Origin of the sequence: Shewanella sp. 10N.286.51.B2, assembly GCF_041469265.1 — a bacterium.
Taxonomy (GTDB): domain Bacteria; phylum Pseudomonadota; class Gammaproteobacteria; order Enterobacterales; family Shewanellaceae; genus Shewanella.
On the sequence record NZ_JBFRKH010000058.1, the window covers coordinates 18855 to 76525 of the forward strand.

Consider the following 57671-nt stretch of genomic DNA (forward strand, 5'->3'; position numbering starts at 1 on the left):
ACAATCCATATCAAACAATCTATATCAAACCAAAGCCGTTTTATCGAAAATTCATATTATCTGTACTTAGGCTGACCCTTCCCTGCAATATAAACTAAATCAATACTGCGAATTGCAAATACTAGGTCGTGAAGTTGTAATCAGTGCTTTTGCATTCTGCAACGACATAGTTTTAAACCGCAATTAAAGCTTAGCAATAAGCAACACACAGCCAGACGACAGCAAAACAAAACCTTAAACCACTGATTAATAACAACTAAATAATTGGCACGCATCCTGCTAACTATAGATTAAGCAGAGGATAAATGATTAATCCACCCATTCAATTTTAGACGTCATTTATCTCATCACGATTTAGTTAATCAAAGTTAGCGCATCAATAGATGTTTAGGAGCAGGTTATGAAATTTGAAATCAAAGTAGCCCAACATGCAAGTGTAGTAACATTACCTATCAGAATGTTTATGGCTCATACCCCAACTTACCGAGCGGCACTGGTTGATTATATTGATAGAGGCCATACCCGCTTAGTTATCGACATGCAGCATTTAGAGTACATCGATTCAAGTGGCTTATCTGTGCTTATCTCCGCCCGTAATCAAGCGCTTAATTATCAAGGCAACATCGTATTACTGTCACCTAGTCCTGCGGTACGTTCATTAATTGAATTAACGCGCCTACACCATATTTTTGAGATTTTTGAAACTGAGGCGTTAGCGTTAGATTTTTTGCGTCATAGCAGCATTGTTGAACCCTCTGACTTTGATGAAAAAATCATCTCAGAGTTAGCAAGCTAAGCAGGAACCACTAAATCACGGACGTAAAGGGGAACAGAAATGAACATATTCAAATCACTACTTTCTATCGCTATTATCGCAGGCTTAACCGCTTGCGTGACCCCTATGCAACCAGCTGAGCAAGATGTTTGTGATTTAGAGCAGCAACTCACTAGCTGCCATTACTTTGGCCAAAAAACGCCTTATAACAGAAAGGTCAGCGCTGTGACCTCAAACCATACGACTTTCCCTACTGCGCCAATTTTCGGTAATAAGTCGATGGTGGTTGATACCCAGCAAGCGTTGTCATTATCTGTAGGGGATAAAATTTCGGTAAAAATACTCAATGGTGATGAATTTAGTAAAGATGTGGAAGTAGATGCCGACGGCAATATCTATCTGCCTTATTTACCGCCAATTTTAGTTACAGGACTGACTCTTAATCAATTAAACAATCAAATCAGAAACATATTAATCGATGAAAATCTGATGTTGGCCCATGCGGTGCGTATCAGTATATTACCTATTAGCTGGGCACCTATTGAAATCACCACCTCTGGCGCAGTATTTGAGCCAGGTCAGCACATGATCAACAAAAAACTCCCCATTGAACTTAAAGATGATGGCAGTAACTTTGCTGGTGACCAAGCCATTCAGCGTAATGTAGCCGCCGCGGTGAAGTCTTCTGGTGGGGTGCGCCCAGATGCTGATATTTCAGCAATTAAGGTCATCCGTAATGGTCAGGTTTTCAATATGGATTTACGTGGTATGCTAACGGGAGAGAAAGTACCAAACATGACTTTAATGGCTGGCGATCATGTACATGTTCCTTCGACGCATTCATTTAATGATCAATTAGCCAGACCTTCTCAGTTGACAACACCAGGGATCAGGGTATTTATGTCAAACTTAACGCAACCTGCAAGTTCAAATAGTCAGTCAGCAGTAGACCGTGAAGCAACACGCTTTCCTTACGGCACCCGCTTGCTAAATGGCGCCATTGCGGCCAACTGTGTCGGTGGTGCCCAAACCACCAATGCCAGTCGTTACGTTATCCTAGTGACTAAAAATCCATTATCTAATCAAATAGATATTGTCGAACGCTCAATTGATGGCTTAATTCAAACGGCCTGGAATAATGAATCAAACCCAGTATTACTCCCCGGTGATGGACTTGCCTGTTATGACTCTCGCGTAACTAATATCCGTGAAATAGCCAGAACAGTAACTGAATTGGTCGTGCCAACAACCCTTATCGGATGGTTGTAAGGAGACAATAATGAGCCAAGGAAACTGCAAAAGCGGCAAAGGCGAACAGAGCCAGAAACAAGCAGACTCTGGAGCAGGGGCGCACACAAGCTCCAGTGCTGATACTGACGTTAAGCTTGAAAATGAAACCCAAAGCGCACAAAACACTGACATCGAAACAGAGCAAGATTACGCCAGCTTTTCAGAACTTGCCTATTTATATTGGATTAAACGCGCCACATTAGAAGGCAGCCACTTAACCCCTAAAGCCCGTAAACGCCTGTACATCAAAACAGCCTTGATATCACTGCTCATTGTCTGGCTGTTGGTGGCTGTTTTTATCGCGCTAACCCCCACCAAATACGAAAGTAAATGGGTGGTCATATTACCTGGGGTCGCAGCGGGGTCTTCCCTAAGCCTTGACAGCCTTGGTCAAGCAAGTAGCTCCAATAGCTCGCCTTATATGAGCTCGGCCATTGATCCCAGAGAGAATTTTAAAGCGATTTCCATGAGCAGCTTGCTGATGCAAACCGCTGCGTTTTATTTAAAAGTGCCTAGCAATGAAATACCAAAACCCAAACTTAAACTCCCCAGTCAAACGGGCTTAATGGAGTTTAGTATTAATGGCGCATCGCCAGAGCAAGCTCAAAAACGTGGCTGGGCTATGTATCGTTCTTTACAAGACATTCTTGATGATCTGCGTTTTGATGAAAATAGCCTGCGCGAGCGAGGTATTCAACGTAGCCTGAAAAGCTATAACGCCCGAGTAAAGCAAACACAAAAGCAATTACTGGATTTTCAATCTGAGCGAGGCCTAATAACCCTTGATCAGTTTAAAGAGTTAGCCATCACCATTGAGCGCTTACGCCATAGTAAAGTGACCCTTTCAGCGTCACTGCAAGGTTTAAATGCCAGCTATGAACTCTATGAAAAACACCTTGGCATTAATGACTCACAAGCTGCGATTTTACTCAAACTCAACAATGATAAGCTGTTTCAGCAGTTACTTGAAAAACACAACACCGCCAATACCACTTACATTGAAAATGCTGGGCGCTTGGGTCGTCGTCACCCGACATTAGTCACCCTAAAAGCAGAGTTAGACAGTATCTTCGATAGTATGAAGCAGCGCTTTAATACCATTATTGGATTTCAAGATGAGAAAATTTTAATGATGCTAACGGTGGATGATGTTGATGGCCGCGCAGTGATGATGCAAGAGTTCATTACCATAGCCTCAAAACGACAAGCGACGCAATCAGAAGTAGATTCACTGATCGCGCAAATTGATCAGTGGGAGCTACGCTTGCAGCACAGTAACGATGATGCCGCCAAGCTTGCAGATTTACAACGTGAACACCAGTTAGCCACTACGGTATTAACCTCTGCGATGGCAAAATTGGATGTGGGTAAATCAGATATCTACTCGGCTTACCCCATGTTGCAATTATTTTCGCCGCCGAGTTTAGCTCATTCTCCCAATAAATTAGCCAGCATACTAATTATCTTTGGTGGGTTAAGCGCTTCTTTCATGTTACTGCTAGGGTTGAGCATTTTATGGATCCGCAAACCATTGTTGCGCAAAATGTTGACGAAAAAATAATATACAACAGCATTGTTTATAGTTATTTATTTTGGCTGTTTGGTGCTTTATATGTCATTGCACCTGTGATTGCATGGGTGCTATTTGCACGCTTACTTTATAAAAAAATTTCAGGTCAGCAAACATATAGAATTAGCATCAGCCATTATGTATGGGTGTTTGGCATGTTGTTCATGCTTATTGCCTTAGTGGTCGGCCACCTCGATTTTGGCTTAGGTATTGGCAAATTAATTAAATCATCTATTGGCTGGGCCAAAGGCTGGGCCTTACTGGCAATATTTCCGCTTATTGGCTGCTTATCTATTCGGCCTGAAATTATTTATCGCGCCTGCTGTAGAGTCTGCAAACATACTATTTTGCTGTTCCCGCTGTTTTTAATTGCTTGGAAAGTTGGCTTGCCCAGCACCTTATATGTGTCGCCACTGAGCATTATTGGTGGCCCAGGGCCTGAGTTTTTCAGCGTCAGTTTATATGAAATCGACCCTGGCAGCGGCGTTCCCCGCTGGCGTCTGTTTACCCCATGGGCACCGGCATTAGGCATGCTAGGTAACTTATATTTTATTTTTGCCGTACAAGAAAAGGATTCACGTTGGAAAAAGTGGGGCATTGCAGGCAGCTTACTGATGGTATTAATGTCGCAATCCCGTCTTGGCTTGGTGTGTTATTTCGCCTTAATCGGCTTTTTCACCCTATTTAAACTTGTGCGCTCACCTTTACTGTACTTTTTACTTAGCCCGTTAATGTTACTTATTGGGGTTGTCGGTGAAGCCACTATCAACAAAATACAAATCAGTATTGCCGCCATAAAAGCTGCCCGCGCCGATTCAACTCGCGTTCGTCAAGCTTTGGCTGATATTGCCGTTGAAAGGTGGATGAATGAAGCGGTGATCTTTGGCCATGGTATCGTTGAGCGAGGGCCGCACATGGTGGAATACATGCCCATAGGCTCGCATCATACTTGGTATGGATTATTGTTTGTTAAAGGCGTTGTCGGCGCTGTAGCGTTAGCAATTCCGATGTTAGTCACCTTCTTGATATTATTGATCCGATTATTTAGTCAGCCTATGGCCAGAGTCGGCATGGCAATTTTACTGATGTTAAGTTTATATACCTTCGGCGAGAATTTAGAAATTCTAGCCTATTTATTTTGGCCGGGATTAATTGTATTAGGTATGACGCTGCGAGCTGAAGAGCCAGAAGCCGTACTCAAAAAAGCCGCTGCCTTGAAGGACTAATCATTGTGTTTTGTTACCTAAGTGGTAACAAAACACTGTCATCACAGCGGCTATGGCTTACGCCATTAAATAATTTTTATCACTTGATCAAATGCAAGACGCGACTTAGGTAAGCTGGCATTGTAATCTTCATCACTATGATGGTAACCGATAGCTAAACCAACATAGCATTCATAACCATCTAATTCTTCGGCAAAAATATCACCGATAAGTTTACTATCAACCCCTTCCATTGTGGTCGAGTCGATACCTAAACGGGCTAAAGTATGCAAGGTGTTACCCAGTGCAAGATAAGCTTGAGAGCGTGTCCACGCCTCGTTATTGCCCTGTGCATCGGTATTTAATTCAGCAAAAGAGTAACCACCAAAAGCTTGCTCGCGATTTTCAGGTTTTGTGCGACCATCTTCAATGCCCTTATCAACCACTTTGGCATAATCGTCACGGGTATAGTGAGGGTTATGGGCAAATAAAATAATATGAGAACAGGCTTTAGCATGGGGCTGATTGAACTGATATTTATTGGCGAAAGTGTCGTGCATTCTTTGTTTTGCTGCATCACTTTCAAGCACAATAAACTGCCAAGGCTGTGAATTAATTGAAGATGCTGAAAGTCGCATCGCCTCACAGATCACCGCTAAATCTTCTTTTGAAACACGCTTTGAAGGATCATAACGCTTTGCTGTATAGCGATTGTTTAAGTCTTCAATAATTGGATGTGTCATATTTACTGTCTCCACTTTCATTAATATTCCCGGCTTTCATCCACGGGAAATGCAACTGCCGAATGCCATAAGTTATAAAGTATTCAATAAAATCATTACTTTGCTTAGCTAAGCTAAATAAACTCAAAACAAATGCTTATTTAATAAGTTACTTTTAACTTTTTATGTAAAAAACTATTATTAATTAAGCACTTTATTTGGTTATAAGCTTATTTAACCCCGCCATAGCAAACAGAATTAAAATAACTTCCTAACGACATAAGAACGTTGATTATAGTCGCTAGGTCCCTATGCTTAAAGGGGCTAATAGTTGTTACATTATCAACAATTTTTTGGTAATAGATGATTAAACCCCATAGCATGCACAGCTATCACCCCTCTTTAAGCGCTAACCGCTAAAGTGACGCAGAAGTCAGCCCTTGATAAGAGCTGATAAAAATGGATAACACTCACATAGATAATGGCAGCTGGTTACTGAGATAACTTCTGCTGCACATACGCGCACCAAGCCTTAGAGTGTCGATTTGGCACATCAGTGTCGCCCCTTACACCTAACTTAAATTCAATCACCGACTGCCATTCATCTGAGCCTAAGTCAGGCCCATGACCTTGACCATCGCCTGAAATCAGTTGTTGATCTACTTGCTTAAACCAAGCTTGAGTACACAAGCTACTTTCAACTGCTGCAGTTGATTGCGCACTTGATTGCATAGTCGATTGCTCAGTTTGCTGCTTTGGCACATCTTGGCTACAGCCTGATAAAGTTAATCCAGCTAACAAGGTTAAGCTCGCTGGCAGCAAACCCATGCTCATCAATAAAGAGGTCGATTTGTTCATTTGTCCATCCTGTTAGTTTTGCCTTTCACTCACTTGCCAATACACGCTGGCACCACTATTAGCTAGAGTGAATAGCTAAAGTAAATAGCTAAAGTGAATAGCTAAATCAATCCTAAACGGGTTAACGCCATACATCAAAGCAAACCAATGAAAAGCGCTTTGATGCTCTCAGTTAAAGTATTGCAAACTGCAACGGCTCTATCTCAATTTGCTAAAACACCTCAGCAGCACTTACCCCGCAAAATAATAAAACCCAATTAAAACACACACATAAAAGTTGGCACGATAAGTGTAACTCCCCTTGTATGCAGTCAGCTAGTCCTAATTTGAATTTGCAAACAAGATCAAATTAGCTAACAAGATCAAGGGTACAAATAATGCAAACAACCACTAACTCACTAGGTCCTAAAACGACCGTCAATCAAATGCTGAATCAAGGCATTCGTACATTGGGTAAAAACCTAATGTGGTTGGCGAGTGCTCAGTTTAGTGGCCGTATTGTGAGATTAGCAGCTAGCGTGATAACCGCGAGATTACTGACACCAGAAATCTTCGGTCAAGTGGCCATTACCTTAACCCTATTTGAATTAATTTGTACTCCAACTCGCCGCATTACTTCAGCAGCACTTATTCGCATGAATGATACCGAGTTTAAAGACAACTTAGCCAGCGCCAATGTGATTAACTTCGGCGCCTGCCTTATTGCCTTTGCACTAATGAGTTTAATCAGCTTACCACTGGCTTATTACTACCAAGACAGCCAACTTGTTCTGCCTATCTTGTTTGTTGCCAGTAGTTATTTATTACTGCCATTTGGCATGTTGTACGCCACGGTGAACTTACGTAACAACAATATGCGTAAAGTGGCTAGCGCCAACCTTTGGCAAACCGTGGGCGATGGCATCTTAACTGCAATACTTGCACTGAGCGGCTTTGGCTTGTGGGCCATTATTATCCCTAAAGTGGTGATGGTATTGGTCTGGATTTACCTGCATAAAAATGGCAATCCGTTACCGACTTTTACCCAAAAAGCATCCGTTAAAAATGTTAAATCAATCCTTAGCTTTAGCATTCCTGTGAGCTCAAGCGATTTGATTAACACCCTAAGACAAAGCATTGATTATCTGGTCATTGGTTACTTCATGGGGGTTGAGGCTCTGGGGGTTTACTTCTTTGCTTACAACGTCAGCTTGGGGATCAGTTTAGGGCTAGTTCAAAGCTTTGGTACCGCGTTTTACTCGCACCTTTGTAGCGACGATAAAATCGCGAGCAATGTAGCAAATAGCCAACAAGTTGCTAAGCAGAAGTTTCGTCACAGTGTGATGGCCATTAGCGCGATTACCGCCCCTATCATCATCTTACAAACAACACTTGCGCCCCTTTACGTGCCATTTGTATACGGTGAGCAATGGTTAACAACCGATGCCATTTCAGTGTTCATCTTCTTATGTTTAAGCGGCCTTGTTCGCCCAATGGCAGAAGCCGCCAGTCAGTTATTACTTGCCCACGGCCATAGCCGTTTAAATTTCAAACTCAATTTAGCTATCACCGCTTTGTTAACCCTGGTGATCAGTGTTGCAAGTCAGTTCAGCTTAAGCACAGTCGCACTGAGTGTGATGGTGACTTACTTAATTATTATGCCTTGGCTTTGCTGGTACAGCAGCCGTATCTCATTTAATCAACCAACTGTTACAAACAGTTAAGGAAAACATTATGTCTCCTAGAATCTCAGTAGTAATGCCAGTTTATAACGTTGAACAGTTTGTTAAATCGGCTATTGAATCAGTATTAAAGCAAACCTATGACAACTTCGAGCTATTGATTGTTGATGATCGCGGTGATGATAATAGCATGCAAATATGTAAACAATTTATCGGCGATCCAAGAGTACATATCATCCGTCATCAAACCAACAAAGGTTTAGCAGCGGCAAGAAATACCGGCATCCGTCATTCATTAGGTGAGTTTGTGGCCTTTATTGATTCTGATGATTTATGGCACCCTGAAAAACTACAGCGCCATGTGGTGCATTTAGATAAGAACCCCAACGTTGGATTAAGTTTTTCACGCTCAAGCTTTATTGATTATCAAGGTAAGTTTATCGATTTTTATCAAATGCCAAAACTTTTTGACATTGATGCTGCCCATTTATTATGCCGTAACCCTGTAGGAAATGGCTCAGCGCCGGTTATTCGCCGCAGCACCTTAAACGACATACGCTTTCAGCCAGCAAGCAGTAAAAATCGCCACAGCTGCTACTTTGATGAGAACTTCCGCCAATCAGAAGATATTGAATGTTGGTTACGTATTGCTGCAACCACCTCTTGGGAAATTGAAGGGCTACCAGAGCCATTAACTTACTACCGCCTTAATCATGGTGGCTTATCAGCAAACCTTGAGAAGCAATATGCCTCATGGGAGAAAATGATTGAAAAAGCCCGTGGTTTTGCTCCTAAATTATTAAAGCAACATGAAGAGTCTGCTCGCGGGTTCCAATTACGTTATTTATCGAGACAAGCTATTCGCATTGGTGATGGCAGCGCTGCTGTAAAGCTGTTTAACCGCGCGATGAAAGCATCACCTAGCATTATAAGAAGTGAAACCTTTAAAACCGTCACCACCATGATTGCCGCATATGCGCAGTGGATAATACCTGCTTGGGGTTATATCGCTATCGAAGCTGTTGGGCAAAAATTTATCGGCATTTTACAAAAACTACGTATTTCACGTGACGGCGTTTCAAGTGAATTTATGCAACAAAGTAAATTGTAACCCGCAGCTCTTATCTCATCTTCCCTGTTCTGGCTTTGCAGTGCGATTCGCATTCTGCAAAGTCAGCTTTTTATTGCAAGCCCCTTGCTAAAAACCCACCGAAAAAAACAGTTAAAAACACAATAATACACTATTAATTAGATACTTAACAAATATGGAATAGTTCGTGCTTTAACAAGGTATCGAACGATTAATCATTGCATTTTATGAGGTACGGTATGGACGCTCATCAATCAGTAAACACTCAAACCCAGTCGCAGGCATCAGACTCAACCTTATTGTCAGTCCGCGCTTTTGATTGCTTTATGGCGATAATATTACTGGTTTTAATGCTACCAATAATGGTGTTTAAAACCTTAATACTTGCCTGCTCAAAGCAAGCTATTTTTGATGCTATCTACATTCATGTATCAGATCGCCAAGTTGCGCTGTATCAATTTAGCCAAGGGCGCTTTTCAAGACTGCCGTTTTTATTGGGGATCATTAAAGGCGATATTGGTTTTTTAGGCAGTGCCTTTGAGTATTGCGTGTTTGAGCCAAGTTCAACCAATAGCCGCCCTGGTGTTTTTTCCATTGAAAAAATGCAGCGCAATATGGGGATTGAACATATCAATAATGCAGCCCCTGAATTTAGCAGCTTATTTCATTACCTAATTAACCTAAGTAAGTGCCTAATTTGCCGTTTAATTGTTGTCTCTACTGAGCTGAATTACCCTGAGCAATTCAACTTACTTGGGGTCAATATTGATAATAATAAAATGGCTGACAGTGTTGAAAAACTGGTTAAAGCAGCGCAGCACTCTGTGGGCGATGAAACCCAACATTTTGCCTTTGTAAATGCAGACTGCTTGAACATTGCCTCAACAGACAGCTCTTATAAAAATATTCTCAATCAATGCCAGCAAGTTTTTGCTGATGGTAGCGGTATTCGTATTGCTTGCCAGCTACACGGTATCGGCCTTAAAGACAATGTGAATGGTACTGATATGCTGCCGTTACTGTGTCAACGCGCCAGTGAGCAAGGGATAAAACTGTTTTTCCTGGGGGCAACTGCTGGCACCACTGAAGAGGCGGCAACCAACCTTAAACAGCAGTACCCTGATTTACAGATAGTGGGCTGTCATCATGGTTATTTAAATGAAAGCAACCAACAAGAGGTGATTGAGCAAATCAATCAATCAGGGGCGCAGCTACTACTCGTCGGCATGGGGGCGTCAAAGCAAGAACATTGGATTGAGCAACATAAATATCAATTAAAGGTGGGCGCAGCCGTTGGGGTTGGTGGACTGTTTGATTACTTCGCCAATAATGTTTCTCGTGCACCTATTGCTGTCAGACAAGTAGGAATGGAATGGATATGGCGCTTAGCACAAGAGCCACAACGCATGTGGAAACGCTACGTGGTGGGTAACCCGCTATTTTTAGCGCGAGTGTTAAAGCAAAAACAACAGCTAAATTTGGCCTCAGCCACCAGCCAAGCTAAGGCTCAGCCGCTATCAGCTATTTCAAATCACAACCGTCATTGGTACTTCTTTAAAATCAAATGTGGCCAATTTGCAAAACGCACATTCGATATTGTTGCTGCTAGCATTTTGCTAATTTTATTAGCGCCATTATTTGCGTTAACCGCATTAAGTATCCGAATTGAGTCGAAAGGGGCGATCTTTTTTTCACAAACACGCAGTGGCAAAAATAACCAAGCATTCACCATGTGGAAGTTTCGCTCAATGTATATTGATGCCGAGCAAAGGTTAGAAAAAATCAAACAAAACAATGAAATGCAAGGTGGCGTCATTTTCAAAATGAAGCAAGATCCGCGTATTACCACCATAGGAAAACTTATCCGCAAAGCTTCAATCGATGAGTTACCACAACTTTGGAACGTGTTAATTGGTGATATGTCACTAGTTGGCCCAAGACCTGCACTACCTAATGAAGTAAGCCAATATCAGTTAAGCGACCGTCGCAGATTAGGGGTAAAACCTGGCATCACCTGCATTTGGCAAGTTAGCGGACGCTCAGATATTCCTTTTGATAAGCAAGTAGAACTGGACATTGATTACATCTACAAACAATCGCTTAAAGAAGATATCACACTGTTATTAAAAACTATTCCAGCTGTACTTTTGGCGCGTGGCGCCTACTAGGAGACCTTATGCAAGCTATCGTATTTGCCAACCGCAATGGAAATGAATTAGCGCCGCTAAACCAGCAATATTGCCCAGCGCTATTACCGCTAGCAAACAAGCCTCTAGTGGAGTACACCCTAGAAGATTTAGCGGATGCAGGCATAAGCCAAGTCAAAATGGTGATTTGCGCTGATGCAGAACAACTGGAAGCCCAAATTGGTAATGGCCAGCAATGGGGTTTGAATATTGAGTATTTTTTAAGTAAGCCACAAGAAGCAGTTAATAGCGTGCTTGCCAGAATGCATATCGATAACACCACCCAGGCATTAGTGGTTCGAGGCGATATATTAAGAAGCCCTTGCCTAGAGCGTTTTGTGGCATTTTCCAGCATGGTACCCACCAAATTTGTTCACGCAACAATGGAGCAGCGTAACCCTGGAATGATGATGCTACCCGCTGGCTGGAAACACAATCAATTGCTTAACTGGCCACTGCAAACCACAGCGGTAGATCATGATGATAGTATCGCCCAAGTGCTTCATGGTCAGTGCTTTTATTTAGACAGCTTATCAGGCTATGTGGCAGCCACTGAATTTGTGATTTGTAGCAAAATATTTAGCAGTAAAGGTCGCAAACACCAAACAGGCTCAAGCAACCAAAGCCTTATGGTTGAAGCCCAATGCGAGCTGCCGCAATTAGATAGCGCCGAGGTGTATGGCGCAATTGGTGAATACACCAAAGTGTCTCATAAAGCTCAATTAACTGATGCGGTGGTGGTGGGAAAATACTGCTTTATTGAAGATAGCCAGATCCAAAACAGTATTATTTTGCCTAATACCTATGTTGGGCCGCAATTATCGGTTAACAATAAAATCATTTCCCAAGACTTGATGATAGACCCACAAACCAGCAGTTGGAGCAAAATTGAAGATCAAAGTTTAATCGCCACATCGACCCAAAGCGCCAGTAATTACCACACGCTAATGCAGCGTGGACTAATGATGATGTTTTATATCTTACTGTCACCACTATTACTGACCTTATTTGTGGGCGCATTGATCATCAAGCCCAATAAACCACTGCTGACTGAAACCGTGATTAACAACCACAATAAAGCCGTTAAAGCGTACAAGTTTAATTTTAACAACAAGTTTTTTTCACTACTGCCACAACTTTGGTTAACAGCCAAAGGCGATTTAGCCCTATTTGGCGCATCCAGTAAACATAAGCATTTGCATGACAGCAACACCACTTATGGCGTCTATGGTCCGGTGCAATTGAACTTTGACCAGCACACCCCTGATGAAGAAATACAAATGGTTGAAATGGAATTTGCCCAAGCGCAAAAGCCACTTTACCTAGCAAACATATTGCAGCAAAAGTTTCACAGCAAACAAGCTGACATCATCATTAAAAGCTAAATTGATTTTAAATTAGAGATTGCAGCTAATTACTGATTAAAAAGGATATTCATTATGAAAACCATCATTACATACGGTACATTTGATTTATTCCACTTTGGCCATGTGAGATTATTTCAGCGCCTAAGCAAAATGTGCGATCAACTGATTGTTGGGGTTTCTACCGATGAATTTAATGCCCTAAAAGGCAAGGCAGCTTTCTTTAGCTACCAGCAACGGGTAGAAATTGTGGCGGCTTGTAAATATGTATCAAAGGTCATTCCTGAGCATAACTGGCAGCAAAAATCAGCTGATGTTAGCCGTTTTGATGTTGATATTTTTGCCATCGGCGATGATTGGCAAGGTGAATTTGATTTCTTAAAAAGCCAGTGCGAAGTCATGTACCTCACCCGTACCGACGATATTTCAACCACTGAGATTAAAAATAACCTCGCGGTTAAATCTGTTAATGCGGCCTAAGCTTATTAGCAGTTTAGTGCTAAACTTTGTATTTAAAGGAATTTACAGTCAAGGAGACATTGCATGAGCCAATTTATTGCCAATAGCATCAAATATGTCATGACTCAAAGCGTATATTTTTTATCTGGCTTAACGCCAAGAACGCGCAAAGCAGTGATGGGGTGTTATAAAAATAAATTTGCCGATAATAGCAAATACCTGTTTTTACATTGGCAGCGCACAAAAACGATCCGCGCGATTTGGATAAGTGGCGATGGCGATGTTATCAGCGCATTAAACCAACAAGGCTATGAGGCGTATCACCGCTGGAGCGCCAAAGGGATTTATCATGCGTTAACCGCTGAGTTTTATTTCTATACTAGTTATATTGGTGATATTAATCAGTATTTTGCTAAAGGTGCCACCAAGGTTAATTTATGGCATGGCTCGCCGCTAAAACGTATTGAGTATGATATTAACAACGGCCCGTTATTAACGATTTATCACCCTAAAAGCCTGAGCGAAAAGCTTAACTCTGCAAGTTTATACCACCAGCAAAAAGTAAAGCCTGATCATATGATTGCCCCCAGTGATTTAGTGGCCAACCTTTTTGCCAGCGCCTTTAACATCAACCTTAACCAAATGCTCAATTGCGGTAATCCGCGCACTGATTATTACAGCCACTACCCCGAATCAAATTCCTTAGCTGATGAACTTAAGCAAATTAATCACGCTGACAGTATTATTCTTTATGCCCCGTCATGGCGTGACGCCTCTGCCCTTGCTGAAAAACAATCGAATCCTTATTTGCAAGCATTTGATTTTGAGTTGTTATCGGCTTATTTAGTTGCTAATAAGCAGCTATTTTTATTACGGCTTCACCCTAATGAAGCCCAACTTGGCAATGATATATCCAATTACCCTAACATTATTAATATCAGTGATTGGCAAGATACCTATGAAATTATTAATGAGGTTGATCTATTAATTACCGATTATTCGTCTTTGTATATCGATATGCTGCAAAGCCAAGCGGATATTGTGTTTTATCAATTTGATCAGCAGCAATATAGTACTGACAGCCGCCAATGCTATGACTATGCAGCGTCTATTCCTGCTGCGGGTAGGGTGATAACTGAATTTAGCCAACTTATGGCTTACCTTGCTACGTCGTTGGATAAAAACGATGCTAGTCAGCAAGCTGAGCATAAAAAAAATAGAGCTGAGTTATCTCAGCTCTATTGGCAATATCAACATATCAATGTGTTTGATTGTTTGGATGAATTTGTTAAGGCTAAATAAAACCCCATCAATGACTTACTAACAAGCGACTAGCGACTAGCGAAGCAGTGACAGTAAATCATCTGCATTACCTGTCCACTGGCTTTTAGCGCTGCCTGCAAGAATGCTATCAGCTAGGCTTTGTTTGTGCTGCTGCATCTCTTGAATTTTTTCTTCTACCGTCCCTTGGGCAATCAGTTTATACACAAATACAGGGTTGAGCTGACCGATACGGTGCGCCCTATCTGTGGCTTGCTTTTCGGCAGCCGGGTTCCACCATGGGTCAAAATGGATCACGGTATCGGCGGCGGTTAAATTAAGCCCTGTGCCGCCCGCTTTTAGGCTAATCAAAAACACCGGAATTTCACCTTCTTGGAAGGCGTCAATTTCAACCTGACGGTTACGGGTTTGCCCTGTAAGCTTGCTATAGCTTATGCCTAAATCAATCAATTCTTGCTCAATTAGCGCCAACATACCGGTAAACTGGCTGAAAATAAGGATTTTACGGCCCTCTTCAACCATCTCGGGTACATTTTCAGTCAACCAAGTGAGTTTGGCGTTATCTTTGACGTACTGCGCTTGCTCTAGCTTCACTAAGCGTGGATCACAACAGGCTTGGCGTAGTTTAAGCAATGCATCTAAAAACTCAATGTGACTGCTTGATACACCTTGTTTAGCAAACAATTCACGTAATTTTTTCTCCATCACTAAACGGATACTTTCATATAAATTACGCTGATCTTTTTCTAACTCTAAGGTTTGAATGATTATGGTTTTTTCTGGTAGCTCCGACATTACTTCGCTTTTGGTGCGGCGCAGTAAAAACGGCGCAATACGATTGAGCAATATCGCCGATTTTTCAGTATCAGCTTGCTTTTCAATCGGGCCTCTAAATTCTTTATTAAAGTAATTATGCTGACCTAATAATCCCGGTAAACAAAAATCCATTAGTGATTTTAACTCGCCTAAATGGTTTTCAAGTGGCGTACCTGATAAGCATAATCTAAATTGGCCTTTGAAGGTTTTAAGCGCTTGAGTGACTTTTGCTTGGGCATTTTTAATCTGCTGTGCTTCATCTAAAATAATATGCTCAAAGCTGTATTCGCTATAGAACAATTCATCACGCAAGATCAAAGGATAAGTGGTCACAATCACATCGTAATCTGCAATCTGCTCAAGTAATGCCTGACGTTTACTGCCGTGTACCACCAGCACTTTTAAACTTGGGGTAAACTTTTGTGCTTCTTTAAACCAGTTGCCCACTAAACTGGTGGGACAAACAATTAAACTGGGCCTAAATGCCCGTGGATTAACTGCGCTGCTTTGTTGCTTTGATTGTTTCGCTTTAAGTAAAAAAGCGAGCGTTTGCAGGGTTTTACCTAGCCCCATATCATCTGCAAGAATACCGCCTAATTGGTATTCTTTTAAGAAACACAGCCAGTCATAACCTTGCTTTTGATAGTCACGTAAGGTGGCATTAAGCCCTTCTGGCAGCGGCGCTGACTCTATGCCTTTAAACTCGGTAAGTTTATTGGCTAACTGTCTAACGCGCTCACCATTAAGTAACCGAATATCGCTTTCTGATAACTCATTCAATAAGTCAGCCCGATTGCGAGGGACTTCTAGTTGGTCGCCACCACCACGCTGGAATAACTCTTGGATAACCGAAATAAGCGGTTTAATGGTTTTGGCTTTAATCTTCACAAAGCGGCCATTAGGCCCTGGCAGAATGAGCTCCTGCTCGTCATCTGGCTCGCCATTTTGCTGCAGCCAACGGGCAACTAAACTTAATAAAGGTACACTTTGGCCATCAATATCAGCATTAAGTGACAGTGAGAACCAGCCGCTGTCTTCATCATCGTCAAGGTCAACTTCAATGTCGGCTTCAACAATATTAAGGTCAAACTCTGGGGCAAACTCTACGTTATAGCCTAAGTCTTCTAAGGTCATCACCCCAAAGGTGGTGAGCTGGGCCCACTCATTCACCATATCAGGCATTAAGCCTAAACTGTAAAAGCTACTGGCATGATTATAAGTCAGCAGGCTGTTATCAATAAGTTGCAATTGCAAGCTTTGTAGTATCTGCACCACTTGCGCTTCTTGCTCAGGATCACGATGAATTTGATACTGGACTTTACCTTGCTTAATCAAGGTGATTTTTTCGCGAGCTAATTTGCCTGACAACAGCATATCGCCATAGCCAAACTGCAGCTGTAATACCGGCTGCATAACTGCGCTGTCGCTTAATTGCACCATGGTAAAAGTCAGCTTTGCGACTAATGGCTGCTCAATTTCATAAAATTCAATTTCACTGGGTACAGGGACACTTTTAGGGGAAAAGTGACGCAACATTTTATCGCTGATATCGTCGACTTTATCTAATGGCACTGGCGGCATTTGTTGCAATAGCTTTAATTTTTCAACGCTTAAGTCAGTATCCAAATGACCAATCTTTAGATAGTCTAAATCCATAAACATCGGTGGATTGGTGGCAATAAACTCCCAGTTTTCAAGCTCAGGCATGGTCATACTGATTTGCGTATGACGGGTATCAGTTTCTTGCCAAATAAAGTCTGGGGTTAATGCGCGGGTCATCTGAATTGGGGTGCGGCTTTCTTCCCAAAAGCAACTGCCAAGTTGGATCATCTTATTTAATGCCAGTGCGCAAATTTCACCTTCAAGATAGATTTTTGAGGCACTTTTTGAAGACGATAATAATAAGCTGATGATTTGGCTATCTTCAGCGTTAATCCACCATGGCAGATGATACTTCACATCATTTAACGCAACTTTACTGCCTTTGTTGTACTGCAGTTTTTTGTTTAATTTACTGCGTTTAAACTCAACAAAAATACCATGATGATCGCTTGATAACACAAAGATTATCCGTTCTTTATCTTCATCATCTTCGGTCTGTGTGAGGGTATCTTGCTTATCTAATTGTAAAATCCATTGGCTAAGACGCTGCTCTTCAACTGGCTTTTTATCCACTAACGCCAGTAACGCTGCGGCAACGTGCTTACAATTGCTAGCAACAGGGCAAGTACAATGAGATTTCATCACGATTTTATGATTGACATTGACCAAGCTGATGTCTTGACGATAAGGCTCGGTGGCGGTTCCTACCACATAGGATTCAACATTGTGGTTATCTTGACTGGCGTGAACGTCGAGTACCCGCCCTTCAATCAAATAATTCTGCGCCTTTTGCAGTTGAGTAGATGAAAATAGCTTAGCAACAAGTTCTAAGGTAATTTTTATTGGAAGATTAAACAATTTGGCAGACATGCATTATTCCATACGAGCAGTAGCAAAAGATGGCTACACAACAACGAGCGTAACCATCCATTCTATGGAAGATGCCTGTAAAATTCTACCGTGACATGCGCTTTAATTATTTTTTTTAAGGCTAATATCATAGAGTGCGTAAGCTAATTGATGCTAGCCTTGTAATAAGTGCTCTTCAATGGCTTCAATTGCACGGGGTTTTCCTACCACCATCACAATGTCACGGCGCTCAAACACCCAATCATCCGGCGGTGGACTTATCTCCTCACCTTTACGTCTAACAGCTCGTGCTTCAACACTAAACTGCGACCAGTCAATATCGGTGAGTTTCTTGCCGATAGCATCTGCACCTGTATCTAACGCCACAGCATGCAGCAGTTCCAAGGTAAAGTCGGTTTCGGCGCCAGTGAAAAAACCATGTAAATATTGGTAGTGATTACGGCGCTCAGACTCTAAACGTTTAATAATTCTTGGTAGCGGCACGCCACATTTATACAGCACTTGCGACACCAGCATTAAACTGCCTTCGAGCTTTTCTGGAATAACTTGAGTGGCGCCAGCTTCTGTTAAATTTTCTAATTCAGCATCATCTGTAGTGCGAACAATAATTTTAGTTTCAGGGGCTAATTTACGTGATAATGCTAAGCAGTCTTCAACTTGCCTTGACTCACCAAAGGTGATCACCACCATGCTGGCTCGGCGAATACCAATTTGCTTTAACAAGCCCATTTTACAGGCATCACCAAAATAGACCGGCTCGCCTGCAGCGCGGGCTTCAGAAACACGTTTGGGATCTAAGTCCAGCACCACAAATGGCACCGCTTCGGTTTTTAAAAAACGCGCAATGGTTTGCCCTACACGGCCATAACCTAATATTAATACCAAGTCGCCATCATCAGGGCTGGGTAAAATGAATTCTTCATCCATTTGATCTTTACTATTGGTTTTACCCTCAATTTTTGCCGCAATATCAACACAATGCCTGACTAACCAAGGTGCGATGGACATGGATAACACCGCCACCATCACTAAAATGGTACTCATTTGAGTTTCTAATAGCTGATAATTAACCGCCAAGGCTAATACCACAAAACTGAATTCACCCACTTGAGCCAAACTGATAGCCGTACTTAATGCCACTTTAAATTGCTCGCCCCCAAGCTTTAATAAACCAAACACCACTAAGATTTTGGTCATTAACACTGCAATGAGGATTAATAAAATTTGCCACCAAAACTCAACAACAATAGCAAAATTTAATAGCATACCAATGGAGATAAAAAACAGTCCCATCAGTAAATCTCTAAATGGTCTAATATCCGCTTCTAACTGACGTCGATACTGACTTTCCCCTAACAGCATCCCCGCTATAAAAGCACCTAACGCCATGGATAATCCCAGCCACTGGGTAAACGCCCCAGTAACTAACACCACCACTAAGGTTGATAATACAAACAATTCGTTAGAGCGAGAGCGGGCTACTTCATCAAAAATACGCGGTAAAATCCATTTACCAAATGACATCAATGCTAAAAAGGCCAAAATACCAGTGAACAGCCCCCAAGCGATTTCAACAGCGCCCATGGCTTCACTGCTAGGAGATAACAAAGGTAATACAATCAGTAGCGGTACCACGGCAATATCTTGAAATAACAGCACACTGACAGAGAGCTCGCCATGTCGGCGACGCATCCAGCCTTGATCATTAACCAGTTTTAGCACAATCGCCGTTGATGATAGCGCCACAGCAGAGCCAATCACCACCGCAGCAACCATATTTTGACCGAATAAGTAGGCGACTAAACCGGCAATTAATGCGGTGAATGTCACCTGAGCACTGCCTAAACCGAATACTGTGCGGCGCATAGACCAGAGCTTAGGAACCGAAAACTCTAACCCTAGGCTAAACATCAGCAGCACCACACCCAATTCTGCCACTGAATGCATTTGCGCTTGAGTAAACCAATGAAAGCCACTAGGCCCGCTGAAAACCCCGGTTAGCAGATAAGCTAAGATTGGCGGTAACCCAACTCGGCGTAACAAAGAAATTGCCACAATCGCAATGACTAGCATTGAGAGAATATGGATGAAAATACTGTGCTCCATAAAGGCATGTTCTCCGAGTCAATAAAATAACGATTAGATAAACAGTCTATTAACAAAGTGGCAAATTAACAATAACCTTATGAAAATGGTAAACAAAAAACAACAGGCATAGTTATTGCTTAATAAATTTATCAAACGGATAACAATTAGAAACTTGAAATCATCATTGGGATAATAGCTATGGACTACGCAGTAACGTCACAACCATACCCGAAGTTAACTATAAGTAAATCAGAAGCTTATTATAAAATAACCGATGAAGAACCTAGGCTTAATTTACTGGCAGTGTTACAGCAATTACACTCAAATTTAGACCCTGAAAGCGTTTTTGCCCGCTATGGCAAAAGCATCGGACAAGTTTTGCCGATCCGCGGCATCCAGCTTAATCACCAATTAAAACTGAATTGGGGTCGTTGCCAGGGACTCAGTATTCAGCGAGTGATCACCGGTTTTGGTGAGCCCTATAGCATTAAATATTACTTATCTACGCCACTGACACCAAGTCAAACAAGATTGTTAAACACCTTAGAAGAACTGTTCAATCAGCCATTACATAATGCCTACCAATATGCGCAGATGTCGAACCAAGCGATGTTTGATGCCCTGACTGGGCTAGGTAATCGCTATTATTATCGGCAAAGTATTAAGAGTGCACTGGCAAGAGCTAACCGAAAACAAGCTGATATTTCTCTGATTGTGCTGGACTTAGATAACTTTAAAAACCTCAATGATCAACATGGTCATAAACTGGGGGATACGGTATTAAAAGAGTTTGCTGATTTATTAAATGATGCTATCCGCAATACTGACCAAGCATTTCGAATTGGTGGTGATGAATTTATAATTATAGCCCAAGGAAAAGAACATACGATGACACCATTGTGTGAACGTATTATAAAAGCAATGAATACTCACCCATTAACCAGTGCATTTAAGGTCCAATGTAGCATTGGTGTCGCTGAGTTTTTACCGCAACAAACCCAAGACAAGCTTTATGAAACCGCTGACAAAGCGCTATATGCCGCTAAAGCCGCGGGTAAAAACGGCTTTAAATTAAGTATGCAAACAAACGCCTAACTCGTTATGGCTGGCAAGATAGCGTTTATCAACCCAAAAACCAATGGCGGCAACTAAGGTGTCATTGTAAAAAATAAGCGGTATTTTATGCCTTTGCCAAGGTGGCACGGCTAGCTCCTGCCAAACTTTTTTAAGCTCACGGCCTTTATCACGAAAATGCGGCTGACAGCGAATACTGCCTTTGGCGCCAAATGAGATAGTCACTTGCTCCGTTGTCGCTAACCTTAGTCTTACTCCCGTTTGCGTTAAACCAATAGCGCAGTCAGCTAGCTGATTCATCTGCACGGTTAAACTCAATTGCTTGCCAGTACACAATGACTGAATATTGCCAATCAACTCAACATCATCTGGCTTTTCATTACTAACAGGCACCACAAATGCCTTGCCAGCAAAACGCTTTATTGAGTAATCACCACAAAAAATATCCACCTTGGCATCATCAGCGGCATAGATCAGCTGCTGTAAAATTTGTTCCAGCTGCGATTGAGACGGCAAATTAAACCCTAAAGATTGAATAAAGCCCCGCAGCAACAGGGCTTGCCATTGAGGTGTTTGGTCTGACAATTGCTGTAATTTAAAAGCGGGCAACTCAAATGGTGTTGCTGTATCAAGCCATGCGGGTAAGCGCGTATCAACTTCATCTTCAATCACTTGCTGCTGCTCAGCGCATAATTTAGCACTGCGTGATGCGGTGGTGGCAATACTTGGCCAGCGAGCTTTTAATCTCGGAATGATGTCATGGCGCAGAAAGTTACGGTCAAATTGCTCATCTTGATTACTTTCATCTTCAATGTGCTTAAGTTGGTTATCACTGGCAAAAGCTTCAATTTGCTGGCGAGTAACATCAAGTAACGGCCTAACAATCCAACTTTGATGATTAAATGGCTGCATGGCGCCCATGGCCGCTAAGCCCTTGGGCCCTTGACCACGTTTGAGGGCTAACAGTAAGGTTTCCAGTTGATCATCTTGATGATGGGCGGTGAGTAATATATCGCCTTGGTTAAGGTATTTTTTGAAGACGTTATAGCGGGCATCTCTGGCGAGCGCCTCTAAACTTTGCCGCGCAGCTTTATTAATCGCTACACGTTCTATCTGAATGGGTAACTGATAGTGCTTAGCCTGAGTGAGACAATGATTGACCCAATGCTCTGCATTGTCACTAAGTCCATGATGAACATGGACTAATAAGCAAGGGATATTAGGGTGCTGCTGGGCAAACTGGCTTAAACCATAGGCAAGGCATTCAGAATCAACCCCGCCGCTGTAAGCTAATACTAACTTAGCCTGAGGCTGTGCGTTTAATAGCACTAGCGCATGCGCTTGTATCGCTTTGCAAATATCTACGCTCAATGGATGCCTCTATTGCCCAAATGGCTCAGCAATGTGAGCCCGAAACCAAAGCCAGTTTGCTAAATTAATTAAACACGATTTTGACGTTTTTAGAGCCCACTAGACTTTCAATTGCCAGCATCAGTTCATCGGTTGGATTCACCCGCCATTCATCACCAAGGCGTAATTGGCCTGCTGCTTGTTGCTGCTGATAATTAATGATAACCGGCACACTGCCGTTTTTCCATGGCGTTAATGCTTGCTCAAATTGCTCAAGCCAAGTTTGATTGATGTCATCAGCAGTAATGTTTATTTCCACTGCATTGGCAAAGTGGCTACGAGCCTCGCCAATTTCAATGATGTTGCGGGCAGTCATGCGATTGCCACCAGCAAAATCATCAAAGCTGACCTCACCTTCACAGATCAAAATTTTATCTTTTTCAAGCAAGTGATTAAACTTTTCAAACGCTTCAGTAAATAGCATCACTTCTAAGCGTGAGCTTTTATCATCTAACGTCACCAGCCCCATTTTTGAGCCACGTTTGGTTACCATCACTCGAGTGGCAATAACTAGCCCCGCGGCCTTCATGGTTTTACCGCGGTCAGTCGGATGGACGTCTTTTAAACGCCCTGAAGTGTACTGCTTCAGCTCTTTTAAGTATTGATTTATCGGATGACCTGTAAGGTATAAACCTAAAGTATCACGCTCACCTTCAAGCCAAACTTTATCAGGCCAAGGAGTACATTCAACAAAGTTTTGTTTATTGTCTTCTGGTTCAGAGTTAAGTAGGCCAAACATATCGTTTTGGCCAATGGCTTCAGCTTTATTATGCTGCGCCGCAGCTAAAATCGCTTCTGGTAATGTGGCAATCATCGCCGCGCGGTGCGGGCCTAAACTGTCTAATGCCCCTGCACAAATTAACTTCTCAATCACCCGTTTATTGAGTTTTTTAAGATCGATTCGGGCACAGAAATCAAATAAATCAATAAAAGGCCCATCTTTGCGGGCATTCAAAATCGATTCAACCGGGCCGTCACCAACCCCTTTTATCGCACCAATACCGTAGACAATGTTAAGCTCGTCATCAACGGTAAATTTGAATAACCCTTTATTCACATCCGGTGGAATAAGCGGCAAGCCCATGCGTTCGCACTCATCGACTAAGATAACGATTTTGTCTGTGTTATCCATATCCGCTGACATTACCGCCGCCATAAACTCGGCAGGATAATGGGTTTTTAGCCATAGGGTTTGATAAGAAACCAGTGCATAGGCTGCTGAGTGAGATTTGTTAAAACCATAACCGGCGAATTTTTCAACCAAATCGAAGATTTTCATCGACAGGTCGCCATCAACACCATTGTTGATAGCCCCTTCTTTGAAAGTACCACGCTGTTTGGCCATTTCTTCAGGTTTTTTCTTACCCATTGCACGGCGTAACATATCCGCGCCACCTAGGGTGTAGCCTGCTAGCACCTGCGCAATCTGCATCACTTGTTCTTGATACAAAATAATGCCGTAGGTTGGTTCTAGTAGTTCTTTTAATGACTCATGTTGATATTCTGCATCTGGATAAGAGACCGCTTCACGGCCATGCTTACGCTCAATAAAGTTATCTACCATGCCTGATTGCAATGGGCCTGGGCGAAACAGTGCCACAAGTGCAATCATGTCTTCAAAACAATCGGGTTGCAGACGTTTAATCAAATCTTTCATACCACGGGATTCTAACTGGAATACCGCTGTGGTTTCATAGCGCTGAAGTAATCTAAACGACTTAGGATCGGTTAAGTCAATGGCCTCAATCCTGACGGGCTCTTTGCCCTGCTTTGCTAGGCGCGGGTTAATCATTTGCAGCGCCCAATCAATGATGGTCAGGGTTCTTAAGCCTAAGAAATCAAACTTAACTAGCCCTGCGGTTTCTACATCATTTTTATCGAATTGTGTTACTGGGTTTAAGCCTTCAGCATCACAATAAAGGGGCGAGAAATCAGTGATAACTGTCGGTGAGATAACCACGCCACCAGCATGCTTACCGGCATTACGAGTAACACCTTCAAGTCGTCGACACATGTCAATCAGCTCACGGACATCTTCATCAGCGTTATACGCTTCTGGTAATGATGGCTCCACTTCAAAGGCTTTGGTCAGAGTCATCCCGGGCTCTGCAGGGATCATTTTTGTTAACCGTTCAACAAAACCATAGGGGTGACCGAGTGCACGGCCAACGTCCCGTACCACAGCTTTTGCCGCCATGGTACCAAAGGTAATAATTTGTGATACCGCATCTCGGCCATACAATTCAGCAACGTGATCGATAACTTCATCACGTCTATCCATACAGAAATCGACATCGAAATCAGGCATAGAGACACGTTCTGGGTTTAAGAAACGTTCAAACAGTAAGTCGTACTCTAGTGGGTCAAGATCGGTAATTTTTAGTGCATATGCCACTAATGAGCCCGCACCAGATCCACGACCCGGTCCAACAGGAATATCGTTATCCTTACCCCATTGAATAAACTCCATTACAATAAGGAAGTAACCAGGGAAGCCCATTTGGTTAATCACTTTTAGCTCAATATCTAGGCGTTCATCATACTCGGGACGCTTTTCTAAACGTACCTGTTCATCAGGGAATAAAAATTCCAGCCGCTCTTCTAGGCCTTTTTCCGACACTTCGACGAGAAAGTCTTCAATGGTCAAATCGCCCGTTGGGAAGTTAGGCAAGAAATATTCGTGTAAACGTATAGTCACATTACAGCGTTTGGCGATTTCCACACTGTTTGCCAGTGCTGATGGAATATCAGCAAATAACTCACACATTTCTTCTTCTGTGCGTAAGTATTGTTCTTTACTGTATTTTTTCGGTCTGCGAGGATCTGCTAAAGTAAAACCGTCATGGATCGCCACCCGTATTTCATGGGATTCAAAATCATCGGCCTTTAAAAAGACCACCTGATTGGTCGCCACAACAGGTAGATTGCGATCAGAAGCTAATTTTACCGCCATGTGCAGATAGCGTTCTTCATCAGCTCTGCCAGTTCGCAAAAGCTCTAAAAAGTAACGATCTTCAAAATGGGTTTGATAGAAATTTATCAGCTGATCAACTTGGGTTTGGTTACCTTTTAATAATGCCTTACCAACATCGCCTTCTTTCGCCCCAGAAATAATCAAAATGCCTTTATTAAACTTAATCAGCCACTCTTGATCGATAACCACTCGCCCATCTATTTGGCCACGTAAATAGGCCTCACTGATGAGCTGGGTTAAATTTTGATAACCGTCGTTATCTAAGGCGATGATAGTTAAGGCGCAAAACTCTTTTTCAAAACCTGGGACTTTCATCCAAAAATCAGCGCCAACAATCGGCTTGATCCCTGCCCCATGACAGCCACCATAAAACTTTACCAGACCACAAAAGTTATTTTGATCTGTTATCGCTAGCGCCCCCATTCCAAGCTCTTCGGCTTTGGCAATAATAGGTTTAACTTTTGCCACGCCATCTGACATGGAAAAATCACTGTGAACGCGAAGATGAACAAAACGAGGATCGGACATAGATTATAGTATCTTTGAAATGCGTGATTAAAAGGAAAAAACTGCTAGCCAGATTAACAAACTAACCCCAAATTTAATAGAACAGATTAGGGCTATCATCGCTAAATAAGCCGATTAAACAGCGCCAATGCCGTAGGCAATACTTGGCGATGCTGTCTAATGCTATATTGTTATAACCAAAGCGGTTTAAGATTCAGATTTTGCCAGTACTGCCATGACTGGTTTAAAACTTTTGCGGTGTTCAGCTAATACCCCATGTTGTGCTAATGCTTCAAAATGGGCTTTAGTTGGGTAACCTTTATGATTGGCAAACCCATATTGTGGATATCTGGCATCAAGCTCAGCCATTTCCCTGTCGCGGGTTACCTTGGCAATAATCGATGCGGCGCTTATTGCTGCCACCAAGCCATCACCTTTGATAATGGCATGACTAACGATTCCAAACTCTGGACTACGATTCCCATCCACCAACACTCGCTCTGGGGTAATAGTTAAGCCTTGCACTGCCCGCTGCATAGCCAGCATGGTGGCATGGAGAATGTTAAGTTCATCAATCTCTAATGGGGATGCACGGCCGACACTAATGCATAAGGCTTTTTCAGTGATTTCAGTAAATAGCAATTCACGGCGTTTTTCAGTTAATTTTTTTGAGTCATTTAAGCCTGATATCGGATTATTAGGGTCTAAAATAACTGCTGCGGTAACCACATCACCCACTAATGGGCCTCGGCCAACTTCATCAACACCCGCGACCACGCCGCGGCTAATGTATTCAACTTGTTCGGGGGTAATACCCTTTATTACTGCAGGAATACGACTCACAAATCACCTCTAAAATTGCCATAAAAAAACCTGCTTGAGCGAATAACATCACTCAATCAGGCTTTAAAAATTACTGATATTAATCGAGTAAGTTAATTACCGCGTCAGCAGCTCTATCGCTGGCATTGCAGCGTAAACTGCGATGAATTTGCTCAAACTCTTGCTTAAGCGGCGTAAAATCTGCATTTAACTGCTCAATCACTGCAGCTGAAATATTCTCAGGATTACACTCATCTTGAACAATTTCAGGAATAAGCTTTTTGCCCGCGAGCAAGTTTGGCAAAGAGTAATGCTCAACTAACATCATGCGTTTAGCAATTTTGTAAGTCAGCGCATTAACCCGATAAGACATCACCATAGGCCTTTTAACCAGCATGGCTTCAAGTGCTGCAGTGCCTGATGCTAGTAAAATAGCGTCAGCTGCGGCCATGACTTCCCTTGATTGCCCTTCAATTAAATCGATAACCAAATCTGGTGCATACAGCTCAAGGGCGGCAATAAACTGCTCCTTACGGGCCTTATTAACCAGTGGCGTGACAAACTTAATATCTGGATAAGCTTGCTTAACAATCAGCGCCGCTTTAATAAAAGGTTCAGCTAACTGTTTTAGCTCACCACCGCGAGATCCAGGCAAAATGGCTAAATATTCTGCATTAGGGTCTAAACCCAGCAGTTTACGGGCAGCTAACTTATCGCTTTCAAGCGGAATATCATCCGCTAAAGTATGACCGACAAAGGTACATGGCACCTGATGTTTGTCATAAAACGCTTTTTCAAAAGGTAATAACGACAACACCATATTGGTGGCTTTTTCGATTTTGAAAATACGTTTTGGACGCCAAGCCCAGACCGACGGACTCACATAATGGACCGTTTTTATGCCTTTATTTTTTAACTTGAGTTCAACCCCAAGGTTAAAATCTGGCGCATCAATACCAATAAAGCAATCAGGTTTTGCTGCACAAATTTGCTCAATCAAACTGGCGCGCACTTTAAGTAAACGCGGCAGCCTTGCTAACACTTCAACAATCCCCATAACGGCAAGCTCTTCAAACGAAAAAAAGCTCTCGAAACCAAGAGCCTCCATTTGAGGACCACCAATGCCAATAAAGCGCGCATCTGGGTAGTGATTTTGTAGCGACTTAATTAAGCCTGCGCCTAAAATATCGCCGGAGATTTCTCCGGCGACCATAGCAAATATACGAGGGGTATTATTTGTCATTATCAATACTATCGAATGATCCCGCGAGATGAACCATTGATGAATTCAACCATGCCTTTAACGTATTCATCGGCTTCAGCGTCTTCAGTAATTTCAGCTAATGCTTCTTCAATCGTTAAATTTTTACGATATAGCGATTTATAGGTACGACGAATAGCATGTTGGGTTTCTTTAGTGAAACCTCGGCGCTTCAAACCTTCAACGTTCAGACCTCTTGGGATAGCTGGGCTACCGGCTGCCATCACAAATGGCGGCACATCTTGAAAGATGGTTGAAGAGCCTGCAGTAAACGCATGGGCACCAATATGTACAAACTGATGTACACCAGTCATGCCACCTAAAATAGCCCAATCACCAACATGTACATGGCCTGCAATAGAAGCATTATTTGCCATGATAATATTGTCACCTAGCACGCAGTCATGAGCGATATGCACATAAGCCATAAGTAGGTTATTTGAACCTATACGGGTTTCACTATTATCTTGAATGGTACCGCGGTGAATAGTCACGTTTTCACGAATGATATTATTATCACCCATGATTAAAGTTGTTGGCTCACCAGCATATTTCTTATCTTGGCATTCTTCGCCAATTGAAGAAAACTGGAAGAAACGATTGCCTTTACCAATGACACTTGGGCCTTTGATAACGACATGTGAACTAACCCAAGTATCGTCGCCAATTTCAACGTCAGCGCCAATATAACTCCAAGGGCCAATCGTGACATTGTTACCAATTTTTGCGTCTGGGTGAACGAATGCTAACTTATCAATCACTTGTTGATCTCTCTGCGTGCACACATGATTTCGGCTGAACAGGCTAGCTCGCCATCGACGAATGCTTGTCCTTCAAATACACCAATTCCTCGGCGCTCTTTAATCATTTTAACGTGGAAATGAATCTGATCACCTGGAGATACCACCCGCTTAAAACGTGCTTTATCAATACCAGCAAGTAAATATAAGACATCTGGTGATGGATCTGGACTCATGGTTTTAAATGCAAGCAAACCCGTTGCTTGGGCCATCGCTTCAATGATTAATACACCAGGCATTACTGGTTTAACTGGGAAGTGACCTTGGAAAAAAGGCTCATTAAAGGTGACATTTTTAATCGCATGTAAAGACTCACCTACGGTGTAATCTAGAACACGGTCAACTAACAAAAAAGGGTATCTATGAGGAAGATACTGAAGGATCTCTTCAATATCCATGGTATTTAATTGGTTTGACACGCTAATTCCTCGCAATGGCAATCATGCCATGACTTCTAATCTTGTATTTTCTTTTCAATCACTTTGACGCGATTAAATAATTCATCTAAATGACGGAAACGAACAGTATTGCGACGCCATGATTTGTTATCCATTGCAATTGTAGCAGATGAATACAAACCTGGTTTACGAATTTCGCTTGTCACATTGGTGCTGCCAGAGACATGGGTGCCGTCTGCAACCTTCAAATGGCCTGCGATACCGCTACCGCCACCAATAATACAGTACTTACCAAGAGTCGCACTACCGGCTAGGAATGAGGTTCCTGCAATAGCGGTATTTTGGCCGACAACACAATTATGGGCAATTTGAACTTGGTTATCGATGATAACGCCATCATGAATTTCTGTATGAGATAAAGCACCACGATCTACTGTGGTATTGGCGCCAATTTCTACATTATCGCCAATTCTTACACCACCAGTTTGTGGGATTTTGATCCAGTTACCGCGCTCGTTCGCATAGCCAAAGCCATCAGAACCAATCACGCAACCAGAATGAAAAATACATTGCTGACCAACAATCACATCATGATAAAAAGTCACATTAGCTTTTAAAATACAGCCAGAACCTATGATAGATTGTTCGCCGATTACGCTGCCTGCGCCAATTTGTACGTCATTACCAATAATGACACCAGTATCAATAACTGCATTAGCCCCTATAGCGACATTCTCGCCCAGTTGCGCTGAGGCATCGATTTGTGCCGAGGGGTGGATACCTTTGGTAACTTTTGGGGTGGTATCTAAAAGTTGTGCTACCCGTGCAAAGCCCACGTATGGGTCTTTTAACACTAAAGCATTGCCGCTGTAATCTTCGGCATCTTTTTCACTCAATAACACCGCACCCGCTTGAGAGGTCTCAAGCTGGGCACGATATTTACTATTGGCTAAAAAAGAAAGTTGATCTGAGGCGGCATCTTCTAGGGTCGCAACACTGGTGATCACCAAAGTGTCGTCGCCTTTAACAGATGCGCCTAATAGCTGACCAAGCTCTTTTAAAGTCACGGTTTTCATTAGTTGCCTTTACTTAACGCTTGAACAACTTTATCACTGATATCAGCATCTGGCTTAACGTAGATGACAGCACCACGTTGCAATACGATGTCATAAGACTCTTTTGCAGCAATAGTATTAATCGCTTCTTGTACTTTAACTAAAAGCTTGTTTTGCTCTTCACCTTGACGACGACGCATATCTTCATCAAGTGCTTTGCCTTTTAATTGGAAATCAGACTTTAGTGATTCCATTTCACGTCCAAGCTCAGTTTTTTGACTTTCGCTCATTAACGCGCCATCACGTTGTTGCTTTTCAACTAATGTACGCATTTGTTCTTGCATTTTTTGTACGTCAGCAACTCGATCACCAAACTCAGTTTTTAGTGACTGTGAAATTTGTTCACGTTGAGGCAGTTGCTCAAATACTTCGCCCATATCAACCACAGCAATTTTTTCCGCATGTGCCATCATAGGTGCACTTAAAAATGCCATTGTTACTAACGCGCGATTTAACATCTTTTTCAAAATAGACTCCTTGTTATTATCAGCAAAACTTGCTGAGTGTATTTGTTTTAGAACGTTTTGCCAATGTTGAACGAAAATATCTCTGTTTCATCATCTTCGTACTCTTTAATCGGCCAAGCCAAGCTAAACACCATAGGTCCCATTGGTGATAACCATTGGACGCTCATACCCCAAGAGGCACGGATCCGACCTGGGTCGCTATAATCTTCCAGTTTGTCAAACTCATCCGCTGGAAGGTATCTATACGAGTCATAATCAAACTCGGTATCCCATACGTTACCAGCATCAACAAAGAAACTAGTACGTACTGAATTAGAATAAGCCTCATCCAAGAAAGGCGTTGGAACAATCATTTCCACACTGGCAGTCGCAATGGCATTACCACCAATAGAACGACCAGAACTCACTTGAATTCGGTTAGGATCACCTGGCAGTGTACAGCCGTCACCTGATGGATCTGGCGCACATGGCTCACTACCACGATATAAATAGAACGAACGAGGGCCGACAGAATTAGACTTAAAGCCACGTAATGAGCTACTACCACCTGAGTAATAGTTTTCCCAGAAAGGCAAAATTTGATCATTCTCATTAAACTTACCATAACCATTGGCATAACCTAAGCGCGCTCGCGTTAGTAACACAAAGCTGTGGTTACGGGTTAATGGTAAGTAAAAGTTGGTATCAAAGTCAGTTTTAAAATACTGCAGATCCGACCCTGGAATGGTTGCTTTCGCACTTAGGCGCTGCGATGAACCATCTGTTGGGAAGGTGCCGCGGTTTAATGTACTGCGATACCAACCACCATTTATCTCAAAGTTATCAAAGGCTAAATCAGAATTCGGGTCATCAGACTCACGGTAAACATTATAGAAACGTAATGCTTGTTCGTAAGCAGAGATTTCTGAAATCGCGTTATGACGATAGCCGATACCACCATTTAAACGGTTATTTTCGTTTATCGGGAAGCCTGAGTTTACCGCGATGCCATAAGATTTATTCTTATAACGCTCAAGGTTAGCCTCGTTTGCATCAAACTCGTTCCAGAAGATACTGCCGCCTAAGCTCACACCATCTTTAGTAAAGTACGGGTCAGTGTAAGAGAAGTTAACGTTCTTAGAATACTTATTGGTATTTAAGTTAATACCCGCTTGGTTACCCGTACCTAAGAAGTTACTTTGCTGTACACCAAACTGCAGACTTAAGCCTGATTCAGTACCATAACCCACACCGGCGTTAAATGAACCAGATGGCTGTTCTTTCACATTGAAAGCCACATCCACTAAGTCATCACTGCCAGGTACTTGTACGGTTTCAGTATCAACTGTTTCAAAGTAACCTAAACGGTTTAACAATACTTTTGACTGCTCAACTTGAGCTGAGTTTAACCACGCACCTTCCATTTGACGTAGTTCACGACGCATTACTTCATCTTTAGTAACTGTGTTACCGCTGAAGTTAATTGAGCGCACGTAAACACGTTTACCAGGGTTAACATTAATGTTTAATGCAACCTCTTTGGTTTCGTCATTAATTTCTGGATAGGTTTTTACTTCAGGATAAGCATAACCAAAACGGCCTAAATACTTGCTGTACATTTCTTCGGTGAAGGTAACATCACCACCGTTGTACATATCGCCTTCTTTGATCGGCAAGATAGCCTTCATCAACTCTTCACGGCCCATTAAATCACCGGTTAAGTTAACTTCAGAGACCTCGTACTTATCACCTTCATCAACATTGATGGTGATGTACAAGCCTTTTCTATCAGGGGTCATTGCCACTTGGGTTGATGTTACCGCAAAGCGAATATAACCTTGGTTGTGATAGTAGGTTTTTACCGTTTCTAAATCAGCTTCAAGCTTTTGCTTTTGATAACGGCGCTCACCAAATAAGTCCCACCAAGCAACGTAATCTTTAAGCTCAAGTAAACCAATTAATTCAGAATCTGAAAAAACGGTATTACCCACTACGTTAATTTGGCGAATTTCAGCCGCTAAGCCTTCAGTGAAGTTAAATTTAAGTTCAACACGGTTACGAGGTAAGTTAATGACTTCTGCTTCAACTTTCGCGCCGTATTTACCCACACCGTAATAGAAATCTTGCAGGCCTTTTTCGATGCCTGACAACATGGTTCTATCAAGTGACTCACCGATTTTAATACCTGAGCCGTCTAAGCTTTCTTGTAACTGCTCATCTTTAATATCTTTGTTACCTTCAAAGGTAACAGCACTGATAGTGGCACGCTCTTTAACGGAAACAAGCAATACGCCATCTTCATGGCTAACACTGATGGTTTCGAAGTTGGTTGAGGCATACAAGCTTTTAATGGCTTGCTGTAATTTTACTTGGTCTACCGTATCGCCCACTTTAACGGGCAGGTTTAGCAAGGCAGCACCAAGTGCGACTCGCTGTAAACCATCAATCTGGATGTCGGTCACTTCAAATGGTTGGAAAGTTTCCGCCATACCATTGCCTGAAAATGACGCGCCGACTAAAATCATCGAGGCAAAAAGTTTATTCAATCTCATAGAGCACTTCTAATTATTTGTGTTCCCTGCTCAGAGTCTGGAAAAATCATTAAAGAGTGCAACACTCATCAACAATAACAGCATCGCTGCGCCAAACCTGAATCCTATGTCCTGTACCTTCTCCGGTACAGGCTTACCCGTAATCACTTCGATAAAGTAATACAGCAAGTGTCCCCCATCGAGCACTGGCAAAGGCATTAAATTAATGATGCCTAAGTTCACACTGATGAGTGCGATAAACCCAAGAAAGTACACAAATCCATAGTCTGCACTGGTACCAGCACCTTGAGCTATAGAAATAGGACCACTTAAGTTTTTCACCGACACATCGCCGGTAAACAGTTTTCCAATCATCTTAAAGCTGACAACCACCAGTTGCCATGTTTTATCAGCGGCTGCTGTGAAGGAATCTACTATGCCATACTCAAGCTGGAAGCGCATACTTTCCGGCCAATCAATTTGAGTAGGACTTACCCCGACCATGCCAATCACTTGGCCTGCAGCATTGGTTTGTGCTTGCGGGGTGACATTAAGGGTTAATGCTTGATTATCACGTAATATTTTTAGCTGCACCGTTTTATCGGCAGACTTTTGTATCACATCTACAAACGCATTCCAATCGCGGTATGGTTTACCATTGATGGCAGTAATTTCATCGCCAACCTGCATACCAGCATATTCTGCCGCGCTACCTTTGGTGATCAAGGCTATTTTAGGTTCAATGGCTGGGCGATAAATACCTAAACCAATTGCACTAATTGGCGATTCTTTATCGGGGTCAAATGTCCATTGGCTAATATCAAGCGTATGGGATTGACCAAGCTGGGCATCTGTAACGGCCGCATTAAGCGGTGTAAGACTGATCTCTAACGAATCGCCGCCAATATGACTCACTAACGCTAAATTAACTTCTTCCCAGTTTCTGACTTTTTGACCAGATACCGATAAAATTTGCATTGGCTCTTTAATGCTTATCTGCGCCGCAGGAGTATTGGCTTTGGTGGTATCAATAACAGGCTTAAAAGAAGGTACGCCAATGATGTACATAAGGTATAAGGCAACAATGGCGAACAAAAAGTTGGCCATGGGCCCGGCTGCCACAACCGCAATACGCTGCCAAACGGTTTTTCGATTAAAAGCTTGGTCGAGTAATTCCTCTGGGACATCTTCTACTCGCTCATCAAGCATTTTGACATAACCGCCAAGCGGGATCATCGCCACAACGTACTCAGTGCCGTCTTTACCAACCTTGCGCCAAATGGCTTTACCAAAGCCAATAGAAAAACGTTCGACTTTTATGCCGCAACGGCGTGCAACCCAAAAATGTCCGTATTCATGAACTGTAATCAAAATACCTAATGCGACAATAAATGACCCTAGGTTCCATAAAAAATCTAACATTGTTCTCCTAAGAACTAGTTAATTGATTTAATTGCTTCATGAGCAATAGCACGTGCTTGTGCATCTAACTGTACAATATCTTCAATCGTCGATAACGACGACTGCGGCACTTTTAATAAACACGCTTCATTAACTTTAGCGATGTCAGTGAACTTGATTTGTTCAGCTAAAAAGGCTGCTACGGCAATTTCGTTAGCGGCGTTAAGTACTGTTGTCGCCTCTTGCCCTTGCTCACAAGCCTGCATTGCTAAGCCTAAACATGGGAAACGATTGAAGTCAGGTTCACAGAAGCTCAATTCTCGGACTTTGAAAAAGTCCAAAGGTTCAACTCCAGCGTTAATTCTTTCAGGAAAAGACATACAATGGGCAATAGGTGTACGCATATCTGGGTTACCCATTTGTGCGAGCACTGAACCATCTCGATATTGCACCATAGAGTGAATCACACTTTGCGGGTGAATAACCACTTTCAATTGCTCAGCCTTAGTATTGAATAACCAGCGCGCTTCAATAAACTCAAGACCCTTGTTCATCATGGTGGCTGAATCGACTGAAATTTTAGGTCCCATTGACCAATTAGGGTGATTACACGCTTGTGCTGGCGTCATGGATTGAAGCGCGGCTAAATCGGCGGTTAAAAATGGGCCACCAGAGCCTGTCAGTAAAATATGCGAAATACCAGATGCGGTTAAATCACAGTGCCCAAGGTTGGCTTGAATATCGGCAGGTAAGCACTGAAAAATAGCATTATGCTCACTATCGACCGGCAGTAGGGTCGCGCCACTTTGCACTGTAGCCTGCATAAACAATTCGCCAGACATGACTAAGGCTTCTTTATTTGCCAGCAATACCCGTTTGCCCGCTTTAACTGCGGCAAAGGTTGAAACAAGACCTGCTGCGCCGACAATCGCGGCCATAACCGTATCAACTTCAGAAGCCGTGACAAGACCTAATAACGCATCCTCACCTGTTGTCACCTTAGTGGCAATATTAGCAGGTATACGCTGCTGCAGCGCCTTAGCTGCAGATTCATCGACCATATGTGCATATACTGGTTTATGCTCGATACATAATGACAACATTTTATCGACGCTGGCATTGGCAACGAGACCATAAACCGCATATTGCTGTGGGTTTTGGCTAATAACACTTAACGTACTTGACCCAATGGAGCCAGTAGCGCCTAAAATGACCATATTTTGCATTGTATTAAATCCAGAATGCGATGTAGATAAGAGTGAAGATCGGTAGTGCAGCCGTTAAACTGTCCATTCTATCGAGTACTCCACCATGGCCTGGTAAAATAGTACCTGAATCTTTTATATCAGCAGCACGTTTAAACATGCTTTCAGATAAATCACCAAAGGCTGAAGCTAAAGCGGTTATCAGCGTAACGGTAATCACTAAAGCTAATTCTTGTTCTGGTGAGTAATACATCACCCCACATGCGACGACCAAGGTTGCTAATAAGCCACCAATCAAACCTTCAAGGGTTTTATTAGGGCTAACATTGGGCATCAATTTATGCTTACCAAATGCGCGACCAGCAAAATAAGCACCTGTATCAGCGGCCCAAACAACTAACATGACTAAAAAGACTAAGGTGCCGCCAAAATAAGGGTCAACATTACTGCTGATTGATTTGAGCGTAATGAGGGCAACAAAACAGGGAATAAGTGTTAGCTGACCAAACATCGACTTCAGCATTGGGCTGTTTTTCCATATGCTGTCAGTTTTAGGAAATGAAATAACTAAAAGTGCGCTTAAAAACCACCAAAAAGCACCAATAGCAATAATAGAGACAAAAATAGGGTGTAATTGGCCTTTAAGCCACATTGCATCCACAGGTACGATAAAGTTTAACGCTAATAAAATAACGGTGACTGTGACGGTAAATGTCCACTGGGTCACTTTACACTCAGGGTCAATAAAGCTGCCCCACTCTTTTGCGCCGATCATGAATACCGGCACCAAAACCCAAGCAAAATACTCTGCAGGCAGAAAGAAAATGGCCCCTATAACGAGAGGAAGTAACCATAATACTGTTATAATTCTTTGTTTTAACAAAAGTTTAGCCTCTTAATTCTTTATATAGCGCGAATTTCTTCGATTTGACTGCCTGTCAAACCAAAGCGGCGCTGTCTACTGGCAAATACAGCAAGGGCATCTTTAAACGCTTGCTCATTGAAATCTGGCCATAAGGTGTCAGTAAAGACTAACTCCGCATATGCAGCCTGCCATAAAATAAAATTACTGATGCGGTAATCACCGCCTGTCCGGATCATCAAATCAACTTCATTTTGTCCGTGCATGCACAGTTGTTGATTTAATAAATCTTCAGTTAACTCATCGGATGCTAAATCACCTTGGGCGACTTTATCCGCTAACTTTTGTGTCGCTTGTAAAATATCCCAGCGGCCACCATAGTTAGCAGCAACATTAAGCACTAAACCAGTATTGCCTGCCGTTTTTTGTTGTGCTTCATGGATCTGTTTTTGTAAACGTGCAGAAAAGCGGCTGATATCACCGATAATATTTAAACGCACTTGATTATTATGCAGTAGTTTGATTTCGCGCTGTAATACAGTGAAAAACAATTCCATCAGCAAACTGACTTCTTTATCAGGACGACGCCAATTTTCACTGGAAAAAGCAAACAAGGTTAACGACTCGATTTGTAACTGGCTCGCCACACTGACAGCCCGACGCACGGCCTTTACACCGGCCTTGTGGCCGAACACTCTTGGTTTACCTTGTTGCTGAGCCCAGCGGCCATTGCCATCCATAATGATGGCAACATGTTTAGGCAACGACTGTTTAACCACATCAGATAATTGCCCAGGCAATTGCTCTGATGAATCAATATCGGTATCTAATTGTGTTTCTGGCTCAAATCCAACAGTGGATGACATCTATTACAACCCTTTCAAATAGACAAACGCCGTGTAGTATAACCTTACACGGCGCTTCAACTCTAGCTTTGCTATGAGGAGAATTAGACTTCCATCAATTCTTTTTCTTTAACAGCTAAAATTCCATCAATATTCTTGATGCTAGCATCGGTGAACTTCTGAATTTCATCTTCGCTACGGCGAACATCATCTTCAGTACACTCTTTTGCTTTCTCAAGCTTTTTAATTTCGCTGATAGCATCACGGCGAACGTTACGGACTGCAACACGGCCATTTTCAGCTTCACCACGAACCACTTTGATGAAATCTTTACGACGCTCTTCAGTCAATGCTGGTAATGGAATACGCATTGAGTTGCCGGCAGTCATTGGATTTAAGCCTAAATCAGAGCTCATAATCGCTTTTTCTACAGCTTGCACCATAGTAGCATCAAATACAGTTACATTTAGCGTACGTGAGTCTTCGATACCAATATTAGCAACTTGCTTAAGTGGTGTCATAGAACCGTAGTAAGAAACCTGAATTGAATCAAGTAAACTTGGGTGAGCACGGCCGGTACGCACTTTGGCCATTTGGTTTTTAGTTGCTTCAACACATTTGCTCATACGTTCTTGAGCATCTTCTTTAATTGTATTAATCACGTTAAATATCCTTTTGGTCACAAACACTTAATACCTGAACGGCACCTTGATAATGGTACACGGGTTGCCCTTTGTCGATACCCGTTCAAGTTAAATTTCTAAGCCTGATTTAGCTTGATTTTTTAGCGCTAATATACGTGCCTTCTTCTTCGCCCATGATAACACGGCGCAATGCACCTGGCTTATTCATGTTGAATACTAATATTGGCATGTTGTGGTCACGGGCTAGCGTAAATGCTGCTAAGTCCATTACCTTAAATTCGTTTTCTAACACTTCGTTGAAGCACAGGGTGTCGTATTTAACCGCTTCTGGATCCTTCATTGGATCAGCTGAATAAACACCATCAACTTTAGTGCCTTTAAGTACAACTTCAGCTTCAATTTCAATGCCGCGTAAGCAGGCTGCTGAATCGGTTGTACAGAATGGATTACCGGTACCCGCTGCAAAAATCACAACACGACCCGATTTTAATAAACTGATTGCTTCAGCCCAGTTGTAGTCATCACACACACCTTTTAAAGGAATGGCTGACATCAAACGTGCATTTACATAGGCACGGTGCAGTGCATCACGCATTGCAAGGCCGTTCATTACGGTTGCTAACATGCCCATATGATCGCCAACAACACGATTCATACCAGCTTGCGCTAAGCCTTCACCACGGAATAGATTACCACCACCAATTACAACCCCAACTTGAATACCTAACTCAACCAGTTCTTTGACTTCTTGAGCCATACGATCAAGTACTTTAGGGTCAATACCGAAGCCTTCTTCGCCCATCAAGGCTTCACCACTTAATTTTAAAAGAACGCGTCTAAATGCAGGTTTTGGATTGGTGCTCATAACTTTTTCCTAATTATAACAAAACCGCAGCGGTTGCTGCGGCTTTAGGGTATGAAGAGATGTTGAATTACGCTTTTTTAGTAGCGGCGATTTGTGCAGCAACTTCTGCAGCAAAATCTTCTTCTTTCTTCTCGATACCTTCACCCACTTCTAAACGAATGAAGTTAGATACTGTTGCGCCTTTCTCTTTAAGAATATCGCCAACAGTTTTCTTAGGCTCCATGATGTAAGCTTGACCAGTAAGAGAGATCTCACCAGTAAACTTCTTCATACGGCCAATAACCATCTTCTCAGCGATTTCTTGAGGCTTACCTTCGTTCATCGCGATTTCTACTTGAAGCGCTTGCTCACGAGCAACAACATCAGCAGGTACGTCAGTTGGATTAACGAATTCAGGCTTAGAAGCAGCAACATGCATTGCGATGTGCTTAAGTGTTTCAGCGTCAGCTTCACCCGTTACAACAACACCGATACGGTCGCCGTGACGGTAAGTCGCTTGAGTAGCGCCATCGATGTACTCGATACGACGAACGTTGATGTTTTCACCGATTTTAGCTACTAAAGCAACACGAGTTTCTTCAAACTGTGCTTTTAGCTCTTCGATTGTTACTTTAGATGCAGCAGCAACTTCAAGTACTTCGTTAGCAAATGCTAAGAAGTTACCGTCTTTAGCAACGAAATCTGTTTGGCAGTTAACTTCTAATAATGCTGTGTAGCCTTCAGCTTGCTTGATTAGAATTGTACCTTCAGCAGCAATGTTACCTGCTTTTTTAGCAGCTTTTGCAGCACCGCTCTTACGCATGTTATCAATCGCTAGCTCGATATCACCGTTAGTTTCAGTCAATGCTTTTTTACAGTCCATCATGCCAGCGCCAGTGCGGTCACGAAGTTCTTTAACTTGGGCAGCAGTAATTGCCATTGTTAAGTCCTCAAATTTGATTCGTTTAATATTTCATCTATAAAACAGGGGCCTAAAGGCCCCTGTTCACCAATTAATTATTGGCAAATAAGGGAGATGGTAACCATCAACCTTATTAAACAGTTTCTACGAAACCGTCTTGCTCAGCTTGAACAGCTAAATCTTGACCACGGCCTGAGTTAGCAGCTGCAGCAACAGAAGAAGTGTACAAACGGATAGAACGCATAGCATCATCGTTACCAGGAACGATGTAGTTAACGCCATCTGGAGCAGAGTTAGTATCAACAACAGCAACAACTGGGATACCTAAGTTGTTAGCTTCTTTAATAGCGATATGCTCGTGGTCAGCACCGATAACGAATAATACGTCAGGTAAGCCGCCCATGTTTTTGATACCACCAAGAGATTTTTCTAACTTCTCTAGCTCGCGAGTACGCATTAACGCTTCTTTCTTAGTAAGCTTGTCGAAAGTACCGTCAACAGACTGGCTTTCTAGCTCTTTAAGACGTTTGATTGACTGACGAACAGTTTTCCAGTTAGTCAACATACCGCCTAACCAGCGGTGATCAACGTAGTACTGGTCACAAGAGATTGCAGCTTCTTTGATAGCTTCGCCAGCAGCGCGCTTAGTACCAACAAAAAGAACTTTACCTTTCTTAGAAGCAACATTGCTAATGAAAGCTAAAGCTTCGTTGAACATTGGTACAGTGTGCTCAAGGTTGATGATATGAACACCATTACGTGCACCGAAGATGAAAGGTTTCATCTTAGGATTCCAGTAACGAGTTTGGTGACCGAAGTGAACACCAGCTTGAAGCATGTCGCGCATTGAAACAGTAGTCATTTTATATACCTTAATTTGGGGGGTTAGACCTCCACGGATCCCATACCTTCGACCCTTGCCTAAAATAGACTAAGAGCACCCCGAAGAATGTGTCGATACGTGTGTGATTTAGTATTTAGTTAAATTGCCATCTATAACATGTATAATGGCCGCCATATTTTACTCTTAGTGAAGCAATAAGTGAAGAAAGCTTTGATGCTTAGTTCACTTTTATGTTTCGTTAAGACTTATACATAACGGCGCGCTTTATATCATAACTGGGTAAAAAGTACAAATTTTGCCACATTTTAAATGCGCTTTTTTGACAGCGACAACGGTAAGAGAAAATTCATGAGCATAGTTATCAAGACAGCAGAACAAATCGAAAAAATGCGTGTAGCAGGTAAATTAGCCGCTGACGTGTTAGAAATGATAGCCCCACATGTAAAAGTGGGAGTAACGACAGATGAGTTGAATGAAATCTGTGCTAAATACACTGAAGAACATGGAGCTATCTCTGCACCGCTGAACTATCACGGCTTTCCAAAATCAATCTGTACTTCGGTAAATGAAGTCGTGTGTCATGGTATTCCTGGCCCTTACATATTAAAAGACGGTGACGTGCTCAATATCGATATCACAGTGATCAAAGATGGCTTTCATGGCGACACCTCTAAAATGTTTTTAATTGGTGATGTTAGCCCTAAAGACAAACGTCTAGTTCGTATTGCTCAAGAAAGCCTTTATTTAGCCATTAAGAAAGTCAAGCCGGGTGCTAAGTTAGGTGAAATTGGCACTGCTATCGAAAAGTTCATTAAAGCCAGTAAATCTGGTTTAGACAAATACTCAATCGTGCAAGATTATTGTGGTCACGGCATCGGTGAAGGCTTTCACGAAGAGCCACAAGTGGTCCATTATAAAAACAACGACAAAACGGTTTTAAAAGAAGGCATGTGTTTCACAATCGAGCCAATGATTAATGCTGGACGCTACACAACGGTTTTAGATAAAGAAGATAACTGGACAGTGACCACTTCAGATGGTAAAAAATCAGCACAATGGGAACACACATTGCTAGTGACTAAAACCGGAGTCGAAGTACTCACACTACGTAATGAAGAAGAATTCCCAAGAACGCTTTAATTTTTAGGTAAAAAGGACGTCAATGAACACTGCGCTGGTAGCTAAAAACACCCTAGTCGATCTAAACCAGCGCTTATTGGCGCAATTTGCTCAAAAGCAGCCAATAACTGAACTCGTCAAAGAGCGATGTGTATTTGTTGATGAGCTATTAAAACAAGCTTGGAAATCGTTTTATTTTAATGATCAGACGATTGCGCTCATTGCGGTGGGTGGATACGGCCGCGGAGAATTACACCCCCACTCTGATATTGATTTACTGATCCTGACCCAAACCGAAGCCAAGAACCTGCAAGCCCAAGAGCTTATCAGCCAATTTATCACTTACCTTTGGGATTCTGGCTTAGAGATCGGTCACAGTGTGCGCACCATTGAGCAAACCCTTGAGCTTGGCCTTAGCGATATCAGCACTGCTACTAACCTGCTTGAAGCTAGATTGTTATCAGGTGACGAAAGCTTATTTGATCAATTATATGACGCGATTCGTGAACATGATTTTTGGCCTTCTGACACATTCTTTCTTGCAAAAAAACAAGAACAGCAATATCGACATGCTAAAGCCAATGCCTTTGATTTAGAACCCAATATCAAGTCATGTCCCGGTGGCTTACGCGATATTCAAACTATAGCATGGGTGGCTATGCGCCACTTTGACGCCGCGTCATTACAAGAATTAGTCGGCTACGACTTTCTTGAGCCCATTGAATTAACCGAGTTACTGGAATGTCAGGATTTTCTCTGGCAACTGCGTTTTTCACTGCACATGATTGCTGGCAGAGATGAAAATAGGCTGCTGTTTGACTTACAAAGACAAGTTGCCGCAGCAATGGGTTATGAGGATGGGACTCAGCTCGCGGTCGAGCAAATGATGAAACGCTATTACCGCACAGTAAGACGGGTAATGGAATTAAATGAGATGTTGCTGCAGTTATTTAAGCGTGCAACCTTGCATCAAACTGCGCCGTTAACCATTCAGCCAATCAATGAAAACTATCAGCGCCGTGGTCACTTCATTGAAGTGCTCGATAATCAACTGTTTGAGCAACAACCTGAACAAATTATTAATTTATTTTTGTTAGTGGCCAAAAATTCTAATATCCAACGCATTTATGCCCCAACGCTGCGGCTTTTACGTAAAGCACGACGTGGCCTTAAGGGGCCATTACAAGATAACCCAGAGTGCAGAAAATGCTTAATGAGTATTTTAAAGCACCCTCGTGGCATAACAGCTTTATCCTTGATGCATAAACACGGCATATTATCTTCATACTTACCCGCATGGCGTAACATCGAAGGTCAAATGCAGTTTGATTTATTTCATGCGTACACGGTTGATGAGCACACTCACCGCTTACTGCTCAACATTGACCGCTTTTCGCAAACTGAGCAGATAGATGAATTCCCCTTAGGCGCGATTTTAATTAATCAGTTGCCTAAAAAAGGCTTATTAGTTTTAGGCGCTATATTCCATGACATTGCTAAAGGACGAGGCGGCGATCATAGTAAGTTAGGCTCTAAAGACGCGCTGGATTTTTGTAAGCTTCATGGATTAAACGATCATGACGGCCGTTTAGTGGCTTGGTTGGTTGAAAACCATTTAGTGATGTCAGTCACCGCACAGCGCCGTGATATTTCAGATCCTGATGTGGTGGCCGTTTTTGCAGATAGAGTCCAAGATGCGGTGCATTTAAGTTATTTATATTGCTTAACTGTGGCCGATATTTGCGCGACAAACCACAAAGCATGGAATAATTGGAAAGGCTCGTTACTGCGGGATTTATATTTTTCAACTCAGCGCGTGTTAGCCAGAGGCAAAGAAAAGCCCATTGATGTGGCTGAGCGAGTCCAAGAAACCAAACAAAAAGCGCAAAAAGAGCTGCTACGACGTGGCGTAAAACAAAAAAATATTGATGCGTTATGGCTAAGGTTTAAAGACGATTACTTTTTACGTCATCAACCTAATCAGGTTTCATGGCATACAGAAGCCTTGTTGAAACACGACAAGCAAAAACCATTGGTGCTTATTTCAAAGCATACGACCCGTGGTGGCAGCGAGCTGTTTGTTTACGCCAAAGATAAACCCAAGTTATTTGCCACTGTTATGGCGGTGTTAGACAATAAAAACATTAATGTTCATGATGCTAACGTTATGACATCAAATGATGATTACGCCTTAGATACATTCGTTATCCTAGAGCAAGATGGCGAACCAATCAGCCAACTTTCCCGCATTCAGTCGATTAAAAAGTCACTTGAGAAGGCGTTAGCAGCACAAAAACCTAAACCGTCAAAATTTAGAAAGCTGTCACGGATCATGAAACCTTTTAATGTTCGTACCCAAGTAAGTTTCCTACCTGGGACTAACCATGATACAAGTATGATGGAACTAATCGCATTAGACTTCCCGGGCTTATTAGCCAGCGTCGGAGAAGTGCTGCATCGCTGCGATATCACCTTATTATCAGCTAAAATTACCACCATTGGAGAGCGCGCCGAAGATTTCTTTATCTTACAAAATAATGCCGGCAGCGAGCTCAATGAAACGCAACAAGCGCAACTATCTGAAGCCCTCTTAGGAGCGCTTTCAACACCTTTACCACAATAAACTAATCGGGAGAAAGTAATGGAGGCATTACGCCAACGCATAGAAGCTGCATTTGAGGCTCGTCAGGACATCACACCTAGCACGGTAGAGCCAAGTGTTCGTGCAGATATCGAAACTGTTATTAGCATGCTAGACAAAGGTCAGGCTCGCGTAGCAGAAAAGATTGATGGCGAATGGCATGTACACCAGTGGTTAAAGAAAGCGGTACTGCTTTCTTTCCGTATCTTTGATAATCAAGTTATCGACGGTGGTGATACCAAGTACTTTGATAAAGTGCCGCAGAAGTTTGCTGACTACACAGCTGAACGTTTCAAAGAAGAAGCAATTCGTGTTGTACCACCTGCAACGGTTCGTAAAGGCTCATTTATCGGTAAAAATACCGTATTAATGCCTTCTTATGTCAACCTAGGTGCATTCGTTGACGAAGGTACTATGGTCGATACATGGGCGACTGTGGGTTCTTGTGCACAAATTGGTAAGAACGTACATTTATCTGGCGGAGTGGGCATTGGTGGCGTTCTAGAGCCACTACAAGCAGGTCCTACTATCATTGAAGATAACTGTTTCATTGGCGCGCGCAGCGAAATCGTTGAAGGCGTAGTTGTTGAAGAAGGCAGTGTTATTTCAATGGGCGTATACATAGGCCAAAGCACACGTATTTTTGACCGTGAAACAGGTGAAGTACATTACGGGCGTGTACCTGCAGGCTCTGTTGTTGTTTCTGGTAACTTACCTTCTAAGTGCGGCACTTACAGCTTATATGCTGCTATTATCGTTAAAAAGGTTGATGCGAAAACGCGCGGAAAAGTGGGTATTAACGAATTACTGCGTATCGTAGATTAATCGTTAGTCACCCAATTAACAGGGCTTCTATTGAAGCCCTTTTTAATGGGTAAAATCTGCCAACTGATGATTAATTAGCTCATTTAATGATTAACTTTTCCATTGGTATACAAGCAAGTTTAAGGCCTCTTGGGGAATGGTAAATTGAATGCTTGTCACCTTTAAAACCACAAGCGCGATAAAAATCAGCTGCATTTAAAGAAGCATCCAATATTAATTTTTTACAGCCTGCTTCAATTGCGACGGTTTCGAGTTGTTGTAACATCGCCCTGCCGACACCTAGACCAAAAGTACTGGGGTGCACAAACATCCCATCGACCATGCCAGTAGCAACAGCGAAACTTTTGCCGGCATCATGGTTAACGTCAATCATGCCAACACCTACCACTGCATCATTGACCACAGCAACATAGCCATGCTCCGAAAATGCATCGACAAATGTTATTGGCAGCTCACCATCCGTCCAAGCTACCAGCATTGCGTCATCATAATGCCCTTTGCATTGGCTTAGTATTGCTTGGTTTCGAATATCAAATGCCACTGTGGCATCATGGCGCTGTGCTTTTCTGATCTGCATCCTTGCTCCGTGTAAATATCATGCTTAATCATTACACATTATTGTTTTACTGATATAAAAACAACACATCAAGCTTGATAAATTGACCTTGATAAATTGACCTTGATTAATCGACGTTGAGTGCGGTTAACTCGCGGCTTTCAGTTTTTCGACATTATCGGCAATCTCCATAAAGCTGGGATTTAAATTCACATCAATGGGGAGTTTTAAGGTTCGTACAATATCATTAGCCGAAATTAAGCCACGAATAACGTGGGCTCGCTCGTCAACTACTAAACAGTGCTGATGCTGGGAATGCTTCAGCGTTTCAATGACATCAATAATTCGCGCTTTAACCAGTTCCACATAATCAATGGCTTTTAGCTTATTTTTTGGCAACATAAAGTCACTCAATAAAAGTTGATCTCGCGAAAAACCTGCGGCGACCTGCTTAAGCATTTCTTGGCTATGAAGCATTTGTAAACTCACCAGCCCCATAAAATGCCCTTGTTGATCAATGACAATTTTTAACCTGACATGGGATTGTTTCATTAAATGTTCAACGTCTACCGCAGCGGTATTCATTTCAATTACAAAAGGTTTTAGCTGGCTAAAATCAGTAAACACCGCAGCGGCGGTTGAATAAATATTGATATGCTCAGACACTTCAGGGCGGGCAAGCTCATCGACTTTGTCAACTGAATATAAATTTAGTGTTTTCATTAAAAACTTCCTTTTTTGACAAAACAACCGATATTTCTGGGTGTTATCGAGTCTAATTGAGGGAAGTTATCAAGCTTATTACAATTAAAGCTTCTAAATTATAATCACTTGCAATGACTTCATAGTTTAATTTGCCACTATCAGGTTTTGGCATAGGCAAACTTGATAGTGGTATACGACGGCTTAATTTAGACAGGTTAACCTGTAAATTATAGTGCAAAATGTATAATTTAAAGGTTTAAAACAATTATAAGCTCTTTGGTTGACCTTACTTTAAACGCTCAGGTTGAACCATCAGGCTATTGGCTTCATCAGACAACCAAATTTCGCCATCAGTAATACTCACCTGCAATTTCATGTTGCGGTTAACAAACACTTCCATTGCTGCAACACTTTCTTCAGCTATATTAAATACACTTAAGTTTTTATAGCGTTGCAGTGCTTGTTCATTTTGCTTCCACCAAATAGGCACACTGCGACCACTGTAGGTGATTAACTGAACCTGCTTTGACCGACCACAAGCTTTACGCAGCCACTTCTCATCAGCTTGGCCAAATTCAATCCATAAATTGATTTCATCAGATAAGCTTTTTTCCCATAGCTCAGGTTCATCTTCAACACAAAGCCCTTTGCTAAATTGCAGCGAGTCCGACGCATTCATAATAAACGCTAAAATTCTCACCATCATGCGGCTATCCGTTTCTGAAGGATGCTGGGCAATGGTAAGTTGATGATTGGCATAGTAATGTCTATCCATATCAGCGATTTGAATTGTTGCTTTATAGACGGTAGCTTTAGGCGCCATGGGAGTTCCATACAAATAAAAAAACCGAGTCTAACCTGTTTAGCACAAGTATGAAACTCGGTTTAGAATATGTTTTTAGCTCAGTCAATTTACCATTAAGCTAGGCAGTAAATATCCCCACAAAAATGACTATAAAGCCCCAGGTTGAAGATGCTTCGCCATGGGGAAATGTGCTTTAAATTTTTTTAACTTTTCAGTGTCTAGCAACAATAGCATGCGCTCGCCATGGTGATATTTTGCTGCAATTTCACTGAGATTAGGGACAGCTTCGCGGCTAGCATCACGTCTTATAAGTTCATTAATATCGGTACTAACGCCATTTTCAGTCAGCGGACTGTCCCGATAAATTACTTCAATTTTCTGCAATAATGGCATAGCGGCAATAGGCAATAAGGCCGCGTTATCGTTTTCATCTAACAATAATATTTCGCCATCGGCAGCTAAACTGCTAAATGCATCTTGATAATGAGCTTCTGTCACACTATCAAAACGATCACTGTTTAGTTTAAAGAATCGCTCCCAAAATAAACGTCTATCTTTACCAGAACTGATTTTTTGCTGCACTTCAGTGCGCTTTGACGCAACAAAATCAAATAGAGGGCTCAATGACTGGGGCAATAGCGTTTCAAGTCGGGAACGAATAGTGCGAGCAAACACTGGCGCGGCGCCAGCGGTACTGATGGCAACGACTAAGCGACCTCTGTCGACGATGGAAGGTGTTATAAAGCGGCAAAAACTGGGATTATCAACCACATTGACCCAAATGCCTTTTTGGGTGGCTAAAACGGCATAGTCTTTATTGAGTTGTTCATTGGCTGTGGCCATGTAGATCACATCATAATCAGCAATATCAGCTGCTTCAATAACGCGCCTATGTAATCGAATTCGCCCTTTTTGATGATAGCTTTGAATTTCTTGAGCGATATCCGGGGCAATAACAGTAATGTCAGCTTCGGTGCGTGACAGCAAATCAAGCTTTCTAGTGGCCACTTCTCCGGCACCAACAACTAGTACCTGTAAATTTTTGGTATCCACAAATAATGGAAAATACTGCATCGATCACTCGCAAAATAATTAAGATAATCAACTATAACCAGTTAATAGTGCCATTGTCATCGTCTTATTTAGTATCAATAATAATGATTCAATCTTAAGACTTTTACAGCGGTAAAAGGTCAATGTTAGTTGTGGGTGGTACTTTGTGGCGAGCTGCATTGCCAGCACAGTTCAAAACTGCCTTCATTCATCTCATGACATTGAAGGCATTGCCATTGCGGACAGTCCATATTATGAGACTCTAACAGCGTTTTAGCTTGCTCGAGTTGATTTTGACAAACCCAGATATCCACAGTTTGCATTTCAGTGGGTAACTCACCAACACCACCGAGTAAAGCTTCACCGGTCAATTCTACCAATATGCCATTTGTTTCAAGCAGCCCTTTCCAAGTATGCGCTTGGAGTAAATTACCGCCCGTTAAGAGTACTTTTCTATTGTCCATTATTATTCCTACTGCATTGCTCTGATGGCAAATTTTTAATCATCGTACTTGTAAATGGTTCTTGCTGTCGAGCATTGATTAAACTTTATACTCATTATATGCTCTTGATAGCCTTTAAAGGAGAATCATATGAATCTGCAAATATCCGGTGTATTTCAAATTACAAATTGGGATGAAGCCACAGATATAGAACACCCTGATGGTGCTAAGCAAACCTCAGCAAGTATTAGCCAAATGTACTCAGGCGATCTTGAAGGTGTCAGCCAGCCCAAATATATCATGTGTTATACCGCAGATGGCAAAGCAGTGTTTTGTGGTTTTGAAAACGTGGAAGTCAGCATTAATGGCAAGTCCGGCAGCTTTGTATTGCAACACAATGGTAAGTTTGAAAGTGGTGTCGCCAGCAGTGACTTCATTATCGTGCCAAATTCTGGCCAAGGCGAGTTGATTAACATTGCAGGTAAAGGCGCATTTACTTCTGGTGAAAAAGGCCAAGCTGAGTACCAAATGGAATTAAGCCAAATATGATGGGGTTTTCTATTAGCCGCTTACACTCTTCGGTTGGCATAATTAAAGCTACTGGGCAGTGGGATGCTGACACTATTTCAGGCACTAAATTTACTCAGTTAGAACAAATGTCCACTGATGGCTGGGTTGCATTGGATATTCATCACCCGACTAACAGCCAGTTCATTGCATCCATTAAAGCTGAAGTTTATAGGCACTTGTTATCCCAGCAAGTTATCCCTGCAAGCAGCTTAAACATCAGTATTTAAATTTAAGAAATACATTCCAATAAAAAAGCCACTCGATTGAGTGGCTTTTTTGTGTTGCGGCTTAAGATTAAGGCATCATTGAAGGTTGATCAGCACCTTCTTTCTCAATCTCAACTGGCATCATATGCTCGCGACAAATACCCAATTTAATGGCTAAGTAACTTGCCACGTAAATAGATGAGTAAGTACCAACAAAAATACCACACAGTAGCGCCGTTGCGAAACCATGGATCATGCTACCGCCCTTAAGGAATAGCGCAATCACCACCACTAAGGTAGTACCTGTAGTAATAATAGTACGGCTCATTGTCTGCGTGATAGACGTATTAACCACTTCATCAGGACCGCCTTTACGCATCTTCAAGAAGTTCTCGCGGATACGGTCATAGACTACGATGGTATCGTTCAACGAGTAACCCACTACCGTAAGCAAACCTGCTAATACCGTTAAATCAAACTCTAATTGTAAAATAGAGAAAATGCCTAAGGTGACGATGACATCGTGAGCAAGTGCGGCAACAGAGCCCATTGCTAAACGCCATTCGAAGCGGAATGATACGTAAATGAGAATACAAATTAACGCCACAATCACGGCTAAGCCGCCTTGCTCTGCTAACTCTTTCCCCACTTGAGGGCCAACAAATTCAACACGCTTTTGAATAACGTTGGCATCAATAACTTGAGCACCGTGCACAATCGCAGCGACTTGATCATCACTTTTTAGATCATCACGAACAGGTAAACGTACTAAGATATCTCGGCTTGAACCGAAATTTTGCACTACTGCTCCGTCAGCGCCATCAGTACTGTATTCAGCACGTAGCTCTAATAAGTCTACTGGTTTTGAAAACTCTAACTCAACAACCGTACCACCAGTAAAATCAAGACCCCAGTTGATGCCTTTTGTGCCTAATGACACAAAAGAAGCCACCACCAAAATCATTGATAAAACACTGATTGGCATTGCATGTTTTAGAAAGTTGATCGTTTTCTTTACTGAAAATATTTGTAACATGGTCAACTCCTTAAATTGATAGTTTCTTAACGCGTTTACCACCCCACATGAGATTCACGATAACGCGCGTTCCCACGATAGAAGTAAACATTGACGTTGCAATACCAATCATCAGAGTAATTGCGAAACCTTTAACCGCGCCCGTACCCACAGCAAATAAAATTAATGCCGTCATAAAGGTGGTAATGTTTGCATCAGCAATGGTTGAAAATGCATTGGCGTAACCTTCATGAATCGCTTGTTGAACACTGCGTCCAGCAAGTAACTCTTCACGGATACGTTCGTAAATCAGCACGTTACCATCTACTGCCATACCAACGGTCAATACCATACCGGCAATACCAGGCAGGGTTAATACGGCACCTGGGATCATTGACATCACGCCAACAACCATCACTAAGTTAGCGGTAAGTGCTAAGTTTGCGATAACACCAAATGCACGGTAATAGATAAGCATAAAGACTAAAACAACTGCCAAGCCCCAAATCATTGCTTGGATACCATTTTCAACATTTTGTGCACCAAGGCTTGGACCAATAGTACGTTCTTCTACAATCGTCACTGGCGCAATAAGCGCACCTGCACGAAGTAATAACGCTAAGCTTTGTGCTTCAGAATGATCAAGACCGTTAATAACGAAATTTCGGCCTAGACGAGCTTGAATGGTAGCAACTGAAATAACTTCTTCAATTTTAGTCATTTTCACTGAGCCATCAGGATTGCGAATACCGCTATCCTTATACTCAATAAATAAAGTCGCCATTGGGTTACCAATGTTGTCTTTAGTGACGTTAGAGAAGATGTTGCCACCTTTAGCATCTAAGTTAATCGATACTTGTGGGCGACTATATTCATCAAAAGAAGGTTGGGCACCGGTAATATGATCACCAGTTAACATCACTTCTTTTTTCAGCACCGCAATGCCACCTGAACGACGAGGAAATACCTCTGAGGTCGCAGGTACGCGGCCATTTGCTGCTGCGCTTTGATCAGTGTTTTGATCAACCATGCGAAATTCAATTGATGCTGTAGCACCTAAAATTTCTTTTGCACGCGCAGTGTCTTGTACACCTGGCAGTTCAACAATAATACGTTCAGCGCCTTGACGCTGTACTACCGGCTCAGCAACACCCAGTTCGTTAACACGATTACGAATAGTCGTCATGTTTTGCTGTAGTGCTTCTTCCTTAATTTGACTAAGGTAGCTATCACTCATGGTGGCATACAGGGCAAAGTTTTCACCGCTGCTACCATCATTAAATACCATTTCATTATTATTGCGAGACTTTAAGAAGCGTTCTGCTTTGGCTAAGTTTTCAGCATCACGGAATTTAATCTCAAGGCCTTTTGCAGTTTTACGAACACCTGCGTAACGAATTTTCTCTTCACGCAATTGGCTTCTAAAATCAGCAATTTTGGCTTCTTCCATCTTACGAATAGCTTCGCCCATATCCACTTCCATTAAGAAGTGAACACCGCCGCGTAAATCCAAACCAAACTTCATTGGTGATCCACCAAGGGCTTCAAGCCACTCAGGTGTCGCCGGCGCTAGGTTTAATGCAACGGTATATTTATCACCTAATGAATCAGCAATGGCTTCTTTAGCAAGCAATTGCTGCTCAGAATTTTGAACACGGACAAGTAATTGCCCATCTTCGAGCTCAGAGCGCTTTACCGCAATGCCTTTACTTTCAAGTAATCCGTTTACTGTCGATAGAGTTGAAGTTGTCACTTCTGCACCACGAGTCGCTACGACTTGTACTGCATGATCCTCACCAAATAGGTTTGGAGTTGCGTAAAAAGCACCAATGGCGATGACTAGCATCACCATGATGTTCTTCCACATTGGGTATTTATTTAACACACCTGAGCCCTCTTGGCTTACAACGACTGGATAGAGCCTTTTGGCAATACCGCTGCAATATAGTCCTTTTTAATGGTGATCTGACTGGTTTCATTAATGCTTAATAAAACATAATCACTATCATCGCTGATTTTAGCAATCTTGCCTAAAATGCCACCGCTTGTAAGCACTTCATCACCTTTACTTAATGCAGACATTAAGTTTTTGTGCTCTTTTACACGCTTAGACTGCGGACGGAAGATCATGAAGTAGAAGATCAAGCCAAAAATAACTAGCATGAAAATCAGTTCCATGGTGCCGCCACCTTGAGGAGCGCCTGCTGCGTTTGCGTATGCATTTGAAATTAACATATTACTCTCTTCTTATTTTCTAAAAAAAATCAGTCAACTATAGTTCTGGTACTTCACGACCCAGTTTGGTGTAAAACTCTGTCACGAAGGCGTCTAATGTACCTGTCTGAATTGCGCCACGCAAACCTTCCATCAACATTTGATAGTAACGTAGGTTGTGAATGGTGTTTAAACGCGCACCTAAGATCTCATTGCAGCGATCTAAGTGATATAAATACGCGCGGGTGTAGTTTTTACAGGTATAACAATCACAATTTTCATCAAGGGTAGAAGTATCATCGCGATGACGAGCATTACGAATTTTAATCACGCCTTCAGAAGTAAATAAGTGACCATTACGTGCGTTACGGGTTGGCATAACACAATCAAACATATCCACACCACGACGGACGCCTTCAACTAAATCTTCTGGCTTACCAACGCCCATTAAGTAGCGAGGCTTATCTTCAGGGATCTGAGGACAAACATGCTCTAAAATACGGTGCATATCTTCTTTAGGCTCTCCAACAGCTAAACCACCTACGGCGTAGCCATCAAATCCGATTTCAGTTAAGCCCTTAATACTTTCATCACGCAAATCTTCGTACACACCGCCTTGGATAATACCGAATAACGAGTTCGGATTTTCTAAACGGTTAAATTCGTCACGTGAACGCTGTGCCCAACGTAATGACATTTGCATCGACTTACGCGCTTCATCATGTGTTGCAGGATATGGCGTACATTCGTCAAAAATCATCACCACATCGCTGCCTAATGAGTCTTGAATTTGCATCGACTTTTCAGGGTCTAAGAAAATCTTCTCACCATTGATAGGCGAACGGAAATGCACCCCTTCTTCAGTGATTTTACGAATATCACCCAAGCTAAATACCTGGAACCCGCCAGAGTCAGTCAAAATTGGACGCTGCCAATTCATAAAATCATGAAGATCGCCATGCTTACGCATGATTTCTTCACCTGGGCGAAGCCATAAATGGAAGGTGTTACCTAACAGAATATCAGCGCCTGTGGCTCTAACTTCTTCAGGCGTCATCCCTTTCACAGTACCGTAAGTACCTACTGGCATAAATGCTGGAGTTTCAACGGTGCCGCGCTCAAAAATCAGACGACCACGACGTGCGCGACCATCAGTTGTATCTAATTCAAATTTCATAAATCACCTTGCCAGATAAACAGTCTGACTCGCTGTTGTTTCATTAAGACATGAGGGCAAATGTTGCAACTTCAAGTGAGGCTACAAAATAAACCCAAAAAAATACCCACCTCTGTGGGCGGGTATTTTAGATCAAAATCAATCGTTACGGGGCTTTTTTCGTTAAAAACATGGCATCGCCATAGCTAAAAAAGCGGTATTTGTGCTCAATCGCATGCTGATAAGCCTTCATCACATTTTCATAACCCGAAAATGCGCTGATTAACATAATCAAGGTTGACTCTGGTAAATGAAAATTAGTCACCATGGCATCAATAACTTTGAACTGATATCCTGGATAAATAAAAATATCGGTATCGCCTTTAAATTCCGTCAACGGGTCATCACCACAGGCTTTCGCAGCGCTTTCTAATGAACGCACTGATGTAGTGCCTACAGCAACAACGCGTTTGCCCGCCGCTTTAGTTTGAGCAATTAAGTCGACAACCTCTTGGCTAACTTCAGCCCACTCAGAATGCATCACATGTTCATCGATGGTATCCACTCGCACTGGCTGAAAAGTACCCGCGCCTACATGCAAGGTTACAAAAGCGATATTAACGCCTTTGTTTTTTAGCGCCTCAAGCATGGCATCATCAAAGTGCAAACCTGCTGTAGGTGCTGCCACAGCGCCGGGGGTTTGGTTATAAACCGTTTGATAGCGCTCTTTATCAGCATCCTCATCGGGACGATCGATATACGGCGGCAAAGGCATATGACCAACTTCTTCAAGTACTTCTAAAATGGTTTTATCATCTTCAAGGGCTAACTCAAATAAAGCGTCATGACGGGCTAGCATTTTCATTTTGTAGCCACCGTCAACAATAATCATAGAGTCAACTTTAGGAGACTTAGAGCAACGAACATGGGCAAGAATACGCTTATCATCAAGCATTCTCTCCACCAACATTTCCAATTTACCACCGCTTGCTTTTTGACCAAACAAACGTGCTGGAATAACACGGGTATTATTAAATACCATCAAGTCACCGCTATTCACTTTCGACAGGACATCGGTAAATTGCTTATCGGCCAACTCACCTGAATTGCCATCTAAGGTCAATAAACGCGAAGCATTTCGCTCAGCCATTGGATATCGAGCAATAAGCTCATCTGGTAATTCAAAAGAAAAGTCTGCTACGCGCATTTTCGATACTCTTTTATAGACAATAAAAACCGCGCTAGTCTAGGACTAGTAACTGCTAATATCAAGCAAAGGGTATGAAATAGTGATCGATTAATGCACGCCAGCGGCTAATGGCTAACGCCAACATTAAAATCAGTTGGGGATCTGGCTTAAGCGCGGCGTTTAAAAAACCACGAAATAGGGTTATTTTGAATTCGCTGATTGTACATTTGCTAAATTATCATCAACTTCAGATACTGATGAAAACAAATTTTTATCGGCAGAATTACATAAACTGTCAGGTTTAAAAGAATGGCTTTCAATCTTGAGGTCTATGTCAACTTTTTTACGTTTTTTAGCAGACTGCTGCCTTAATACTGATTTTATCCAGTTTTTCATCATCCATGATCCCTACAGCCCAAATTTCAACAGGCATAAAATATCTTCCATAAGTACAAATTGTAAATAATAGCCATGACTTTTAAAGAGAAATCTATATGATGAATCTTACAGTCAGTTGTTACTATATTTCCAATTTTGTTGTTTAGTATCATACTGTAAATTTTCAAAAATAAAAGTACAAAATATGAACTTTCTAGCGCACCTACATTTAGCTGATATTAGCGACAGCCACTTAGCAGCCAATCTTGCTGGAGACTTTGCCAAGGGCGATATAAAACACTTCCCAAAGCATTTGCAACAAGGTTTATGGCTACATCGACAAATCGATCAAATTACTGACAGCCATGAATTAATCACCGATTTAATCAAATTATTTCCAAAAAGTTCACGCCGTGTGGCGCCAATTTTAATTGATTTAGTGTTTGATCATTACCTTGCTTTCTACTGGGATGAGTATCATCAGCAATCGTTAACTGAGTTTACTCAAAAGGCATACCATAGCCTGCAACATACCGCCGAACTGCCGGAAAAGCTGCAATTGATCATCCCAAAAGTCATCGAACAAGATTGGTTAATGAGCTACCAAACAAGAGCTGGGCTAAACAAAGCAATTGAAGGTGTGAGTCAACGTATTTCAAAACCTGAGCTTTTTAAGACGGCCATCAGCGACGTTGACAAGTTATATGTTGAAATTGAGATTGCTTTTCGTACTTTCTATCCACAGTTAATGGCCTATAGCCGTATCTATAGCCGTAAGACACCTGAACAATACCTGCCATAACTGATTTGCCGCAATCAAATAGCCGATTAATTGAGGCTATTTTACTTTAGCGGTTGATATCCATTACTGCAGCGCCGTTTATTTGCTAAAATAGTCACCTATTTTTGTAAACCGATGCGACTAAATGCAAATTTTTGACTACCAACCACCTAGTATTCCATGGCTTGATATCCGTTATACAGACCGAGATATCATTGTTATTAATAAACCTGCCGGCTTATTAGCAAATCCTGGCAAAGCTGCCAATACCCATGATTGTGCTATTACTCGTTTACAAAAACTCTACCCTGAAGCCATTTTGGTACATCGCTTAGACTGCGACACCTCTGGCATCATGGTATTTGCCCGCAATAAAAAATCCGAGTCTCATCTTAAAACTCAGTTTCAAGATAGAAAAACCAAGAAAGTTTATATCGCTGAAGTAGATGGTGTTATGGGCGCTGACAGTGGCACGATTGATTTATCGTTAGCTGGCGACAAAGAAAACCCACCATTTCAAGTGGTATCAGATCAAGGTAAATCAGCGATTACTCACTATGAAGTCATCGAGCGTTTTGCAAATCATACCTTGGTTAAGTTGATGCCAGAAACAGGCCGTACTCATCAGTTACGTGTTCATATGCTAGCACTTAACCATGTGATACTTGGTGATAACTTTTACGGTGATGACATTACAGCTAAAGCCAAAAAGCGCCTTAGCTTGCATGCGCAAATGCTGACAATTATTCACCCGTACACTCAAAAGCAACGCACTTTTTTTAGCAAACACCCTTTTTGCTAAAAACAATTTAACTGGCGCTAAAATAAGTATGCAGATACAAAAAAACCGACAAGTTGTCGGTTTTTTATTATCTCACATTAGAGGTTGAAGCTTTTTAAGCTTAACCCTTAACCGTTTGCTTTATTCTCAGCCGCTTCACAAGCTGCAGCGGTGAATACCACATCCGTTGAGCTATTTAGCGCAGTTTCCGCAGAATCTTGAATAACGCCAATAATAAAGCCTACAGCAACAACTTGCATCGCCACATCATTAGAGATCCCAAACAAGCTACACGCAAGCGGAATAAGCAGTAATGAGCCACCAGCAACGCCTGAAGCGCCACATGCCGATACTGCAGCAACCACACTTAATAACACTGCTGTTAAGAAGTCAACTTGAATACCTAAGGTATGAGCAGCTGCAAGAGTCAGTACGGTAATAGTAATTGCCGCGCCGCCCATATTAATGGTTGCGCCTAATGGGATTGACACT

51 protein-coding genes (1 of these 51 only partly in view) are annotated in these 57671 nt (G+C 42.2%); 18 read left to right on the plus strand and 33 right to left on the minus strand.

What is annotated here, in order from left to right:
- Positions 1-400 precede the first annotated feature (400 nt).
- The 4 genes from AB4140_RS15530 to AB4140_RS15545 are packed head-to-tail and all read left to right on the plus strand — an operon-like array spanning position 401 to position 4861.
- The gene (locus tag AB4140_RS15530) at positions 401-796 is read left to right on the plus strand and encodes an STAS domain-containing protein (protein WP_372001623.1); all 396 of its coding nucleotides are present in this window, start codon (positions 401-403) and stop codon (positions 794-796) included.
- A 39-nt stretch (positions 797-835) separates the two neighbouring features.
- Positions 836-2044 carry a polysaccharide biosynthesis/export family protein gene (locus tag AB4140_RS15535; RefSeq protein WP_372001625.1) on the plus strand — a complete coding sequence of 403 codons (1209 nt, stop codon included), beginning with the start codon at positions 836-838 and terminating at the stop codon, positions 2042-2044.
- A 10-nt stretch (positions 2045-2054) separates the two neighbouring features.
- Positions 2055-3626 (plus strand): exopolysaccharide biosynthesis protein, encoded by a 1572-nt coding sequence (locus AB4140_RS15540; protein WP_241904064.1) that lies wholly within the window; start codon positions 2055-2057, stop codon positions 3624-3626.
- Entirely contained in the window at positions 3581-4861 is a 1281-nt protein-coding gene (locus tag AB4140_RS15545) for a capsular biosynthesis protein (RefSeq protein WP_102519059.1), read from the plus strand. The genes AB4140_RS15540 and AB4140_RS15545 overlap by 46 nt, the downstream gene beginning before the upstream one ends.
- A gap of 65 nt (positions 4862-4926) precedes the next feature.
- Here the strand turns inward: AB4140_RS15545 and AB4140_RS15550 are convergent, their stop codons facing one another.
- On the minus strand, positions 4927-5583 hold the full coding sequence (locus tag AB4140_RS15550; protein ID WP_372001627.1) for an NAD(P)H-dependent oxidoreductase: 657 nt from the start codon (positions 5581-5583) through the stop codon (positions 4927-4929).
- Positions 5584-6054: 471 nt separating this feature from the next.
- Positions 6055-6420, minus strand: coding sequence for a hypothetical protein (locus tag AB4140_RS15555; protein WP_372001629.1), 366 nt, complete (start codon positions 6418-6420; stop codon positions 6055-6057).
- A gap of 377 nt (positions 6421-6797) precedes the next feature.
- Between AB4140_RS15555 and AB4140_RS15560 the strand changes: the two genes are divergently transcribed.
- The 6 genes from AB4140_RS15560 to AB4140_RS15585 all read left to right on the plus strand — a co-directional run bounded on the left by AB4140_RS15560 (position 6798) and on the right by AB4140_RS15585 (position 14482).
- Positions 6798-8123, plus strand: coding sequence for an oligosaccharide flippase family protein (locus AB4140_RS15560; protein ID WP_102439633.1), 1326 nt, complete (start codon positions 6798-6800; stop codon positions 8121-8123).
- Positions 8124-8133: 10 nt separating this feature from the next.
- Positions 8134-9192: a glycosyltransferase family A protein gene (locus AB4140_RS15565; protein ID WP_102439634.1), complete on the plus strand. Its 1059-nt coding sequence runs from the start codon at positions 8134-8136 to the stop codon at positions 9190-9192.
- Positions 9193-9410: 218 nt separating this feature from the next.
- Positions 9411-11339 carry a WecB/TagA/CpsF family glycosyltransferase gene (locus AB4140_RS15570; protein ID WP_372001631.1) on the plus strand — a complete coding sequence of 643 codons (1929 nt, stop codon included), beginning with the start codon at positions 9411-9413 and terminating at the stop codon, positions 11337-11339.
- Positions 11340-11347: 8 nt separating this feature from the next.
- Complete coding sequence (locus AB4140_RS15575; RefSeq protein WP_372001633.1) at positions 11348-12742, plus strand: sugar phosphate nucleotidyltransferase; 1395 nt, start codon at positions 11348-11350, stop codon at positions 12740-12742.
- Positions 12743-12796: 54 nt separating this feature from the next.
- On the plus strand, positions 12797-13201 hold the full coding sequence (gene tagD, locus AB4140_RS15580) for a glycerol-3-phosphate cytidylyltransferase (RefSeq protein WP_102439637.1): 405 nt from the start codon (positions 12797-12799) through the stop codon (positions 13199-13201).
- Between the two features lie 63 nt (positions 13202-13264).
- Positions 13265-14482 (plus strand): CDP-glycerol glycerophosphotransferase family protein, encoded by a 1218-nt coding sequence (locus tag AB4140_RS15585; RefSeq protein WP_241900947.1) that lies wholly within the window; start codon positions 13265-13267, stop codon positions 14480-14482.
- A 36-nt stretch (positions 14483-14518) separates the two neighbouring features.
- Here AB4140_RS15585 and AB4140_RS15590 read toward each other — a convergent pair whose 3' ends face one another.
- Positions 14519-17749, minus strand: a complete 3231-nt coding sequence (locus tag AB4140_RS15590; protein WP_102439638.1) for a DEAD/DEAH box helicase — start codon at positions 17747-17749, stop codon at positions 14519-14521.
- Between the two features lie 153 nt (positions 17750-17902).
- Positions 17903-19855: a monovalent cation:proton antiporter-2 (CPA2) family protein gene (locus tag AB4140_RS15595; RefSeq protein WP_102439639.1), complete on the minus strand. Its 1953-nt coding sequence runs from the start codon at positions 19853-19855 to the stop codon at positions 17903-17905.
- Positions 19856-20035: 180 nt separating this feature from the next.
- Between AB4140_RS15595 and AB4140_RS15600 the strand changes: the two genes are divergently transcribed.
- Positions 20036-20932, plus strand: coding sequence for a GGDEF domain-containing protein (locus tag AB4140_RS15600; RefSeq protein ID WP_372001636.1), 897 nt, complete (start codon positions 20036-20038; stop codon positions 20930-20932).
- Here the strand turns inward: AB4140_RS15600 and tilS are convergent.
- The 17 genes from tilS to rpsB all read right to left on the minus strand — a co-directional run bounded on the left by tilS (position 20909) and on the right by rpsB (position 40760).
- Entirely contained in the window at positions 20909-22282 is a 1374-nt protein-coding gene (tilS, locus tag AB4140_RS15605; protein ID WP_102476169.1) for a tRNA lysidine(34) synthetase TilS, read from the minus strand. The two genes, AB4140_RS15600 and tilS, sit on opposite strands and share 24 nt — an antisense overlap.
- Before the next feature lie 64 nt (positions 22283-22346).
- Positions 22347-25823 carry a DNA polymerase III subunit alpha gene (gene dnaE, locus AB4140_RS15610; protein ID WP_372001639.1) on the minus strand — a complete coding sequence of 1159 codons (3477 nt, stop codon included), beginning with the start codon at positions 25821-25823 and terminating at the stop codon, positions 22347-22349.
- A 186-nt stretch (positions 25824-26009) separates the two neighbouring features.
- Entirely contained in the window at positions 26010-26636 is a 627-nt protein-coding gene (gene rnhB / locus AB4140_RS15615; protein WP_372001667.1) for a ribonuclease HII, read from the minus strand.
- An 88-nt stretch (positions 26637-26724) separates the two neighbouring features.
- Positions 26725-27867, minus strand: coding sequence for a lipid-A-disaccharide synthase (lpxB, locus tag AB4140_RS15620; RefSeq protein ID WP_102476172.1), 1143 nt, complete (start codon positions 27865-27867; stop codon positions 26725-26727).
- 8 nt (positions 27868-27875) lie between these two features.
- The gene (lpxA, locus tag AB4140_RS15625) at positions 27876-28646 is read right to left on the minus strand and encodes an acyl-ACP--UDP-N-acetylglucosamine O-acyltransferase (RefSeq protein ID WP_102439644.1); all 771 of its coding nucleotides are present in this window, start codon (positions 28644-28646) and stop codon (positions 27876-27878) included.
- The gene (gene fabZ, locus AB4140_RS15630; RefSeq protein WP_076542894.1) at positions 28643-29104 is read right to left on the minus strand and encodes a 3-hydroxyacyl-ACP dehydratase FabZ; all 462 of its coding nucleotides are present in this window, start codon (positions 29102-29104) and stop codon (positions 28643-28645) included. The genes lpxA and fabZ overlap by 4 nt, the downstream gene beginning before the upstream one ends.
- Positions 29105-29139: 35 nt before the next feature.
- Positions 29140-30159, minus strand: coding sequence for a UDP-3-O-(3-hydroxymyristoyl)glucosamine N-acyltransferase (gene lpxD, locus AB4140_RS15635; RefSeq protein WP_372001641.1), 1020 nt, complete (start codon positions 30157-30159; stop codon positions 29140-29142).
- A complete protein-coding gene (locus AB4140_RS15640) occupies positions 30159-30656 on the minus strand; it encodes an OmpH family outer membrane protein (protein WP_102439646.1) in 498 nt (165 codons plus the stop codon). The genes lpxD and AB4140_RS15640 overlap by 1 nt, the downstream gene beginning before the upstream one ends.
- Before the next feature lie 56 nt (positions 30657-30712).
- Entirely contained in the window at positions 30713-33196 is a 2484-nt protein-coding gene (bamA, locus tag AB4140_RS15645; RefSeq protein WP_372001643.1) for an outer membrane protein assembly factor BamA, read from the minus strand.
- Between the two features lie 30 nt (positions 33197-33226).
- On the minus strand, positions 33227-34597 hold the full coding sequence (gene rseP / locus AB4140_RS15650) for a sigma E protease regulator RseP (protein ID WP_372001645.1): 1371 nt from the start codon (positions 34595-34597) through the stop codon (positions 33227-33229).
- 14 nt (positions 34598-34611) lie between these two features.
- Entirely contained in the window at positions 34612-35802 is a 1191-nt protein-coding gene (gene ispC, locus AB4140_RS15655; protein WP_102439649.1) for a 1-deoxy-D-xylulose-5-phosphate reductoisomerase, read from the minus strand.
- A 4-nt stretch (positions 35803-35806) separates the two neighbouring features.
- The gene (locus AB4140_RS15660) at positions 35807-36664 is read right to left on the minus strand and encodes a phosphatidate cytidylyltransferase (RefSeq protein ID WP_102439650.1); all 858 of its coding nucleotides are present in this window, start codon (positions 36662-36664) and stop codon (positions 35807-35809) included.
- 20 nt (positions 36665-36684) lie between these two features.
- A complete protein-coding gene (locus AB4140_RS15665; RefSeq protein ID WP_102439651.1) occupies positions 36685-37509 on the minus strand; it encodes an isoprenyl transferase in 825 nt (274 codons plus the stop codon).
- A gap of 83 nt (positions 37510-37592) precedes the next feature.
- On the minus strand, positions 37593-38150 hold the full coding sequence (frr, locus tag AB4140_RS15670) for a ribosome recycling factor (protein WP_076542902.1): 558 nt from the start codon (positions 38148-38150) through the stop codon (positions 37593-37595).
- A 109-nt stretch (positions 38151-38259) separates the two neighbouring features.
- The gene (pyrH, locus tag AB4140_RS15675) at positions 38260-38997 is read right to left on the minus strand and encodes a UMP kinase (RefSeq protein ID WP_076542903.1); all 738 of its coding nucleotides are present in this window, start codon (positions 38995-38997) and stop codon (positions 38260-38262) included.
- A gap of 67 nt (positions 38998-39064) precedes the next feature.
- Complete coding sequence (gene tsf, locus AB4140_RS15680; RefSeq protein WP_076542904.1) at positions 39065-39916, minus strand: translation elongation factor Ts; 852 nt, start codon at positions 39914-39916, stop codon at positions 39065-39067.
- A 115-nt stretch (positions 39917-40031) separates the two neighbouring features.
- Entirely contained in the window at positions 40032-40760 is a 729-nt protein-coding gene (gene rpsB, locus AB4140_RS15685; protein WP_076542905.1) for a 30S ribosomal protein S2, read from the minus strand.
- A gap of 330 nt (positions 40761-41090) precedes the next feature.
- Here rpsB and map point away from each other — a divergent pair, with 330 nt between their 5' ends.
- From map to dapD, 3 genes are read left to right on the plus strand one after another with little or no spacing between them, the layout of a single operon-like run.
- Complete coding sequence (map, locus tag AB4140_RS15690) at positions 41091-41882, plus strand: type I methionyl aminopeptidase (RefSeq protein ID WP_076542906.1); 792 nt, start codon at positions 41091-41093, stop codon at positions 41880-41882.
- A 22-nt stretch (positions 41883-41904) separates the two neighbouring features.
- A complete protein-coding gene (gene glnD / locus AB4140_RS15695) occupies positions 41905-44484 on the plus strand; it encodes a bifunctional uridylyltransferase/uridylyl-removing protein GlnD (protein WP_372001649.1) in 2580 nt (859 codons plus the stop codon).
- 18 nt (positions 44485-44502) lie between these two features.
- Entirely contained in the window at positions 44503-45327 is an 825-nt protein-coding gene (gene dapD / locus AB4140_RS15700) for a 2,3,4,5-tetrahydropyridine-2,6-dicarboxylate N-succinyltransferase (protein WP_076542908.1), read from the plus strand.
- A gap of 79 nt (positions 45328-45406) precedes the next feature.
- On the opposite strand, the gene AB4140_RS15705 is transcribed toward dapD, so the two are convergent.
- The 5 genes from AB4140_RS15705 to AB4140_RS15725 form a co-directional block, all read right to left on the minus strand.
- The gene (locus AB4140_RS15705) at positions 45407-45904 is read right to left on the minus strand and encodes a GNAT family N-acetyltransferase (RefSeq protein ID WP_102531436.1); all 498 of its coding nucleotides are present in this window, start codon (positions 45902-45904) and stop codon (positions 45407-45409) included.
- A 126-nt stretch (positions 45905-46030) separates the two neighbouring features.
- A complete protein-coding gene (locus tag AB4140_RS15710; protein WP_372001652.1) occupies positions 46031-46606 on the minus strand; it encodes a CBS domain-containing protein in 576 nt (191 codons plus the stop codon).
- 268 nt (positions 46607-46874) lie between these two features.
- Positions 46875-47411, minus strand: a complete 537-nt coding sequence (locus tag AB4140_RS15715) for a YaeQ family protein (RefSeq protein ID WP_102519076.1) — start codon at positions 47409-47411, stop codon at positions 46875-46877.
- Positions 47412-47540: 129 nt separating this feature from the next.
- The gene (locus tag AB4140_RS15720) at positions 47541-48467 is read right to left on the minus strand and encodes a bifunctional precorrin-2 dehydrogenase/sirohydrochlorin ferrochelatase (protein ID WP_372001654.1); all 927 of its coding nucleotides are present in this window, start codon (positions 48465-48467) and stop codon (positions 47541-47543) included.
- 125 nt (positions 48468-48592) lie between these two features.
- The gene (locus AB4140_RS15725) at positions 48593-48910 is read right to left on the minus strand and encodes a DUF2007 domain-containing protein (protein ID WP_102439657.1); all 318 of its coding nucleotides are present in this window, start codon (positions 48908-48910) and stop codon (positions 48593-48595) included.
- A 129-nt stretch (positions 48911-49039) separates the two neighbouring features.
- On the opposite strand from AB4140_RS15725, the gene AB4140_RS15730 reads away from it, so the two are divergent.
- A complete protein-coding gene (locus AB4140_RS15730; protein ID WP_102439658.1) occupies positions 49040-49438 on the plus strand; it encodes a DUF3224 domain-containing protein in 399 nt (132 codons plus the stop codon).
- Entirely contained in the window at positions 49435-49686 is a 252-nt protein-coding gene (locus tag AB4140_RS15735; protein WP_303413671.1) for a hypothetical protein, read from the plus strand. Before AB4140_RS15730 ends, AB4140_RS15735 begins: the two co-directional genes overlap by 4 nt.
- 67 nt (positions 49687-49753) lie before the next feature.
- Here the strand turns inward: AB4140_RS15735 and secF are convergent, their stop codons facing one another.
- The 6 genes from secF to AB4140_RS15765 all read right to left on the minus strand — a co-directional run bounded on the left by secF (position 49754) and on the right by AB4140_RS15765 (position 55638).
- On the minus strand, positions 49754-50701 hold the full coding sequence (gene secF / locus AB4140_RS15740; RefSeq protein ID WP_076542916.1) for a protein translocase subunit SecF: 948 nt from the start codon (positions 50699-50701) through the stop codon (positions 49754-49756).
- 10 nt (positions 50702-50711) lie between these two features.
- Positions 50712-52565: a protein translocase subunit SecD gene (gene secD, locus AB4140_RS15745; RefSeq protein ID WP_102439660.1), complete on the minus strand. Its 1854-nt coding sequence runs from the start codon at positions 52563-52565 to the stop codon at positions 50712-50714.
- A gap of 17 nt (positions 52566-52582) precedes the next feature.
- Positions 52583-52915, minus strand: coding sequence for a preprotein translocase subunit YajC (gene yajC, locus AB4140_RS15750; protein ID WP_076542918.1), 333 nt, complete (start codon positions 52913-52915; stop codon positions 52583-52585).
- Positions 52916-52952: 37 nt separating this feature from the next.
- The gene (tgt, locus tag AB4140_RS15755; protein WP_102439661.1) at positions 52953-54071 is read right to left on the minus strand and encodes a tRNA guanosine(34) transglycosylase Tgt; all 1119 of its coding nucleotides are present in this window, start codon (positions 54069-54071) and stop codon (positions 52953-52955) included.
- A gap of 145 nt (positions 54072-54216) precedes the next feature.
- On the minus strand, positions 54217-55257 hold the full coding sequence (gene queA, locus AB4140_RS15760) for a tRNA preQ1(34) S-adenosylmethionine ribosyltransferase-isomerase QueA (RefSeq protein WP_102476181.1): 1041 nt from the start codon (positions 55255-55257) through the stop codon (positions 54217-54219).
- Between the two features lie 183 nt (positions 55258-55440).
- Positions 55441-55638, minus strand: coding sequence for a hypothetical protein (locus tag AB4140_RS15765; RefSeq protein WP_102476182.1), 198 nt, complete (start codon positions 55636-55638; stop codon positions 55441-55443).
- 184 nt (positions 55639-55822) lie between these two features.
- Here AB4140_RS15765 and AB4140_RS15770 point away from each other — a divergent pair, with 184 nt between their 5' ends.
- Positions 55823-56419 (plus strand): ACP phosphodiesterase, encoded by a 597-nt coding sequence (locus AB4140_RS15770; protein WP_372001658.1) that lies wholly within the window; start codon positions 55823-55825, stop codon positions 56417-56419.
- A gap of 124 nt (positions 56420-56543) precedes the next feature.
- Positions 56544-57200 (plus strand): RluA family pseudouridine synthase, encoded by a 657-nt coding sequence (locus tag AB4140_RS15775; protein WP_372001660.1) that lies wholly within the window; start codon positions 56544-56546, stop codon positions 57198-57200.
- A gap of 107 nt (positions 57201-57307) precedes the next feature.
- Here AB4140_RS15775 and sstT read toward each other — a convergent pair whose 3' ends face one another.
- Positions 57308-57671: the final stretch of a serine/threonine transporter SstT gene (gene sstT / locus AB4140_RS15780; RefSeq protein WP_102439666.1), read on the minus strand. It continues 860 nt past the right edge of the window; only the last 364 of its 1224 coding nucleotides appear in the window; the start codon falls outside the window, past its right edge — the gene reads right to left on this strand; the stop codon is at positions 57308-57310.

Bases quoted from the DNA above. Each gene is read 5' to 3' on its own strand.
- AB4140_RS15530 (WP_372001623.1), top strand. From the start codon at position 401: ATGAAATTTGAAATCAAAGTAGCCCAACATGCAAGTGTAGTAACATTA.
- AB4140_RS15535 (WP_372001625.1), top strand. From the start codon at position 836: ATGAACATATTCAAATCACTACTTTCTATCGCTATTATCGCAGGCTTA.
- AB4140_RS15540 (WP_241904064.1), top strand. From the start codon at position 2,055: ATGAGCCAAGGAAACTGCAAAAGCGGCAAAGGCGAACAGAGCCAGAAA.
- AB4140_RS15545 (WP_102519059.1), top strand. From the start codon at position 3,581: ATGGATCCGCAAACCATTGTTGCGCAAAATGTTGACGAAAAAATAATA.
- AB4140_RS15550 (WP_372001627.1), bottom strand. From the start codon at position 5,583: ATGACACATCCAATTATTGAAGACTTAAACAATCGCTATACAGCAAAG.
- AB4140_RS15555 (WP_372001629.1), bottom strand. From the start codon at position 6,420: ATGAACAAATCGACCTCTTTATTGATGAGCATGGGTTTGCTGCCAGCG.
- AB4140_RS15560 (WP_102439633.1), top strand. From the start codon at position 6,798: ATGCAAACAACCACTAACTCACTAGGTCCTAAAACGACCGTCAATCAA.
- AB4140_RS15565 (WP_102439634.1), top strand. From the start codon at position 8,134: ATGTCTCCTAGAATCTCAGTAGTAATGCCAGTTTATAACGTTGAACAG.
- AB4140_RS15570 (WP_372001631.1), top strand. From the start codon at position 9,411: ATGGACGCTCATCAATCAGTAAACACTCAAACCCAGTCGCAGGCATCA.
- AB4140_RS15575 (WP_372001633.1), top strand. From the start codon at position 11,348: ATGCAAGCTATCGTATTTGCCAACCGCAATGGAAATGAATTAGCGCCG.
- tagD (WP_102439637.1), top strand. From the start codon at position 12,797: ATGAAAACCATCATTACATACGGTACATTTGATTTATTCCACTTTGGC.
- AB4140_RS15585 (WP_241900947.1), top strand. From the start codon at position 13,265: ATGAGCCAATTTATTGCCAATAGCATCAAATATGTCATGACTCAAAGC.
- AB4140_RS15590 (WP_102439638.1), bottom strand. From the start codon at position 17,749: ATGTCTGCCAAATTGTTTAATCTTCCAATAAAAATTACCTTAGAACTT.
- AB4140_RS15595 (WP_102439639.1), bottom strand. From the start codon at position 19,855: ATGGAGCACAGTATTTTCATCCATATTCTCTCAATGCTAGTCATTGCG.
- AB4140_RS15600 (WP_372001636.1), top strand. From the start codon at position 20,036: ATGGACTACGCAGTAACGTCACAACCATACCCGAAGTTAACTATAAGT.
- dnaE (WP_372001639.1), bottom strand. From the start codon at position 25,823: ATGTCCGATCCTCGTTTTGTTCATCTTCGCGTTCACAGTGATTTTTCC.
- lpxB (WP_102476172.1), bottom strand. From the start codon at position 27,867: ATGACAAATAATACCCCTCGTATATTTGCTATGGTCGCCGGAGAAATC.
- lpxD (WP_372001641.1), bottom strand. From the start codon at position 30,159: ATGAAAACCGTGACTTTAAAAGAGCTTGGTCAGCTATTAGGCGCATCT.
- AB4140_RS15640 (WP_102439646.1), bottom strand. From the start codon at position 30,656: ATGTTAAATCGCGCGTTAGTAACAATGGCATTTTTAAGTGCACCTATG.
- bamA (WP_372001643.1), bottom strand. From the start codon at position 33,196: ATGAGATTGAATAAACTTTTTGCCTCGATGATTTTAGTCGGCGCGTCA.
- rseP (WP_372001645.1), bottom strand. From the start codon at position 34,597: ATGTTAGATTTTTTATGGAACCTAGGGTCATTTATTGTCGCATTAGGT.
- ispC (WP_102439649.1), bottom strand. From the start codon at position 35,802: ATGCAAAATATGGTCATTTTAGGCGCTACTGGCTCCATTGGGTCAAGT.
- AB4140_RS15665 (WP_102439651.1), bottom strand. From the start codon at position 37,509: ATGTCATCCACTGTTGGATTTGAGCCAGAAACACAATTAGATACCGAT.
- pyrH (WP_076542903.1), bottom strand. From the start codon at position 38,997: ATGAGCACCAATCCAAAACCTGCATTTAGACGCGTTCTTTTAAAATTA.
- tsf (WP_076542904.1), bottom strand. From the start codon at position 39,916: ATGGCAATTACTGCTGCCCAAGTTAAAGAACTTCGTGACCGCACTGGC.
- rpsB (WP_076542905.1), bottom strand. From the start codon at position 40,760: ATGACTACTGTTTCAATGCGCGACATGCTTCAAGCTGGTGTTCACTTC.
- map (WP_076542906.1), top strand. From the start codon at position 41,091: ATGAGCATAGTTATCAAGACAGCAGAACAAATCGAAAAAATGCGTGTA.
- glnD (WP_372001649.1), top strand. From the start codon at position 41,905: ATGAACACTGCGCTGGTAGCTAAAAACACCCTAGTCGATCTAAACCAG.
- dapD (WP_076542908.1), top strand. From the start codon at position 44,503: ATGGAGGCATTACGCCAACGCATAGAAGCTGCATTTGAGGCTCGTCAG.
- AB4140_RS15705 (WP_102531436.1), bottom strand. From the start codon at position 45,904: ATGCAGATCAGAAAAGCACAGCGCCATGATGCCACAGTGGCATTTGAT.
- AB4140_RS15710 (WP_372001652.1), bottom strand. From the start codon at position 46,606: ATGAAAACACTAAATTTATATTCAGTTGACAAAGTCGATGAGCTTGCC.
- AB4140_RS15715 (WP_102519076.1), bottom strand. From the start codon at position 47,411: ATGGCGCCTAAAGCTACCGTCTATAAAGCAACAATTCAAATCGCTGAT.
- AB4140_RS15720 (WP_372001654.1), bottom strand. From the start codon at position 48,467: ATGCAGTATTTTCCATTATTTGTGGATACCAAAAATTTACAGGTACTA.
- AB4140_RS15725 (WP_102439657.1), bottom strand. From the start codon at position 48,910: ATGGACAATAGAAAAGTACTCTTAACGGGCGGTAATTTACTCCAAGCG.
- AB4140_RS15730 (WP_102439658.1), top strand. From the start codon at position 49,040: ATGAATCTGCAAATATCCGGTGTATTTCAAATTACAAATTGGGATGAA.
- AB4140_RS15735 (WP_303413671.1), top strand. From the start codon at position 49,435: ATGATGGGGTTTTCTATTAGCCGCTTACACTCTTCGGTTGGCATAATT.
- secF (WP_076542916.1), bottom strand. From the start codon at position 50,701: ATGTTACAAATATTTTCAGTAAAGAAAACGATCAACTTTCTAAAACAT.
- yajC (WP_076542918.1), bottom strand. From the start codon at position 52,915: ATGTTAATTTCAAATGCATACGCAAACGCAGCAGGCGCTCCTCAAGGT.
- tgt (WP_102439661.1), bottom strand. From the start codon at position 54,071: ATGAAATTTGAATTAGATACAACTGATGGTCGCGCACGTCGTGGTCGT.
- queA (WP_102476181.1), bottom strand. From the start codon at position 55,257: ATGCGCGTAGCAGACTTTTCTTTTGAATTACCAGATGAGCTTATTGCT.
- AB4140_RS15765 (WP_102476182.1), bottom strand. From the start codon at position 55,638: ATGATGAAAAACTGGATAAAATCAGTATTAAGGCAGCAGTCTGCTAAA.
- AB4140_RS15770 (WP_372001658.1), top strand. From the start codon at position 55,823: ATGAACTTTCTAGCGCACCTACATTTAGCTGATATTAGCGACAGCCAC.
- AB4140_RS15775 (WP_372001660.1), top strand. From the start codon at position 56,544: ATGCAAATTTTTGACTACCAACCACCTAGTATTCCATGGCTTGATATC.